We start from the raw sequence: 47,209 nt of genomic DNA, 5'->3' as shown, positions 1-47,209 counted from the left end.
CCTGCTTCAGCCTCACGCAGGAAGCCAATGATCTGTTCTTCGGTAAAGCGCTTCTTCACGTCCAATCTCCTTGTCATTGAGGATTGGACTCCAAACCGTTGTGCTACTCAATCTTGGGGGGACGTCGGTGGCACAAACAAGGCAGCATTGGCCCGGGGAGCGGTAAGGGCCACAGCCGCCTAACGGTTCATTCAAGCCGACGCCGCTACGCGGCGCGGCTTAATTCCAGAGTTAGGCCTCATGTCAGATGACCAGCAAGTCGATCTAGAGAAGCGCCTTCTGGCTGTTGCCTTGTTCAACCTGCGGGTTCTTCTTGCAGGTCATCTCGACTCGGAGGAGCAAAGCCCAGCGAGCAATGCCGCATGGCTTGCTTACTCTCTGCACAATCAAGCACTCTCCGCGCTTGAGGGACAAGCATTCGATGTAGCCCAGGCACTACAAGCAGTGGAGCGACTTGAACCAAGGCTTGGCACAGCTTATGTACATCGATTTCGGCAGGCCGTTCTCAATGAGGCCTAACAGTTCATTCAAGCCGACGCCGCTACGCGGCGCGGCTTAATTCCAGAGTTAGGCGGCGGTGTGTTTGGTTGGCTGGCCCTTCTTCTTTCAGCAGCAACATTGGCAAGTCACCGGTCGGCTCCGGGTAACAGTTCCAACTGTTCCTGGCAGCGGCAAGCCGGCCACTTCGTCTTACACCTCACTGCTCTGCCGCAATCACTTCATCGCACTTCGGCGGCAGCGCTCGGCAAGGTTTCCCGGGCAAGCTCCATCCCGCAAGCTGTGGCATGATCGGCTCGCATTGGGTTGTGCAAGCAAGGCAGCATTGGTTCTGGGCTCAGTCAATGGCCAAAGCCGCCTAACAGTTCATTCAAGCCGAACCCGCTTCGCGGGTCGGCTTAATTCCAGAGTTAGGCGCCATGCCACAGTTCAGTATCGATTCCCCATCCGATCGTGAAGCGACACTACGCGGCATCCTCCCGGAGTCTGCAAAAGCCCGCCATGAGCTCCTGCGAAAGATCTTCCTTGCGGAAATGGATTACCGCAGGGAGGGCGAGGATCATGAGTACTTCGAGAACATCTACTGGTGTGCCTATCTGCTGTTCCTTGTCGGGGACCCAAGCGACACTGAGCCCATGTGGCGGGCCAAGCACCTAGACATGGACATTGGCTCGGGATTCGACATGGAGTACATGGTGGGTGCCGGCGTGAAGCAAACTGTCGATTACCTTAGTCAGCAAGGACTAGAACGGATCGCAGACGACATCTCCGAGCACTTTCCAGCTGACTCCGATCAAGAGATTGAGGAGTGGTCCAATGATCGTCGGCGGTACTTCTATGGCGCCTAACAATTCATTCAAGCCGAACCCGCTTCGCGGGTCGGCTTAATTCAGGCGTTAGGCGCTACAGACATGTCCCAGTTCTTGTTGGTACAAAGCGCGGAGCCGTCCACCGACCTTGCCGGCATCAGCTTCCATGCGCTATCAAACGAGCTACTAGTGCAGGCAGCCTCCTACAATTTCGGAACGCCTTTCGTTTGGAGCCTGACCGACGAATCAGACGGCATCGATTCAATGTCAGATGCGGCAAAGGACGCAATAGCTGCTGGTGCGGATCTTCGAGACACTCTCCTAGGCCAACTTCTACTGGAGCAGATTGCGCTTGGAAGCGATCTCTGCCTGTTCTGGGGCGACGATTTTCAGAACTTGCCAATCTTGCGGAATAGCGACGAACTTATGGCTATCATCAGCGAACAGCTCCACTCGAATAGCGCATGGAACTGGGAGATATATGCTCTTTGGAAAGGCACCAAGGCCAGTAGCGCCTAACAGTTCATTCAAGCCGAACCCGCTGCGCGGGTCGGCTTAATTCCGGAGTTAGGCGGCTATGAACTTCCACTGGTTGTTCTTTTCACTGGCGGCGGGTGCTCCCACACCCCACAACTCGTGCATGTCGTCAGACCCAGAGCTCATCTATTGCCCGGCACCAGAAGCACCTCGAATTACAGAGCTGCGTGGTGGCGCAGTTACGCTGGAGCTGCAGATCGATCCGGACGGTTCAGTTCGTTCCTCCACGGTACTTTCATCATCTGGCCACTCAGCTTGGCCTAGCGCTGCGCAATCCGCGGTGGCAAAGTGGCGTTACTCGGCGGATTCGGCTTCCCGTACACGAAAGGTTCCATTCGACTTCCAGTTTGGCAGTCCGTAACCGCCCAACAGTTCATTCAAGCCGAACTCGCTTCGCGAGTCGGCTTAATTCCGGAGTTAGGCGCCAGACCATCCGTCCATGAAAACACCAGACGCTTACGCCGCATTGGTCAGGGAACTGGAGGCAATGGGGAAGCTTCCCGCTCCCGATTTGCTCGCGCTAGTAGGTGCACCCGCCAAGGTGCGCACCTTGGATATATCTGGAGAGATGATTGAGTTAGAGCTATCCGTATCTTGGCTCAAGGACACTCATGATGCAGTCTGTATCATCGGCCATGCACGCGGCCCAAGTACCTGGCACACGGAACATTTGCAAGAGAGCATCACGGTTTCAATTCCTTCTGGCGTAGCCGATGGCGCCTAACAGTTCATTCAAGCCGAACCCGCTGCGCGGGTCGGCTTAATTCCAGAGTTAGGCCTCTTATGATCAATCCAGACTGGACCAGTAAAGGAAAAACCGTGGCGCAGCTAATCGAAGAGCTGCGGACCTTCGAGAACCAGGAGATGGAGGTCCGGATCTCGCTTGACGGCGGCGATACGTCTTATCCGATCTCACTGGTAGGCAAGTCCAACGGCAAGTACGCTGTCCTGCAGAATTGCCAAGACGTACCAACGGCGGCTCGACACAGGTTGCGCGAGGCCTAACAGTTCATTCAAGCCGAACTCGCTTCGCGAGTCGGCTTAATTCCAGAGTTAGGGCCCACATGAAGCGTCTCGCAAAGTTCGTAGTCGCCCTTCTCGCTACGCTCATACTTCTGCCAGCTTTAGGCTTCTTGGCTTATGACGCTTTGGTGTTCTGGCCCCACCGAGATGACATTCAAGCCATCTTGGCTAAGGCCGACCCTCTAGACTGCACGCCTCCACCCAAGATCCGCACATACATCATTGCGCAGCAACAAGGAGGCGCATCGCCTTCCGCCATGGTGGCCCGGCAGCTGCACTATCGCCTTCTCCCGCGCAAAGGAACGCTCAACTGGCACATACGCAGCATTCTCTGGGAGCGGCTTGTTTCGCTACACCTTTCCCAGGATGAGGTTCTTGGGTTGTACTCCACTCTCGTATTTAACGGGCAGGGACATGGCCTAAACGCCCTATCCACTCGCATGTTCGCTAAACCACTCAGCGCACTTTCGGACCAAGAGGCGGCAACGGTAGTTGCCTATACATGGGGGCCAAGCTTGTACGCACATCACCCTGATCAGCTCGAGGCGCGTAGGGATAAACTGCTCTCCAGGGTCCGGGGTGGGCCCTAACAATTCATTCAAGCCGAAGCCGCTTCGCGGCTCGGCTTAATTCAGGCGTTAGGCCCCATGTCCAACGATCACGCGATTAAAATCAAAGCTACTGGTCCACGGCCGGCGTACTACTTGATCGCTGAACATCTGTGGGGCGCTGGCTGCAACACTGATTCGGATGGCGACTCACGCACCCCGGAATTCCGCGACTGGACAGAGCTGTCGCTTTCACTTCGTGGTGCACCTGGGCAGCAACTGGACATCGATCCCGTCGCTACGGAGCCATTGGTTCTGGTGGTTCGCTCCCCTCACGCAGATATTTGTCGCAAGGCAGCGGAGTTCATAGTTTCTTTCTCGGGCGGCACAGTTGATGGTGCCTAACAATTCATTCAAGCCGAACCGCTTCGCGGGTCGGCTTAATTCCAGAGTTATACCTACAAGGGAGTTTCGATGGGCTTCGCAATATCTTGGCTCGCTGTTTCAGGCAAGGAATCTCAACGAGTGCTTGAGGAGCTGAGCCTTTCTCGCACCGGAGAATCGGAGGAATTCCCCGAGTCATCACTCACATGCGCCTCTCTACAAGGGGGTTGGTTTCTTGTATTTGCCAACAGCTTCGATTCACCCCTTGTCTCGGAGCAGGCTCTGAGCAACCTATCTGCCGGGTGCAGGGTTGTCTCATGCCAAGTCGAAGAACATGTGATGTTTAGCTCTGCTACTGGCTACGACAATGGCGCGAGAGCATGGCACGTGGAGCACGACGCACAAAAAAACATCTACCACTTGGTATCAACTGGGGATGTCCCGCCTGCGCTTAACGACATCTACGCATCACTAAAGGAAGAGCAAGACGCTGCTGGCGGCACTGAGGCGGACGTAGACTACATCCATGATGTCCCGGTCTCGCTAGCCAAAGCCATCACCTCGTTTCGCCATGACGAGGACATTCAGGGCGCGGACGCAGGGGCGTTTGAAGTGCTGCAGCAAGAGCGCCACACTGCCTCAACCAAGCCCTGGTGGAGGGTGTGGTAGGCACGTACAACAACTTTTTCAAGCCGAATCCGCTTCGCGGCTCGGCTTAATTCAGGCGTTAGGGGGCTTGGATGTCGCGAGGTGTACGAAGTCTTCTCAACATCCTCATTGCTGCTCAGGCGGCAGTGCTTCTGGCACCAACCTCCATCATTTGCGCTGTAGGTTTGCTTTTTTCCGCAATTCTACTCGCGCGCAGCCCAACCAATGTCGCCTTGTGGATGCTAGTGGGCTGTGTCGTATTAATGACCTACTCGCTGTTTTCTCTGTGGTGGCTATTATTCAAGTACCGATTCATTCATATTTCAAGAATTCCCCGTTCAATCTGGTCCGGACTAGCTTTTGGTGTGGTCGCAGCACTGACGCTTAGCTCTCCTCATCTGATCGCAGTAGCTTCCGGGAAAAACTCAATTGGATACAGTGTCAAATACATCCTCGGCTTTGGCATTGGCCCAGTCATTTTCTTGGTGACCGTGCTTGTCACCGTCTGGTACCGTGGCAAACATGCCCCCTAACAGTTCATTCAAGCCGAACCCGCTGCGCGGGTCGGCTTAGTTCCAGAGTTAGACGATGGATCAAGATCTCGCCACTCAGAACCAAAGAATCTCGGACAACATTCGGGAGTACGGGTGGCACTGCCTCCATATCTTCCCCACCCAAGAAGCCCACGACAAGTTCAGCTACTCGATCGGCTTTGCGAAGTCTTTCGGGGCGCCAGAGGTTCTAGTTTTTGGCCTGGAGCAAGAGAAGGCTCATGCGCTGCTCAATGAGTGCGCTCAACTGCTCCGCGGCGGCCACACAATCTGCCCCAATGTTGAGGATCCGGACGTTCTTGCGGGTGGCTACAAGGTTGTCTTCAAGCCTGTGCGCCCTGATTGTTTCGGGGAGTACTTGGGTACGGCTCTTCGCTACTACCAAGACAAGCCTTTTAGTGCTGTGGTCATGTTCCTTCCGGATCGACACCATCGCTTTCCGTGGCAACCAGAATACGGTGACATTGCAGCCGATGAGTCCCTGGCCATCGTCTAACAATTCATTCAAGCCGACGCGGTAGCTCCTTCGCTTTAGTGGACACCCTGACCTAACGATCAGGAGTATCCCAATGCCCCGTCCAGGCCCCGACGTCCCCCCAAGATTGAGTAGCACAACGGTTTGGAGTCCAATCCTCAATGACAAGGAGATTGGACGTGAAGAAGCGCTTTACATCCACCATTTCGTATTGTCTCGTTGGCGCAACCTTGCCCGCGAAGGACATATCGTGACCAAGGGTATCGAGTTGGACCAAGCCATCAGTGCAGAGCTCAAGGAGCTGCGCGAAGTGAAGCGCAGGTATGAACGCGTGCAGCTTGAACATGACATTTTAAAAAAGCCATCGCGTTCACTTCCAAACAAAAAGCGATGTCTTCGCCTTCATCGCCCATCATCAAGAAGCCTGCCCGGTGAGAGCAATGTGCCAGCTGTTCAGCGTTAGTGCGGCCGGCTTCTATGCTTGGCTACGTCGGCCGCCAAGCGTGCGCGCGATCAAGGATGAAACCCTTATCAAGCGCATCTACGGCGTCCTTGTGGCAAGCCGATGCACCTACGGCAGCCAACGTGTGCATGCCGCGCTGAAACGAACCGGCGGAACAGTCGGGCGTCGTCGCGTTGAGCGATTGATGCGCCTGGAAGGCATATCCGCGCGTTCGGCCAGCTTGTACAAGCCACGGCCGGGACTCAAGCGATTCCTTGCCAGCATAGGAAGTCACGCCCATCTGGTGGACAACACAAAGCCTGGCCAAGTTTGGGTTGGAGATGTCACCTATCTGAAGGTCGCTGATCAATGGCGCTACCTGGCCACAGTGATGGACCGCTGCTCCAGGCGTTTGCTCGGCTGGTCGCTTGGAAAGGACCGAACTCTGGCATTGACCAAGCGCGCATTGGCTTCTGCCCTGCGCACCCGCAGACCCATCCCGGGAGCTATCTTCCACAGTGACCGCGGCATCGAGTTCCTGGGTAGTCAATTCAGGCAACAGCTACAGCAAGCCGGACTTCAGCAATCAGCCAATCGCCCTCGTCGTATGATCGACAACACACATATGGAGTCATGGAATAAATCGATGAAGTCCGGTTTCTACCACCAACGCACATTTGAAACCGACGGATCCCTACTGGCGGCTATCCGCAGCTACGTAGCTTTTTACAACAACCAGCGCCTACACTCGGCACTGGGTTATCGAACACTAGCAGAATTCGAACGCACCTGCCCTTGACCAACAGGTGTCCACTTTTTCGAAGGAAGTCCCTGCCGCTTCGCGGCTCGGCTTAATTCAGGCGTTTGGCCTTACAGGAGAAATTGGTGAGCCTCCAAAAATCAGCATTGTCCCCTAAGTTCTACGTGACCCTCTTCTTCGTTGGTATTGGGACATTTCTTGTTCATGAGTTTGCTCATTGGCTAACTGGCATTGCCATTGGACACGATATGGTTGCCACCCTCAATCATGTGTGGTCCAGGAACCCAATGAGCGCACTAGATCAAAGCATGGTTTCTTCTGCTGGTCCTGTTATTACCATTGCTCAAGGAATTGTGGGGTTCTGGCTTGTCAAACGTCGCCGATCACAGTTCGGCTTTGCACTTCTCTATATGGCTTTTTTTATGCGCCTCCTGGCAGCAGGAATGAGCTTTTACAACCCAAATGACGAAGCGAGGGTTAGCCAACTGCTTGGACTGGGCATTTGGACACTTCCCGTGATTGTTGTAACAGGCTTATTTGGCCTTCTCGTATCAGCTAGCCGAAATCTAAAACTAAGGTTCCGTGATCAATTATTTTGCTATCTAGTGGCCTCTCTCGTCGTTACCTTGATCGTCGGTGCAGATGCGGCACTTTGGCGCTAGGCCTAACAGTTCATTCAAGCCGACGCCGCTTCGCGGCGCGGCTTAATTCCAGAGTTAGGGAGCTAGGGAGCGTACATGGAAGACCAGAGAGGCTGGGTTCTCGCACGAAAAGAGACAGAAGCCGGACTGTCTTTACTCCGCCTAAAGACGATGGAGCCCGAGTTCGACTTCGGTTCTTTTCCTGAGAGATTTAACGTGATTTGGGTTTTCCAAGACCCCACCAATGTCGGCACTCCTTCAACTCTAGATTCTGAGGCCATGAAGAGGTTCGAAGATCGAGTCTGTGAGCGGGTTGAGTCAGACAATCAGTCTATCTTATGCATGGTCTTCACTGAGCCTGGATACCGAGAGTACGTATTCCTCTCCCGAGACATAGACAGCTTTCTCACCGTGCTGAACACGATCACCCGAGAGCCTGATCCTTATCCCATTGAGATACACCACGAAACGGATAGCGCGTATGAGTTCTACAACTCATACGCACAGGGTATCCGGGGCGCGCCCTAATAGTTCATTCAAGCCGACTCGCTTCGCGAGTCTGCTTACTTCCAGAGTGAGGCCTCCAACCGCGTGCTCGAACTACTCAGGAAGGCATGTTATGACGGCGGCAATCTCCGGCACGTTCGGGAGATCCCGCTTGACCCTGACTATCCGCCTATCATGGCCGTAGAGCTGCAATTCGAAAGACTTACCGTCGCCTTTTCTGCCATGGCTGACGACGACACAATTGCGGTCACTTCTGGCTCACACCCTGGCCCCTCACGCCAAATCATCAGCCAATTGTGGGCCTATTGCATTGGCAAACCGTTGCAGTGGGCCTGGATCATGACCAATCAGCAGGGATATCCGGATGGAGTTCGGCTTGAGTTCCTCGATCCTGACAACCAGAAATCGGTGATCATTGAGCTTGTCGCCGGAGCATCAAGCCTCTGTACCTACCTCGCCAGGCCAACCGAGGCCTAACAACTCATTCAAGCCGATGCCACTTCACGGCTAGGCTTAGTTCAGGCGTTCGCCTCATGATCATTTCCTTTGAAGGACCAGTCTTCTTTTCACCAGCGGACGAGGATCACTTCTTCAGCTGGCTTAGATCCATACCCGAGTTTCAATCCATCAAAGGTTTTGCTACTACCCTGGAGCTGGAACTCCGCGCTCCCGTGCAACCTGATTCGGTACGGCAACTGCTCGTAGTCTTTCGCCGCTGGCACCTGGATACGATGAAGTTGGTTGCATTACGCTCTCCAGAGACAGATGGCTTTGTACTGTGGAGCGCGAACATAGAGACGGTTCTGGTCCAAAGACTCAGAAAATCCCAAGGTGCCGAGGCCTAACCAATCAACCACGCCGAACCCGTTTCGCGAGTCGGCTCAGTTCCGGAGTCAGGGACACATGAAGCGCACTGTCGCCACCACATTGTTTCTCTTGCTGGCGCACTCGGTATCAGCCAAAGAGTGTCCCCGCTCCGATGCAATCGCTGCTGAGCGCCTCACTGACTCAATGACTTCCTGGCGGGCCATGTACACCGCATTTCAGCAGTATGGCCACTGCTACGACGGCCCCATTGCGGAAGGCGTGACGGACAAGGTTGTCCACCTGCTCGCCACCAACTGGGAAACGCTCGGTCAAGCTCAGCAGTTCATTGCTGAAGACCCAAGCTTTCAGACTTTTGTAATCCGCAACATTGACATTACCGCGGCAACTCCCGAGCTCGATCGCGTCGTGTACCTGGCTACACATCGGTGTCCCAAATCAGCCAGTGACTTATGCAAACAGATTGCTGGCGCTGCCGGTGAACGATGACGGCCCTGACAATTCATTCAAGCCGACGCCACAATGCAGTTCGGCCTAGTTCCGGAGTTGGATTGCAATGACAGATTGGTCATATCTGCTATTTGTTTCATCCATCTATGCCTTTGGATCCCTCGGCCTATTTGGCGTTTCGCTGCTTCCTCTCCGGGCCTTCCTCGCATTGCGACGTAACGCATCTCTCTGGCACTCATCCGTCCTCGGCAAGACTTCCCTCATCCTGGTCGGCACTACGGCCATTGCTGCAATAGCTAATGGCATTCCTCAGATTGCTGGAGTATTCCCTTGCCTCACCGATGGGCAGCCCCATGGATTCATAGCAGATTCCGCCGAGCCTTCTCAACTGCTGGAATGGCTCCCCGCGCTCGGCCGCGCCTCCCCACAGAGACGACCTCCAAGCGGGGCATGCAAGGTACTGTGGCTGCGGGCCGTTGAGTGCGCCGCGACCTGACTCCGCGTCCAACTCGACGCCGCTTCGTGGCCAGGCCACATTCAAACGTTCACGGAAACCGTAAACCCATGCGACCGTTGCTATCACTCCCGCTCGTTTGCCTGGCACTTCCCGGCTGCATTCACCTTGGCCCTGCCGACGGAATGCTCTACGTCGTAGGTTCCACTCCTTCCAATTCGACTTGCACCCTGTCGGTTCATGCCAGCGGGCGCAAGGGCGTTCCAGCCCAACAGTTGGTCTCCGGCAACTTCAGGGAAGCCTTCATGGTTGGCCCATCGCGGAAAGGACATGTAACCACCTTGCAATGCGATGACGCGGTACTGGCGGAGCGCCGTTTCAAGTACGGTAAAGATGTACGTTTTGGCGGTGAACTTTCCGTTGACTCACCGTGACAATTCATCCAAGCCGAACCCATTTCGCGGCGCGGCTTGACTCAAGCATCAGGCCATGGGGGCGAGGCTTATGGGGCCACAAGAGATTCTCGCAATTGCTGCAACGCTGGGGCTGCTGATCGTGCTGTCAGGCTGCTGGGTCATGATGCGATCTCTTCGCACCAGGCCCAGTCGGCTGCTCTTCACTTCCGTGGTTGCCCTCATCTTGTGGGCGTTTCTCTCTGACACGGCCTACAGAGCAGTCTTCTACTATTCCGATCTCTCCAAACCAAAGCCTTGGCAGAACTGGTTTTACCTGTCGTTGGAGATAGCGGTGCCGGCGCTCCTGATCCTCTGCGCATCCACCTGCTTCTGGTTGGTGGCTCGGTCGTTGCCCCGGCCCAGCAACTCAACCAAGCCAACGTCGCTTCGCGACAACGCTGAACTCCAGAGTGAGCCCTGATTATGAAGCTTTTCATCGCATTCCTGCTTTCGCTGACTTTCTGCGGCTCTTCGTTCGCCCAGGAGAAGGAAGCGGAACTTCTTGGACCCGACAATTGGCCGACTACCGTGAGCGCGACTGTCGCCGACCTTCTTTCCACTCTCGCTGCAGCGGACAGGGAGGCCATTCGCAGTGCAAAGAAGGACAACCTCATTCGATATCACCATGGATGGGGTACAGGCATCAGGAATCACTACGGGCTCTGGCGCGGGAATCAAGCGCTCATTGAGGATGCATGCCATGAGCCATGCCACCCGGATACTGCATCAAACCGAATTATTGAGGCTGTTTGGCAGGCCCTTCAAGATGAAGGCTGACCGTACATTGAAGCTGACGCCGCTACGCGGCTCGGCCTGACTCCGGAGTCGAGCCAACGTGAAAGCTCTCGCACGACGAGGAGACGGAGCACTGGTCGCGATTGGCGCGGCCGTCTGCCTTGTGGGGCTATGGCTTTGGTGGTTCGCCAGCCCTTCGCCCCACCGCTACATCGAGCTGGTTGTTGCCCTGCCAACGACGTGCATCGGTCTTATGATCATTGGCGCCACCATCGCCAGCAGTCATCGTCCAGCTGGAGGATTCTGGTTCTGGCTGGGGCTTTGTACATTGATTCTTGCCGCGCTTCCGCTTCTTGGGCTTGTTGCCCTCCTTGTAATCGGAACCGTAGCCTGACGATTGATTCAAGCCGACGTCACTACACGATTCGGCATAACGACGGAGCGGGGTGTCATGTTCAAATGGCTTTGGAAACTCTGGCAGGGCCCTGTTGTAGCGACAGCGGTCCACCCGATTTTCGGTACCATGGAACTCACCAGGATTCGCGGGGAAGAGTCATGGGATGCTGATTGCGTTCCTTTTGCGGGTCGCACTATTTCCGTCTACGTGAACACCGTCAACTCCGAAGCCCCTTCGAAGAAGCAGATTGCGTTCTTCCACAGAGCAGGCAACGACGAGGCCGCGTTGTTCCAGCAGTCAGCATCCGTGCTGGTTCCGGCATATGAGCGGATCTACGGACCGCTTCCAGGCGCTTTGGGCGACACATTCGAGTTCGTTGGTATTGGGGTTCCGCTTGATGCCGATCCAAACAACCCATGGCTGCTTCAGTTTGAAACAGTTGGCGGTCGATACGCTCTATTTACCATTCATTTCAAAGATGGCGTAGCTGAGCGCTACGATCATGACACCTGACAACGTGTCCGGGCGGAGCTCGCTTCGCAGATCGGCTCGATTCCGGAGCAAGTCCTTATGTGGCAACGCCGGCAGCTTGGACAAACCATCATCAGCACCGGCTGCGTGGGCGCCTTGTTTGGCATCCTGCCCGTCCTTGCGCTGCTGGCGTCCAGCTTGGAGCACCAGCACCATTCAAGCCATTCCCGGCCACTGATAGCTCAAGCGCTGGAGCTTGGCCTTCTGTTCTTTGGCTGCATCCTGTTCTGCGTCATCATGTTTGGCCTGCTTCCAATGGCCTTGCAGTATTGCTTTGTTTGGATGGTGCGCCGCTGGACAGGGCGCGCTTGACAGTTCATTCGAGCCGAAGCCGATACACGGCGGGGCTTGACTCCAGAGTGAGCCGCCATGAAATACATGACAACGTTCGTAATCGCATTTGCTCTATCCGGTCCAGCTGCATCCGCTGCGGAAGGCCCTTCGGCCCAGGCGCTGCTCGAACGCATCGCCAGGGAAGGGGGGCACAAGGTCCTCTGGGATCTTTGGGAGCATGAGCGGGATTTTGACCGGGTCATGTCGGGGATTGAGTCCGGGGATCCGTCGTGGCTCAAGGTTGCAGTTGGCCTCAAGCCATTCTCCGATGCAGGCGCATCCCTATCAATCAAGTATGCGGTAGCCCTTGCGCTCCCCAGAGCGCCAGATCAGGTCTTGCCCTTGACCAGGCAAGGGTTCAATGTCGCGGACATATGTACATCACCTTTCATTGAGCCGGATCCAGGCGTCGCGGAGGCATATGAGCGACGAACCCTGGCGGCGCTTGCCAGGATCGGCGACCCGGCGCTCAAGTCACTGGCGGCGGAATGTGCCATGCAGGTTCGTCTTCCGGATGGGATCTGACAATTCGTTCAAGCCGGCGTCATCGCGCGGCGCAGCTGAGTCCAAGGTGTCAGATGCCAGCAACAACCACACATCGCAACCCTGCCTGCTCACCTCGCACACGGTTCTGGCTGGCCTGCCTTTCAGCGCCCTTGCCTGCGCTTGCCGCTGCGTTCCTGGCCCCCATCGCGGCCATTCCGCTGCTTGTTGCATGTTGGTTATTGGCGCTGCACTGGGTTCTGGTAGCCCATTCGCCGTCCAACCGGATCACTGACATATCCATCGGCCGCCTGGTTCTGGTTGCCCTCGGCCTGACGACTGGCATCGTTATTTCCGGGGCGATTGCCGCCGCCATTTCAGCTCCGCTGATTCTGCATGGCAGATACCAGTACCGACCTGGCACGCAACAACTCGTCAGCACCGAGATCGATTCGCATGCGGTATCGGTAACCACGAGCAATTCCAACTCTGTGAAAGTCGCCGCCCCCAGGGATGAGTCCGTCTGGGGCATATGACTGCATCTGCAGCCCAGGGAAGTCACCACCTTTCCGGCGCACTGAAAGACTGGGCCGGGGAGATTCGCGGACTCTTTCTTCGCTGGCTCGCCGCGTCAATACCCCCAGTGCTCCCACAAGTGCCCTCCCAGTTCAAGTGCTGGAACCACTACGGCGTTGCGGCAGGTATTCGGCTACTTTATGAGCCCTTCCCTATCCCACTTCAAGCGCCGACGCATGCAAGCGACTTCGATGGCTTTTCGAAACAGGTGGTGCTTCTACTTCCTCGTACTGTCAGCGGCACTCCTTGGCGCGAGCTGCAAGGGCGAGCCGGCTCCCGCGAAGGATCTGGAGGCAGACATCGAAGAAGTCGCTGCAACGCTCATCGAGCAGCCTTTGCTGCACTCGACCTCAATCGCAGTCGTGCACCGGGGCAAGGAGTTCATTCATCACCGCGGTGACATGGTTGCCGGCACCCCTGGGGTTCCGAGCGATGCGACGCTCTACGAAATCGGCTCATTGAGCAAGACGCTGGCGGGAACCTTGGCCGCGAATGCCGTCCTGGAGCACAAGATCAGCCTGGATGACGATATCCGGAAATATCTGCAAGACGACTATCCCAACCTGCAATACCACGGCGAGCCGATCCGCATCCGCCATCTGCTGTCGCATACCAGTGGCCTGCCGAACATGCTGCCGCAGCGCGCCAATACCGTACTGGCCGACTTCACCGACCGGCGTACGCCCGCTGAGCTCAATGCCATCTACGCCAGCTACGGAAAGGGCAAATTCTTCAAGGACCTGCATGCGGTCGAGATTGGCCGAGCGCCCGGAAAGGAGTACGCGTATTCCAGCACAGGGACCGAGCTGGTGGCACACGTACTGGAAGTGGTCTACAAAAGCGACTACGAGTTGCTTCTGCGTGGGTTCCTGCGAGATTCCATGGCGATGACGGATACCAGGATCCGCCTTGGCGATGCTGACGCGACACGGCTTGCGGTTGGTTATCACAGTGACAATCCGCTACCGACCACGGCAATGCCCCAGCTGCCCTGGGGTGCGTCCGGAAACGTGAAAGCAACGATTCCGGAGATGGCGAAATACCTGAGATTCCAACTCGCCAATGGACCGGTCGTGGAGGAATCCCATCGCACACTGGTGAACTTCGATCCCGAATTCGGCATCGGCTATTTCTGGAACATCGTCAGCGGCGACCGCTTGAAAGGCAGGTACTATGCACACCATGGTGGCGTGCCCCGCTCCCAGTGCTATGTCTACATCATCCCGAAGTACGACCTTGGCATCTTCATCATCACCAACCAGAGTGGCGACCATACCGCACGGGCCATGGAGGCGGCGGTCGACACGCTGGTCGAGCGCATCGCGGCTTTGGAGCACACCGCTGACCAAGGCCCTTCCCGGTAGTGTGCACGGCCGCGGGCCATCATCCAGTCACAAATGCAGAGGTATGCCCAGCATCTGGAACACGTCGAGCCTGCTTCTCCAGCCAACGGCATGACAGGTCAAACCGATCCGCTACGAAGCGCCACAGCTCAAGAGGCTGGTACCGCTCAACCACCTGAAATCCCGCAGCCGTAGGACACGCACATGCTTCCTTCAGCAGTTACCTTGTTGAATGCCGCGCTTCTGTTGATCTCAGCTTGCTCAGCCCTCGCCTCGGACAACCAGTATCCGCCACGTAGCCCGGCACCCGCCTCGCAACCGGCTGGCGCGCACAACGCGGACTCTTCCGCTGTCAGCTATCGGCTTGAGGTGCCCCTATGGCCCGAGGGCTCCCAGGTCCTGCTGGACGGCATCAATGCACTCGCCCACGAGAAGTGGGCGTTGACTCATCCGACATATCTCGTCTATTCGCCGACGATCAACTCCTCGCGTTCCGCCATCCTCGTCTTTCCGGGTGGTGGCTACAAAGCCTTGGCGATAGGCCCCAACAGCACGCTTGGGCCGCAAGGCGCTGATGTCTGCAAATGGCTGACCGATTCGGGCATCACCTGCATCCTGGTGAAATATCGCGTCCCCAACACTGGATGCAATTGGAACAGCGAGACCAGAAGGCACGAGCAACCCGAGATTCCAATGGCGTTGCAGGACGCTCAGAGGGCGATCGCTCTTGTTCGTTACAACGCGGGTGCGTACGCCATCGACCCCGACAAGATCGGCGTCATGGGGTTCTCTGCAGGAGGGAACCTGTCGGTCTTGGCATCCACAGCCTTCCGACATCGAACCTACGAGCCAATCGATGCAGTCGACCAGATGAGCATCCGCCCTGATTTCGCGATTCCGGTTTATCCGGGACACCTGACCATGGAGCACAAGAACAAGACTCCCAAGTCAGTCGCAGCAGGAGAGCTGAACACCGACATTCACATCTCCAGCGACGTGCCACCAACCCTGCTCATACACGCCGAGGATGATGCAGTCGATCCGGCCTACTATTCGCGCGTGTATGAGGAAGCGCTGAGGAAGGCGGGCGTAAACGTAGAGCTCAAGCTGTATGCAACCGGCGGACATGCCTTTGGCGTCAAGCGGCAAGGAACAGATACCGATCGATGGACCGATGACGCACTTCGTTGGCTCGACAGGCTCGAAATGCCATAGCGCGTCATCAGAGATGAATCCTTTCACCGGGCAACGCCCGGAAAACCCATGCAAGCCAATACTGCCTTGCTGCCCATTCGTTTCAGGTACTGGCCCCAACAGCGACAGGGACTACCGACCAAAGGATGCTCATGAAATCCCTCGCAGGCCTGCTGTTCGCATTACTCCTCACACTGTCCTCGACTGCTGATGCCATCGTCATCCGCCACGATGTTGATGACGCCAACTATCGGATTCCCAGTGACGAGTTTCCCGCGCTGGTCGACATGCCTGGCGAGGGGCATGGCAGCTTGATTGCTCCGCAGTGGGCGGTCACGGCTGCACATACCCTGCCCCGGCATGCCGAGCTCAAGCAGGTGACGATCAACGGGCTGCCGCGCGAGGTGGAGCGCGTCATCATCCACCCGGGTTACAGAACACTGCCGCAGACGCTGATCGATCAAGCCACAGCCAGCGGTGAGGCGATGTTGATCGTGGTGTTCCTTGCCTCATCGGATGACATCGCGCTGATCAAGCTGCGCCAGCCTGTTACCGATGTCGCACCGGTGGCCGCCTACAAGCGTGACGATGAGGCTGGCCAGACCATCAAGCTGATCGGCAAAGGGGCCACCGGCACCGGTGACATCGGGCACGACCCCAGCGGCCCCAATCGCACGGAGCTGCGGCGTGCATTCAACACGGTCAGCAGTGCGTACGACCGTTGGCTCTGCTATGTATTCGATGCACCACCTTCGGCCCTGCCGCTTGAGGGTGTACTCGGGAACGGGGACAGCGGTGGCCCAGCATTGATCCAGAGCGGCAATCAGTGGTTGCTCGCCGGGCTGGGCTCCTGGAAGGTTGTGCAGGGCAACGTGCTGACCGCACGGCCCGGACGCTATGGCCAGGTTGCCTGCAATGTCCGCATCAGCCATTACGCGGATTGGATCGACGGTGTCATCTCGGAGCAGATCCAGGACGCGAAATGAATTTGCGCACGGCGCCAGACCTTGCATGCAGGCCCGGGCATTGGAAGGTTCCGCAAAACTGCAACCACCTTTGCGGAAACGCGCAGCGGTTCCAGATTCGCTGACCGCGAGCGGACATAATCAGCGCCTTCCCTGTTCATGATTCGTCACGGAGCTTCAATGACAAAGGCTTGTCTCCCCCTGCTCGCCTCAGCCGTTCTTTACTTCAGCATTCCAACGACACAGGCGCAGCCCGTGTACAAGTGCACCGGCCCGAAGGGTGAAACCAGCTACCAGTCCATCCCCTGCCGCGAAGGCGAAACCTCGTCACGCCGGTATGCATCGCCCTCCCCGTCCAACCCGACCCAGGCCATCACTGCGGCCCCGGCCGGGCCGGGCCAACGGCGCGTGCAGGTTCGCTATACGACGACCGCTGGCAACGAAAACTGCGATGGCGCCAAGGCGATGCGCACGGCAGCGCTGGGCGCGGCAGGAGCGCAGGCCACGGCCGATATGCGGGCCAGCCTGGACCAGCAGGTCAACGCCGCCTGCAGGTAAGCGCAGCGATGGCGTGTGCGGCAACGGCAGCAGGGAATTGGCACGGGCAACGTCGATGACTGCGCAACTGATGCGCCGGGCACGCCTGGTTGCCGCCAAATTTGATTGAACCTATACGCGATGCGTTCAATCATCACCCGGCTGGCCTCGGTACCGGGTCAGCCGGGGCGCCTGGCTTATCGGGCGCGAGCAGGTCTTTGTCGTCCAGGGAATCCATGCAATGCGATTCTTCAGCCAGACGCTTACGCTCGCCCTGTTCCTGCCGCTGGGCGCGGCCGCCCAAGGCAGCTTGAAGGTGGACAGCTCACAGGTTGTCGGCCTGACCACACTGCTGGAAGCGCAGCCGCGCCACCCGGAGGCGACCAGCATCCGCGCCCTGCTGCTTGAATGGGAGGACAGCACCAAGGACGCGGTGGATTACGTCTGCCCGGACGTGCTGGCGCCGGTGCCCGCCACGGGTACTCCCAATGGCCCGGAACTGCTGGCGCAGTTCATCTTTGGCAGCGCGGCCTTCCAGGTCGCCAACCCATCACAGAAGGGCGCCCTGCAGCCATCACAGCTCGCCGGCATGCGCAGCATGCTCAAGGCCTACAAGGCATTGTTGGCCGCCGATCCTGCCGCACGCATTCCACGCTTCGACTCACTCGTCGCCATGGACGCCGAAGGCAGCCTCGCCGCCTACCTTGAGCCTATCGTCACCCTCGGCTGCCAATAGTCGTAGACGGGCTGGTGAAACCCGCCAGCTGCCATTGCCGCCCGCGAACGGCCCCGGGTGCGCTGCGCTTACCCGGGCTACGGCGTGCAAGGTACGCTCCCTGCCTACCTTGAGCCTGTTGTCACGCTTGGTTGCAGGTAACCGATATTGCAAAGCCAAACCGATATGCTTCCGAATCCAAGCCTCCCACGCAGACACCCTGATTCCATGGACATCCTGATCCGGCCGGAAACGCCCGCCGACATCGCGGCCATCGAAGCGGTGACGGTCGCCGCCTTCCTGGAGGCACCGCATACCGATCACACCGAGCAATTCATCGTGGCGGCGTTGCGCCGCTCAGGCCAGCTCACCGTCTCTTTGGTAGCGGAGCAATCCGGCGCCATCGTTGGCCACGTTGCGGTGTCGCCGGTGACCATCGCCGGCGAGGACGTGGGTTGGTACGGGCTTGGACCGGTATCGGTCCTGCCCGATCTGCAGGGCAAGGGCATTGGCAGCCAGCTGATCGAAGCAGCCCTCGATCAGCTGCGCGTACTTGCTGCAGGTGGCTGCGTGGTGCTTGGCGATCCAGGCTACTACGCGCGTTTCGGATTCAAGGCCACTGATGCGCTCACCTTGCCGGGCGTGCCCGCCGAGTACTTCCAGGCGCTTTCGTTCGATACACGGGTGCCGCAGGGAACCGTTGCTTATCACGCATCGTTCTCGGCGCAGGAATAGCGGTATTGCACGCACCTGCGCACAACGTTTGCGGGCGTCGGATTGGAACCAAGCCAGCATCACGCGCATTTGTTCTCCGCATGGCTAACGGCAGGCAATCGCAGACTCCGCGCTTGCTAGCAATGATTTTCCTAGGCAGAGTTGCGCACGTCGAACACCCCGATCAGCAACGAACCGGCTGATCCTTCCATCCACCAAAAGGAAGCTCCGGATGCGATACACCACAGCCCATCGTACTGCCCACAATATCTTGCTGCCGGACGTGCTGCGCCGCGGCCGCCTTGCCTTGCTCGCCCTGTTGTTCACCCTTGTGCTTGCAGCCTGTGGCAAGCCGGTTCCGGCAGACAAGCAGGCTTATGTCGGTACCTGGGAATCGACCACCACCTCGCTGCTCATCGATGCCAGCGGGCGCGTCATCTACAAGCACCAACCGAGCCCGTCGGTCAGCAAATCACTGGATGCACCAATCAAGGCCTATGAAGGCAATGACTTCATCGCCGGAGTCGGCCCGTTGACCACGCGTTTCGTGGTCTCCGTACCGCCGCATCAAGTGGACGGCAGCTGGAAGATGACCGTCGATGGGCAGGAACTCACGCGGCGCTGAGCTGATTGCCCCTTGCAGATCCGCGAAGACGATCACCCCGGCAGCTGTGGCTGCCACAGCACAGGCGCTGCACGATGCGACCCAATGTAGTTTCCCTGTTGTTGCTTGCAGGCTTGGCGTGGCCCGCTGCCGCCACCCCGGTGGACCACCAGCAGGCCTATAACGACTGCCTGGCCAAGGCCGGCGGCATCAACAACGGCACGGTGGAGGCCTGCTCATCGGTGACCTCGGAGCATGCAAAAGCGGAGATGACGCGCCTCTACCGTGCCATCAACAGCAAATTGCTTGCGGAGAACGCGAACGATGCAGCAAGGCTGGAGCGCGCGCAGAAGGCCTGGCTGGTGTACCGGGACCTGCACTGCGAACTCGCGGGCTCCTATGTTGGCTCGCCGATGTATTCGTTCTGCCCGATGCAACTGAACATCGACCGGGTCATTGAACTGCGCGAGCTGGCCGGGCAATGAAGCGCATTGCTTCCCCGGCGGCAACCTGGAAGCGTTTGCCAGAAGCACTATCAGCTCCTACCATCTGCGCGTCCTCGCGACTCACGCGACGACCGTAAGCGTTCACGTCAACCAACGCGCCCATCAACTCCGGCATTGCCGGGGCTGTTCGCCCATCCATGGGCGGAAGGCGCCATTGCTTGACCGGATCCAGGAGATCACCGTGAACGCTACAAACAAGAACATCATTGCCTTCGGCATTCCCAAGCTGCCCTTGCGCTACGGCGCCTTGGTCATGCCCTTGCTGCTGTCCATCCTGATGACCTGCGTCGTCTCCCTGATCAGCACACTGAAGAGCATCGGCATGTCGCCACTGCTCGGCTCCAAGTGGCTCGCTGCCTGGGGCATCTCGTGGCTGGTCGCCTTCCCCATCCTGCTGTTGCTGTTACCGGTGGTACGCAAGGCGACGGCGGCCTTGGTGCGGTCGGCCTGACATTCCGAACTCCCGGCCCGCCCTGCGGGCCGGTTCCCATCCGTATTGCACGGCAGGCCATGGTGCCCACCACTGCAATACACGCATACTCGGAGCCCTGATGCACCTTGCCGGCTCCCACCATGACCGACCCTTACAACACCTCCACCACCCGCGCGGTACCTGCCCTGCTCAACGACGCGATGATCACCACCGCACTGGAACTGCCGGGCTATCGCGCCGTGCGCAACCTCGGCCTGGTCCGCGGCATCACCGTGCGCTCGCGTTCCATCGTTGGCAATTTCCTCGGTGGCTTGCAGACCATCTTCGGCGGCAACATCACCATCTACACGGCGCTGTGCGAACAGGCCCGCGATGAAACCTACCGCGACATGGTCGCCCACGCCCGTCAGCTTGGCGCCAATGCAATCATCGGTGTGCGCTATGACGCCACCGAGCTGATGACCGGACTCACCGAAGTGCTCTGCTACGGAACTGCCGTGGTGGTGGAAACGGATACCCGTTGATCGCGCTTTGCAGTACTCCGCACAGGCCTGCGGCGGTTGCGTCGACCACACGCTGCCAACCCCGGCTTGAACCTATCTGCGGCGCAGTCCGCACTCCACGTGAAGGATCACATGCGAACGAAATTGCTGGCCCAGCTCATCGGCTTCGTGGTGATCGTGCCGAGTACGCTGGTGGCGTTGTTCTACAGCGCGTTGGGCCTGATGTTCGCGCTGGAGTCGATCCAGCGCCAGCAACACCTGGGCAGCGCCGCGCTGGTATTGGCCTGTCTGAGTGGCGGCTGGCTTGGCATCGTCGCGTTGTGGCGTGCCTATTTCGTGCTTGGCACTGACCAGCACACCTTCAACAGCACATTTATCTGGATAGGCTTCGGTTGTGGCAGCCTGGTTTCATTGGTTCTGATCGGGCTGGTAAACGGCTCGCTGCTTTTCCGGGGATTGTTCTTCGGTTGGCCGTTGCTGGCGGTTGCCGTGTTCACTGCAATGCTCCTGCGCCGCGGCACTCGGGCCGCACCCCCTACACCTTCCGCCTGAGCAGGCACCAGACTTCGAGGGAGCCGTCATGCCACGCAACGTCCTTTTCATCTGTACCCAGAATCGCTTGCGCAGTCCCACCGGAGAGCAGGTCTTCGCCAACTGGCCGGGTATTGAGACGCAATCAGCCGGACTGGGAAATGATGCCAATACGCCGGTGTCACCAGAGCTGCTGGCGTGGGCGGACCTGATCTTCGTGATGGAAAAAGCCCATCGCAACAAGCTGTCCAAGAAGTTCCGCGCACATCTGGATGGCAAGCGCGTCATCTGCCTGGATATACCGGATGACTACGACTACATGGATCCCATCTTGGTGCAGCTGCTCAAGCACAAGGTGACGCGGTTCCTGCCGGTGGGATGAGTAGCACTGCGGCTTGGCCGACAAGGAGCATCCGTTTCGGAGCTTTCCTCGCCCCCGGCGGCAGTGGTGCTTGCGTCACCCTCTCCCCAACCCCTCTCCCGTGCCGGGAGAGCGGCTTTCAGTAGCTGCAGACTGCCGAGCCAGCTTGCATGCGGGCTGAATGCACGTACTGCGCTACTCTGCCTACCTGGGCAGTTGAACTCCTTCGGAGAGCAGATGCAGACCAAGCCTCACCCGCTCGACAGAAAGATGCTGGCAGCACTGGCAGTCATCGCATGGTCAGCGCTGCTGCTACAGCTCTACCTGTCCATTGAATTGGCGTTTTCCAATGGCCGTGGCGTCCTCCACGGCACGCTTGCCTTCCTCGCCTACTTCACGGTGATTACCAATCTGTTCGTCGCGCTTTCAGCCACCTTGCCGCTGGTTGCCGGAGCCACACCTCCTGGCCGCTTCTTCGCCAAGCCCGAGGTCCTGGGTTGTGCGATCACCTCGATTGTCATGGTGGGTGCGGGCTATCACCTGCTGCTGCGCAATGCCTGGAGCCCGCAGGGATTGCAGCTGCTTGCCGACTACCTGCTGCACTACGTCGTGCCACTCTGCGCGCTTGCCTATTGGGTGGTGTTTGCGCCGCGTACCCGACTTGGTGCGCTCGCGCCACTGGCATGGTGCATCTATCCGGTCGGCTACTTCATCTACGCACTGATCCGCGGCGAGCTCACCGGCATGTATCCCTACTACTTCATCGATGTCGCCAAGCTTGGCTTTGCCAAGGTGCTGGCCAACTCGGTAGCGATGCTGGTGGCCTTTCTGCTGGTTGGCATGGCGGTGCGCTTCATCCCGGTATTGCGTGGCGCTGTCGGCTCACCCGCTGAGCCTTGAATCGCCCGTCAGTCCAACTGGCAGCAGGAAGCATCACCCCGCGGGAGCGGCCATTGACAGCGCTCGTCCCCGCCACCTCGTCCACGCACTCGACAGCACGCCATGCAGTAGCAGCGGCGCTACCCAGCTGCTCCACAACAGCAGCGCGATGGCATCCGGACTGGGCGCACGCCCGCTCGCTATCCACGCCGGCAACAACAGCCGGAACACCACCGGTGCCAGCGTGACCAGATAGGCGCGCGTCATCCAGCGGCGATGCCGTGCAACCTTGCCACGGCGGATGCTGATCATTGCCACCAAGGCCGTCAGCAACCAGGCCAGCGCAGTACCCGCAAACGCGGTGGTGATCGAGGCAGGCGCCGGCGAGGTGGCGATCAAGCCCACCGCTGCTGCACAGGCCAACAACATGCCGCTGATGTAGCAGCGCCCAAACCAACGGTGCAGCCGCGGCCAGGCACGCGGCCAGCGGGTGAGGAACTGCAGCGGCCCAAGCACGATGCCCAGCACACCACCGGTTATATGCAGCCACAACCAGCCGCGCCGCGACCAGTACATGGTGTAGTGCTCGGGGTCCAGGTGACGGTACTGGCCATGGACGGCGAGCAGGAAATGCAGGCTCAGCGCCGCCAAGGCCAGCCACAGCAATGCCCAGGCCAGGCGTTGCAGGGGAGCACGACGTTCAACCTCTGCATGAAGCGCGTCGGACATCTTGACCTCGGCTCGCGGGCGTCGGCCAAAGCATACAAGGCGCCGCCAGCATGCTGCAGGTGACCCACATGGTCTGATTCAGCCATGTGGCGCCGCGCAGACACGGCCTTTTGACGAAACCTGACTGCCCGAACAGTTGCAAACTGCGAATCATTCGCATTTAATTTCCTACTAACATCGCCGCCCGCTTGAGCGCAGTTATCACCCGCAACGGAAGCGGGACCGCCCCGCCCGTGGTCAATCCGTTATCTAAATCCGTTCAGGCTCGCTCATGCACCCCAGTCGCTCCCTCGCCCGCCCGGCTCATGCCGCTGGCTCATCGTTCCCGTTCCACAACATCCGCAACCGCCTGCAGGTCGCCATCTGCCTGGCCTTGGCCAGCAGCTGTGGCGCTGCCATGGCCGCGCCACAGAGCATCTCCGCCTCTGCCTCCGGCACGGAAAATGACACCGCTACCCAGCTGGATACGGTGCGCGTGGTATCGCAGCGTGCCAACCGGGTCAGCAACGGTGCCACCAACCTTGATCTGGATATCAAGGAAACCCCGCAGTCGATCAGCCTGGTCAGTGGCGAGCAGATGCAGCAGTTCGGCATCGACAACATCAACGACGCGCTGCGCCTGGCCACCGGCATCCAGGTGGAGGAATGGGAAACCAACCGCACCAATTACGTGGCGCGCGGCTTCGACATCAAGAACACCCAGATCGACGGCGTCGGCCTGCCCAATGACTGGGGCATCGTCACAGGTGCGATGGATGCCTTCGGCTACGAGAAGCTCGAGGTCATCCGCGGCGCCAATGGCCTGCTCACCGGCGTGGGCAACGCTTCGGGCACCATCAACTACGTGCGCAAGCGCCCCACCAACGAGGCCAAGGGCCAGCTGGGCGTCAGCGTTGGCTCGTGGGGCAAGCGCCGCGTCGAGATCGACTATTCCACGCCCTTCACCGAGGATGGCCGTTGGGCCGGTCGGGTGGCGGCTGCGCATGAAGACGCCGACTCCTACCTGCGCGGCTTCAATACCGACCGCAACTTCTTCTACGGCGTGGTCGATGGCCAGATTGGCGACAACGGCACGCTGACCGTGGGCTATTCCTGGCAGAAAGCCAACAGCGACCAGAACATGTGGGGTGCGCTGACCTTCGTCAATGCCGATGGCACGCAGGCGTCATGGCGCCGCAGCGCCTCCACCACCCAGGATTGGACCTACTGGGATACCAAGACCGAAACCGCCTTCGCCGAATACACCCACCAGTTGGGTGCGGACTGGCAGGTGAAGGCCTCGTACAACTACCGCAAGAGTGGCAGCGATGACCAGCTGTTCTTCGCCTACACCACCACCGGACTGGATCCGCTGACCGCCGAAGGCCTGGTTGGCTGGTCGTACAAGGGCATCGACCAGGGCAGCTCGCACCTGGGCGATATCACCTTGAATGGTCGTTTCCAGTTGTTCGGCCGCGAGCAGGAGGCCGTGTTCGGCTTCAGCATCGCCAAGAGCGAAGAGACCACCTGGGACCACCCGGTAGATAGCAGCGATCCTTCGTTTGGCGCATTGCCCGCCTTCCCCTATGCAGGCAACGTCATTGCCGAACCGCAATGGGGCCCGCGTACCAGATCCAACTGGACCAACCAGCGCCTGAAGCGCGGCTATGGTGCGACCCGGCTGAGCTTCACCGATCGCCTGAAGTCGGTGATCGGCTTCAACTGGGCGGAGTACCACCGCGACGGCAACAACGGCGTTGCCTTCAACCAGACCGAAGACCATATCAGTCCCTATGCCGGCCTGACCTGGGACTTCAATGACAGCGTGCTTGGCTATGTCAGCTATTCCGACATCTACCAGCCGCAGGACCAGTACGACATCAAGCATGTCTACCTGGACCCGACCAAGGGCGTGAACTACGAAGTCGGCATCAAGGCCGAATGGCTGGACCGCCGCCTGCTGACCACGCTGGCGCTGTTCAAGGCCAAGCAGGAAAACCTGTCCACCTATGGCGGCTATGACTTCGCCACCGCCAACTACTGGTATTACGGTGTGGACGTGGAGTCCAAGGGCGTGGAGTTCGAAGCCACCGGCAAGCTCAGCGACAACACCAACCTGGTATTCGGCTACACCCAGCTGAAGATGAGCAACCAGGACGGTGGCAGCACCTATACCTGGGTGCCGCGCCGCACCGCCAACCTGATGTTGACCTCTCGCCTGCCGAACTATGAAGCACTGTCGTTCGGCCTGGGTGGCCGTTGGCAGAGCGATACCTCCACCAAGGAAAGCTACACCAACATGGTGGTGCGCCAGGGCAGCTATGCCGTGCTCAACGCCTTCGTCGCCTGGGACGTGCTGCCCAACGCAACGATACGCGCCAACATCAACAACCTCACCGACCAGAAGTACATCAACAGCCTGTACCAGATTGGCTACTACGGTGCCCCCAGCAATTACCAGTTGAGCTTTGACTGGCGGTTCTGAGGACGGCGTATAGCGGAGCAGTCATGGCTTTTGGCTTTTGGCTTTTGGCTTTTGGCTTTTGGCTTTTGGCTTTTGGCTTTTGGCTTTTGGCTCCATCCCCTCTCCCCTTGCGGGAGAGGGTGCCCCGAAGGGGTGGGAGAGGGGTAGCACTTCGCTACAACCTCACCTGGACCCCGACCCTCTCCCCAACCCCTCTCCCGGAGGGAGAGGGGCTCAAGCAACGCTGCAACGAAACTGATACCCGAGACGTCACCGCCACCATGTCCCAAGCAACCACCATCACTGCTACTTCCCGCTCGCGACGTCAGGTCGTGCTGCGGGTGCTGGCCGCAATGTTCGGCGGCTACGTCTTTGCCTGGGGCACGGTGGCGCTGGCGACCTGCCTGCTGTTCGCGGCCAAGCTCGACTTCCACGATGCAGAGTTCCTCGGTGCCTTCGTCGGCCTGCTCGCCTACGTGACGGTGTTCCTGTGGAGCATCGCGACCCAGCGCCTGCTGCGCGTCTGGGTCGTATTGTTCGGCGGCGGACTGTTGATGGCGGGCGCTGCATCGCTCGTCCAATCCCTGCTCGCATGACCGGAGAAGTCCATGTTCAATAGTTTCCGGCAAGCAATGGCGTGGCTGCACACCTGGTTCGGCCTGGTGCTGGGTTTCGTGCTGATGGCGGCGTTCTTCTTTGGCGCGCTGTCCGTCTTCGACCGCGAAATCGATCGTTGGGCGATTCCCGCCACCCGCATCGAAGCGCAACCGATGCCGTCCTTCGAGAAGATCCTGCGACCTGCCTTCGAGCGCATGCAGCCGACCAAGGAGGCCATCGATGCGATGCGCCCACGTGTCAACGGGCCGATGCCCACGCACTTCGACAAAGTCGCCAGCTGGAGCGCCTACACCACCCACCGCGACCCCGTGCTGGCCCTGTATGCGGGCTACCAGGTGCCCAACGCCAAGGACCCGGAAGAGCTGATCTGGGCCTACGCCACCATCGATCCGCGCGATGGCAGTGTGCTGCCCGACGACCATTTGAAGATCGGCAGCGGCTTTTTCTTTCCGCTGCACTACGGCCTGACCCTGGACTGGAAGAACCTGGGCATCTGGATCGTCGGCTTCTCCGCTTTGGTGATGCTGGCCGCGCTCATCAGCGGCGTGGTGATGCACCGGAAGATCTTCCGCGAATTCTTCACTTTCCGCCCGGGCAAGGCCAGGCTGCGCAGCGTGTTGGACCTGCATAACCTCACCGGCGTGGTGGCGCTGCCGTTCCACTTCTTCTTCGCACTGACCGGCCTGCTGATCTTTGCCGGCACCTATTACTTTCCGGTTGGCCACACCCAGCTGCATGATCTGCACGACCTGCACGAACGGATGGAAGCGCAGGAAACCGGCCTGCCGCATCAGCGCGCGGGCGTTGCCGCTGGGCTGGCTTCGGTGGATGCGATGGTCGCGCAGGCACAGCAGCGTTGGCAGGCCAATGACAAGGCCGGCGATGTCGGTTTCCTGGTGCTGCAACATGTTGGCGATGCCAACGGCTACGTCAGCGTGTACCGCGCTGGCACCGACCGCATCGCATTGGTAGGCGATGGCATCCACTTCAAATCCTCCGACGGCAAGCTGATCCGCGAAGATCCAGCCGCCACGCCGGTTGCCCGCATGGCCGAGTTCCTCACCGGCCTGCACCTGCAGCACTTCCGTCATTGGCTGCTGCGTTGGCTGTACGTGTTTGGCGGCCTTGCCGGTGCCGTGTGCATCGCCACCGGCTTCATCTTCTTCGTCGAGAAACGAAAGCGCCAGCACGCCCAACAGGGCAGCCAAGGCGCACGCATCGTCGATGCGCTGGCCGTGACGACGGTGACCGGCATGGTTCTGGCCACGCTCGGCATCCTGATTGCCAACCGCCTGCTGCCCGAGGCCCTGCCCGGCCGTGGCGACTGGGAGCGCTATGCGTTCTGGGCGGTGTGGGCGCTGGCGCTGGTGCATGCGGGTGTGCGCGGTGCACCGGTGGCACGGGGCCTGGCCAACCCGGCGTGGCGCGAACAGACCTGGGCCATCGCGGTGATGGCTGTCGCAGCCGTGGCCTTGAACTGGATCACCACCGGCGACCATCTGCTGCGCACGCTGGCGCGCGGCTATTGGCCGGTGGCGGGTATCGATCTGTTCCTGCTCGGCAGTGCGTGCCTGGCCATGATCGCTGCCCGCAAGCTCGGCCAGCGCGCGCATGCCAAACAGGCCGCACACCGGGAGAACGCCCATGCATGAGTCGCTATCCGCCAACCTGATGCTGGCCGCCGCACTGCTGAGCAGCCTTGCCGGCATGGCATGGCTGGCACTGTCGATGCAGGTACATGCGCTGCAGGTGTGGCCACGCCAGCCATCGCCGGCCACCCTGCGCTTGCTGCGCATCCTCGGCAGCTTCAGCGTCTGCGTTGCACTGGTGCTGTGCCTGGCGGTGGATCACGCCACGATGGCAGTTCTGGTCTGGGTGATGGCCTTGAGCGCAGCGGCGATGTTGGTGGCGTTTACGCTGTCTTCGCAACCGCAGCGTCTGCGCGTGTTTGCGCCATGGATCAGGTAACAACGCGGTCGGCAGGCAATGATTGCTGGCCGCCAAGCTCAGCGCTGTTCGCCCATGTGTTCACGATACGCAGCAGCTTCCGCGTGCAGCCATTGGCGGAATGCCAGGAAGCCGCGATGGCTGGTCGAACGCTCCGGGTAGACCAGCCAGTGCGACCATGCTGTCTTGAGGCGCTGATCGGACAGCAACTGCAACTGGCCTGACTGCAGCAGCAGCTGCGCACGCGTCACCCGCCCTAGCGCCACGCCCACGCCTTCCAATGCCGCACGATGGTGCGATTCGGAGTCATCGAAGATGGCAACGTAGCGCTTGGGCGCTTCCGCCCCGGTCAAGGCGAACCAGCGGTCCCACTCACCATCCGGGTCACCCAATAGCGGCCACTCCGACAGCGGTTTCGTACCAATGCCGCCCATGCGCTCGACCAGTGCCGGGCTGGCCATCGGCACCAGCCATTCGTCGATCAGGGGCTCGGCAATCACGCCCGGCCAACGACCATCACCGATACGCATCGCCCCATCGAACTGCAGTTGCCGTTCGAAATCGATCAGCAATTGGTTGGACTGCAGGTTGATCTCGATCTGCGGATGCGCCGCCACGAAACGGCCCAGCCGCGGTACCAGCCAAGCCGATGCCATCGTCGGCACCGCACTGATCGACAACACACAATCGCGCCGTGCCTGGAACGGACGGAACACCTCGCTGATCGCATCCAGGTGCGGGCCAATCTGGTCGAGCAGGCGTCGCCCTTCCTGCGTGGGTGCCACGCCGCGTGCCTGCCGTAGCAGCAGCGGATAGCCGAGCCGCTGCTCCAACTGGCGCATCTGGTGGCTCAAGGCACTGACGGTGACGTTCATCGCCTCGGCAGCACGCGACATGTTGCCCATGCGTGCAGCAAGCACGAAACCCTGCAGGAACTGGAGTGGCGGCCTGGACATTTGACTTGAGTTTTCCTCAATACCTGCTTGAAGGATGCTCGCTTTTACGGACTATAGCCCGGAACTAACCTCAACCCACTCTCAACACGGAGCAGGGAAATGAGTGTTTATACCGATCTGCTGTTCATGCATGGGCATATCGCCAATGTCGAGCTGGCCAGGCAACTGGCGGGCCAAGACGGCACCGATGCCGCCGAGGAGGCGCGCGACATTGGCAAGACGCGCAGGGATGAGCGCGGCCATGAACCCACAGACGCCCCGGCGCGCGCGATGTCCCTGCCAACGGATGCCTGCTCGAATCGTTGAAGCCTGCCCGTTCCGATCCGCGTCCAGCAGCGCAGGCCCGCCTCTCCGCCATCAACCACGCCGCAACTTGGTATGGTTCGACAGATGAAAACCCACCACTGGCGCGGCCGAGCGGCCGCCTTGCTCACCACCGTCGTGATTCTGTGCATCATCTCCAACCCGGAACTGGCTACGTTGGTGCCTGTGCTGGATGCATTGGGGCTGGACGTGCTGCTCGCGCTTCTCTCCGCACAACTGATGGTGATTGTTTCGGATGTGCTGCTGCCGTATGCGCGGCATTTCCATCAGCGCTGGGGCAGGCGCGCATTGAAGCCGGTTGGTGATGCGCTGCTGTGTGCAGCCGGCGGCTATCTGCGGCAATTGGTTGGGCATGTGCGGCTTGCCGGGATGCCAGCGCGGCTTGGTTGAGCGCGGATTGGGGTTCATCTGTAGGAGCGGCGTAAGCCGCGAAGCTGACGGAATTGAAACCATCCGCATCTTTGCCAACTGATGATGTATCGGCTTCGCGGCTTACGCCGCTCCTACAAAGGCCAGGAAGCCATGTAGCAGCTTGCTTGACGCGCTTTCGCCTACCCTCACCCCAACCCCTCTCCCGGAGGGAGAGGGGCTTCGGGGCTTAACCACAAAGGCCCGCCAATGGCGGGCCTTTGCGTTTGCTGCGAACTGCGAAGACACCGCTGGCGCGATTACTTGGCGGCAGCTTCCTCGGCCTTCGGGATCGAGGCTTCGGTGGTGATGCGGATCTTGACGTCGTCGCTGACGGCCGGGGCGTAGGCGCCCACGCCGAAATCGCTGCGCTTGATGGTGGTGGTGGCATCGAAGCCGACCGACGGCACCTTGGCCATCGGGTGCTCACCGGCACCGTTGACGGTCACGTCCAGCACCACCGGCTTGGTGATGCCCTTGACGGTCAGGTCGCCGGTCACGGTCAGCTTGTTGGTACCAGCGGCTTCCACCTTGGTGCTCTTGAAGGTAGCGGTCGGGAACTTGGCGGCATCGAAGAAATCGGCGCTGCGCAGGTGCTCGTCGAACTTGGCGGTGAAGCTGTTCAGGCCGCTCAGCGGCAGGGTCACTTCCACGCTGGACTTGCCCACGTCAGCGGCGTCATACACCAGGGTGCCGTCAGCGTTGCCGAAGTGTGCGCTCGGGTTGGAGAAGCCCATGTGGCTCCACTGCACCAGCACGTCGGTGTGGGTCGGGTCGAGCTTGTAGGTACCGGCGGCGATCTGGATCGCCCCGGCTTCCGGGGCAGCCGGGGCGGCAGCAGCGGCATCAGCCGGGGCAGCGGCGGTTTCGGCCGGGGCGGCAGCCGGGGCAGCGGTGTCAGCCGGCTTGGAGCAGGCGGTGATGGCAGCGGCCAGGGCCAGCGGGAGCAGCAACTTGGTCATAGCGGACATGGATCTCTCCTTGGAGGTGATAGACGGATTATTTTCAACAAGCACGGTGTCAGCCAGTGTGACGGACGCCGCGTGGAACACTTCAGCAATCAGGCAATACGCGCGGCTTCGTCGAACGAAAGCCGCGGCAGGCGCGGGAAGATGCCGGACGGGTCGCCATAGCCCAGATTGACGAGGAAATTGGACTTGATGGCGGTGCCGGCAAAAAACGCTTCATCCACCTTGGCCGGGTCGAAGCCCGACATCGGGCCTGCATCCAATCCCAGCGCGCGTGCAGCCAGGATCAGATAGGCACCCTGCAGGCTGCCGTTGCGGAACGCAGCCTCGTGGCGGCCTTCGCGCGGGCCGTCAAACCAGGCCTTGGCGTCGGTGTGGGGGAACAGGTAGGGCAGCTTCTCGTGGAAATCCAGATCAAAACCAATGATCGCCGTGACCGGGGCAGCCAGGGTCTTGGCCAGGTTGCCCTCGGACAGGGCCGGTGCCAGCTTCTGCTTGGCTTCGGCCGATTTGACGAATACGAAACGCGCCGGGCTGGCGTTGGCGGAGGTGGGTGCCCACTTCAGCAGGTCGTACAGGGCGCGCAGTTGGCTGTCCTCGACCGGACGGTCCTGGAACGTGTTCTGGGTGCGGGCGGTGCGGAACAGCTGGTCAAGCGCGGCATCGTTGAAGATGTCGGACATGGAAACTCCGTGATGAATTGGCTACGGTCGTGACATTGCACCGGTCAGCCCGGGACAATGACACGCCGATCAGAGTTCGCAGTGTAGAGCCCTGTGGCAGTTGCAACACCCAGCCTTTTTGAAACGAATTAATGCCATACGCGAAACGATCGACGCTCCCATGGACGATCACCGACGGCCGCGCCGGCAATGTGCGCCAGGCGGTGGCGCTGGCGTCTGCGCTGGGCCTGGGCGGCCAGCAACGCCTGCAGCTGCAGCCACAGGCGCCTTGGCGCTGGCTGTCGCCGCGGTTGCTACCGGGCGCAGCGCGGGGCTTTGGCGCGCAGTTCGCGCAGCTGGCCGGCAATGCACCGGGATTGGCGATTGGCTGTGGCCGCCAGGCTGCGGGCGCATTGCGGGTGCTGCGCCAGCGCGGCACCCGCACCGTGCAGATCCTCGACCCGCGTATTCCGCCACGCCACTGGGACCTGCTGGTGGTACCCGAGCATGACCGCCTGCGCGCGGACAACGTGCTCACCCTGCTGGGCAGCCTCAACCCGGTCAGCGATGACTGGCTGGCCTGGGGCCGGGCGGCGTTCTCCAGCTTCGAGCAGCTGCCGGGGCCGCGCACCGCCTTGCTGGTGGGCGGCCCCACCGATCACGCGCCGTGGCAGGACAGCGACATCCAGCCGCTGTTCCAGCAGCTGGCGGCGCGTATCCGCGCCGAGGGCGGCAGCGTGCTGGCCACCACTTCGCGGCGTACTCCGCGCGCGGTGACGGCCGCCCTGCTGCATGCCTTCGACGATGTGCCCGGCGTGATCTGGGCCGATGGCGGCGATGGCTCCAACCCCTATGCCGGACTGCTGGGCTGGGCGGACCGCATTGTCTGCACGCCGGACTCGGTCAACCTGCTGTCGGAAGCCTGCGCCACCCGGGTACCGGTGGGCGTGCTGCTGGGTACGCGCGCGCAGGAGCGGATGGCCTGCTTCCAGCAGACCTTGCGCGAGCGCGGCCGCCTGTTGGATGGGCTGGCTGCGTTTGATGCCGATCTTGGTGTGACGGTTGAGCCCTTGCGCGAGACCACCCGGATTGCGGCTGAGGTGAAACTGCGCTTGGGGTTGTAAGAGGCCTGCCTGGCTGTTGCTGTGGCTTTGGCCTCTGCCCTTGGCTCGTCATTCCCGCGGAGGCGGGGTTTTCAACCGACGAATGTCGGGTCATCGCTCTTGGCTCTGGCTCTGGCTTCGATTCCTCCGTACTAAAGAGGAACCAAAGCACAGCAAATGCAGGAGCAAGAGCAGGAGCGATTCCCGCCTTCGCGGGAATGACGAGCTGAAAGCAAGCCCAAGCCAAGCGCAACGGCAAAGGCAAAGGCAAAGGCATCGGCAAAGGCAAAGGCATCGGCACCATCCCCTACCCGCCAATCGCCTAGAATGGCCGCTGTTTTCTGATTGGAGCAGGCCCATGCCTTCCTTTGACGTCGTATCCGAAGTTGACAAGCACGAGCTGACCAACGCCATCGACCAGGCCAACCGCGAGCTGTCCACCCGCTTCGATTTCAAGGGTGTGACGGCAAGTTTCGAGCAGGATGGCGAGAAGCTGATCAAGCTCACCGCGCCTACCGATTTCCAGCTCAAGCAGATGTCCGACATCCTCAAGCAGCGCCTGGCCGCGCGCAACATCGACTTCCGTTGCATGGAATTCGGCGATATCGAGACCAATCTGGGTGGCGCGCGCCAGCAGGTGACGGTCAAGCAGGGCATCGAGCAGAAGCTGGCCAAGCAGATCGCCGCCAAGATCAAGGAATCCAAGATCAAGGTCGACACCCAGATCAACGGTGACAAGCTGCGCGTCAACGGCAAGAAGCGCGACGACCTGCAGGAAGTGATGGCGCTGCTGAAGAAGAGCGACTTCGAACAGCCGCTGCAGTTCGACAACTTCCGCGACTGATGTAAACCCCTTGCAGCAGGCTCAACCAGCCTGCTGCAACTTGCGGTACAGCGTGGTGCGCGAAATACCCAGCTGACGTGCCGCCGCACTGAGATTGCCGGCATGCGCCGCCACCGCGTCACGCACTGCGTGCGCACTCTGCACACGCAGCGGGCTCGCCGCCGCCAACGCACGCGTGCTGACGCGCGCGCGCACCGGCCCGCGCAGATACTGCACCTGCACGGCACTGTCCGCACCCAACGACACCCGGTGTACCGGCCCGGCCTGCAACAGGCGGCGGCGCTGGTGCACGTTGGCCTCGGCGAATACGCCATCCAACGTCTGCAGCGACAACGGCCCGTTACGCGGCAGGCCAAGGATGCGCCGCGCCACGCTGTTGGCTGCCCGCAAGCGACCGTCCTCGCCCACCGCCAACAAGCCTTGCAGCGGCGTGCCCAACCAGCGCGCGTCGTGCTGCAGTGCCAGCAGGTGGCAGTCACGCTGTTGCTGGATCAACTGGCTCTCGATCGACAGTGCGGCCTGGCGGAAGTGGCAGCGCAGCAGTTCACTGTCGCGCTCGCCGATGCCGGTGATGTCCAGCGCTCCGAGCACTTCACCATCGACGCCGTGCAACGGCACGCTCAGGCAATAGACGCCGGAGAACTCGTCAAGATAGTGCTCGTTGCCGCGCACCAGCGCCGGTGCGTCCTCCGCCAGCGCGCAGGACGGCGCGGTGGTACCAATCTCGATCTCGCGCACGCGGCGCCCGACCTGGATAGGCCGCAGTATCGCCTCGTCGCCCAGGCCATGTTCGCGCTGGGCGATGATCAGGCCATCACGATTGACGCAGAACAGGGTCCAACGACGGCCACCGAACGCGGCCCACAGATCATCCATGTCCTGGCGCACGCAGCGCGCCAGCAGGCGATCAGCCGGATCATCCAGACGCGTCTGCCGCTTTGCCAACGCTGAGTATTGCGGTGCCTGCTGCGGACGCACGCCTGCTTGCCGTGAGCGCTCCCAGGAGCGCAGCAGTGCGGGTGACAGCAGTTGCGCGGGAAGGCTGCCGCCTTCGGCAAAGCGCTGTCGCGCCGCTGCAAGACGTTGCTGCTGTTGCACGAGTGTGTCGGCCATGGGCGCCCTCCAGACAACTGCGCCCAGCCTACACCCCGCTCGCTGACTGAATCGCCATCGCGGACCGGTTTGGCCCGCGATGGTTTGTTCCATCAACCGATCTTGAGGATAGGCTTCAAGGTGATGCCCTTGGTGCTGTCCTCGGCCGCCTGGTTGATCTGCTCCAACGGATAGAACCTGACCAGCTTGTCGAACGGGAAGCGGCCCTGCTGGTACAGCTGTACCAGCTGCGGGATGAACACCTTGGGCACACTGTCACCTTCAACGATGCCGCGGATGCTGCGGCCACCCAGCAGCAGGTTGTTGACGTCGAACGCCGCCTTGACCCCCAGCTTGGGCGCCCCCACCACGCCGATCACGCCCAACCCACCCAGCGCTTCGATGCCCTGCTCCAATACCTCTGTACGACCGGTGGATTCAAGCGCGAAATCAACGCCACCAGCGGTGATGGCGCGCACCGCCTCGATCACGTCCACCTCGCGGCTGTTGATCGTATGGGTGGCGCCCAGCTCCTTGGCCAATTCCAACCGCGACGGCACCACGTCGATGGCAATGATGGTGGTGGCACCGGCCACGCGTGCGGCCATCACCGCACTCAGGCCGACCGCACCCGCGCCATAGGCGGCAAAGCTGCTGCCGGCGCGTACCTTGAGCGAATTGATCACCGCGCCGGCACCGGTCTGGATGCCGCAGCCCAGCGGGCCCAGCAGTTCCAGCGGCGCATCGGCCGGCACCTTGATCGCATTGTTCTCGCGGCTCAGTGCATAGGTCGCAAACGAGGACTGGGCAAAGAAATGATCGTGCAATGGCTCGCCGTGCGGGTCCTGGATGGCGGTGCTGCCATCGAGTTCGCCACCGCCGAAGTTCAGGCCGAAGAAGTCCTTGCAGTAAGCGCCATGGCCGCCGCTGCACGGATCGCAGTGCCCGCAGGCACCGTAGGTGAGCACCACATGGTCGCCCACCTTCAGATCCTTGACGCCCGGCCCCAGCGCTTCGATCACGCCCGCACCTTCATGGCCGAGCACCGCCGGCAACGGCACCGGGTAGTACTGATCGCGCACGATCAGATCGGTGTGGCACAGGCCCGTCGCAACGACGCGTACCAGCACTTCGTCATCCTTGGGACCACGGATGCGCGCCTTCTCGATGGTGAACGGCTTTTCCTTCTCGCGCGCCACCGCCACGGTGATGTCACGCAGTTCTGCAGATGCACTCATGGGTTTCTCCTGTTCAAAGTGGATAGGCAGGGGCTTCGCCCTTGATGGTCAACCATTGCCATTGGGTGAACTCTTCGATGTTGGCCGGGCCGCCGATGCTGCTGCCATTGCCCGAGGCACCGACACCGCCAAACGGGTTGATGACCTCGTCATTCACGGTCTGGTCGTTGATATGCAGGATGCCGGTGTGCAGCTGCTCACCCAGCTTCAGGGCGCGGCCGACATTGCTGGAGACGATCGCCATCGACAGGCCGTACTCGGTGTCGTTGGCCAACTCTGCGGCGTCTTCATCGCTGTCGAACGGCACCACCACCGCCACCGGTGCAAAGATCTCGGCACGGAAGGCCGGATTGGTCTTGTCCACGCCACTGAGCACGGTCGGCTCGAAGAACAGGTCCTGATAGGTGCCGCCGGTTTCCAGGGTTGCGCCGGCGGCGGCCGCCTCGGCAACCACGCGCGCGGCATGGTCGCGCTGCTGCGCGTTGATCAAGGGGCCGAGCGCGACATCGGCAACGGCCGGATCACCGACGGTCAGTGATTGCGCCTTGGCGACGAGCTTCTCCAGGAACTGCGCGTAGATGCCACGCTGTACCAACACGCGGCCAGTGGCCATGCAGATCTGCCCCTGGTGCAGGTAGACGCCCCAGGCGGTATTGGCGATGGCCAGGTCGATATCGGCATCGTCGAGCACGATCAACGCGTTCTTGCCGCCGAGCTCCAGCGACACTTTCTTCAGGTGCCGGCCTGCCGCTTCGCCAACCTTGCGACCGGCAGCGGTGGAGCCGGTGAACTGGATCATGGCGATATTGGGATCACTGGTCAGCGCCGCACCCGCCGCACCGTCACCCGGCAGCACGTGCAGCACACCGGCCGGCAGCCCGGCCAGTTCAAACAGCCGCGCGATCACGAAGCCGCCGCAGACTGCCGTGCGCGGGTCGGGCTTGAGCACCACCGCATTGCCCAGCGCCAGCGCCGGTGCCACCGCGCGCATCGCCAGGTACAGGGGAAAGTTGAACGGGGAGATCACCCCGACCACACCCAGCGGCCGACGTCGCGCCAGATTCAAGCGCCCCGATGCCGATGGCAGGATCTCACCCACGCTGCGCGAGGGCAGCGCCGCGGCCTCCTGCAACGCCTTGGTGCTTACCTTGTTCTCGAAGCCGGCCTTGAGCTTGGTCGAACCAGACTCTCGCACCAGCCAGTCGATGATCTCGGCGGCGTGTTCATCGGCCAACTGCGCGGCACGGCGCAGCACCTGCGCACGGGTTTCATGGGGTGCATTGGCCCAGTCACGCTGCGCCTTGGCGGCGGCTGCGGCCGAACGCGCGATCTGCGCAGGGTCGGCCATCGCGATGCTGCCAAGCACCTTGCCGGTAGCCGGCTCGATCACCTCATGCAGGCTGCCACCGGGCTGCCATTGACCATCAAACTGCTTTCCCGCCCATAGCGCGGGGGGAAGAAACGCCTGTTCTGCCATTGCCTGTACTCCTAGCGTGGTCCATGCCGACATTGAATACCCGCGTCCCGCGCCTGCCTATTAGCCTTCGGCAAGGTCGTTGCAAGCTGCTGAAAGCATGGGGATTTCAACAATGCACGCTGTCCAGTTTGTGGACAGTGAATGCCAGCCCGATGACAACCCGACGGCAGCCAACGCCGATGCCCACTACAATCGCCTGCCCTGCCAGCCCGAGCGCCAGCCATGAACGAAGAAGCCGCCATCGATCCCATCGCCGTCACCCGCAACTGGGTGGAGAAGGCCGTGATCGGATTGAACCTGTGCCCGTTCGCCAAGGCGGTCTACGTCAAGCAGCAGGTACGCTTCGTGCTCAGCGATGCGACCACGCCGGAGGCGCTGCTGGAACAGCTGGCCGAAGAGCTGGTGTTGTTGCGCGACACCCCGGCCGAGCAGATCGACACCACGCTGATCATCCACCCGGAGGTGCTGGAAGATTTCCTGGACTACAACGATTTCCTGGAAAACGCCGATGCGGCGGTAGAAGCGTTGGATCTGCAGGGCATCCTGCAGGTCGCCAGTTTCCATCCGCAGTACCAGTTCGCCGGTGCGGCGCCAGATGATGTCAGCAACTACACCAACCGCTCGCCCTACCCGACCCTGCATCTGCTGCGCGAAGACAGCGTGGAACGCGCGGTAGCCGCGTTCCCGGACCCGGACGTGATCGTCGAGCGCAACATCGCCACGCTGGACAAGCTGGGCGTGGAAGGCTGGCATCGTGTGTTGGGCGGCGGTGAAGGCAACGCTTGAATGACGCACCTGTAGTGCCGAGCCATGCTCGGCAAGGGGCGCGGCCTTGTAGTGCCGAGCCATGCTCGGCAGAGGCCTTACCGATAATGCCAATGCCGAGCATGGCTCGGCACTACATTGGGCATTGCCGGTAAAGCCCCTGCCGAGCATGGCTCGGCACTACAGTGAGACCTAGGCTGCGCTTACCGGCAGCCATTGCTGCAGCAGCTCGCGCACGTCATGCAGCGAGGCGGTGATGTGGTGACCGTAGCCGCGCACTTCTTCGTCCGGCTCCAGCAGGTCCGGAATCTGGATGGTGGTCATGCCAGCGGCCAAGGCCGCGCGCACGCCGGTTGGTGAATCTTCCAGCGCCAGGCAATGTACGGGGGCGATGCCCAAACCGTGCGCGGCGTGCAGGTAGATATCCGGGGCCGGCTTGGAATGGGCAACATCGCTGCTGGTGGCAACGAACTGGAAATACTGCAGCAGTCCGGCCGCCTCCAGCTTGCGCTGGGCCAGCGGTGAACGGGTGGCGGTGGCCACCGCGCGCGGGATGTCATGCTCGCGCAGCAACTCCAGCAACTCGATGATGCCCGGCCGCAACGGCACACCGGCATCGACGATGCCGGCATAGCGCGCATAGGCTTCTGCCAGCAGTGCGTCGGTACGTTCCATGCCCAGCGCGTCGGCCAGTTTCTGCCGGGTGGTGGCATCGGATGAGCCGATCAGGGACAGCAGCAGCGGGCGCGGCAATGCATAGCCGTGCTCTTGCGCGGTCTGCTCCAGGCAGCCCATCAGCGCACGCTCGCTGTCCAGCATCAGCCCATCCATGTCGAACACCAGCGCCTGCGGGCGGGCCAGCAATTCCATCAGGCCTGCTCTCCAAACAGCACCGCCAGATCGGCGGCATCGAGCTGACGCCATTGGCCTTCAGGCAGATCGCCGAGGCCCAGGCCACCAATGCGCGAACGGTGCAACGCCTGCACGTGGTTGCCCACCGCAGCGAACATGCGCCGCACTTGGTGGTAGCGGCCTTCGTGCAGGGTCAGTCGCGCGGCGCGTGCGCCCAGCACCTCAAGTTCGGCGGGCAGCAAGGGCTTGTCGTCCGACTCCAGCAGCAGCGTGCCGCTGGCGAACCGGGCGGTCTCGCCGCCGCTCAGGTCTTCCGCCAGCTGCGCTTCGTAAACCTTGTCCAGCTTCGACTTCGGCGAGACGATGCGGTGCAGCAGCTGGCCGTCATCGGTCATCAGCAACATGCCCGAGGTGTCGCGATCGAGGCGACCAACGCTGGACAGCACCGGGTCGCGGTCGCGGAAGCGTTCCGGCAGCAGCTCATAGATCAAGCGGCCATGGTCTTTGGTCGAACAGGTGTAACCAGCCGGCTTGTGCAGCATCAGGATCAGGCCCGGCGGCGGGTCCAGCAGCTCGTCATCGATGCGGATGTTGTCGTGCTCGACCTTGTCGTCGGCATACAGCACTTCACCTTGCGCATCGGTGATGCGGCCTTCGCGGAACATCTGCTGCACCTGCTTGCGGCTGCCGTACCCGAGGTTGGCGATGTGCTTGACCAGCTTCATGCGCGGCCCCGGGTACCGACGATGACCTTGAAACCATCGCGCTCGGCGGCCACCCGCACTTCACCGAAGCTCTCGGTGAGGATCTGCTCGTAGGGCAGATGGCGGTTGGCGACCATGAACAACTGCCCGCCCGGACGCAGCGACTGCGCAGCCACGGCGATGAAACGGCGGCCGATGTCAGGCCGGTCTTCGCGCGCCGGGGTGTGGAACGGCGGGTTGGAGACGATGAAGTCATAGCGGCCATCAATACCGGCGGTGACGTCCTGCCAGCGGAAATCCAGCTTCACCTGCTCGCTGACGTTGGCCAGGTTGTGACGGGCCAGCGCCAGCGCGCGCGCCTCGGCTTCGTACAGGTCCAGCGCGGTGACCTTGGGGCAGCGTGCCAGCACTTCGGAGGACAGATAGCCCCAGCCCGCGCCCAGGTCGGCGCCGCGACCGGCCAGATCCGCCGGCAGCTGCTCCACCAGCAGCGCCGAGGCCGGATCGATGCGGTCCCAGGCAAACACGCCGGGGCGGCTCAGGAAGCGGCCATCAACGATCTTGCGCGGTGCATCCAATGCGGACCAGCGCTTGTGCAGCGCCGCGTCGTGCTGGCCTTCGGCCGGCAGCGACCAGTAGGCGCGACAGTGGTTCTTGGTCAGCGTGCCGCCCAGCCCGGCCAGCTGCTGCAGGTCGCTCTCACCGGAGCGCGCGCCTTCGTTGTTGGACTGGCAGGCGAGGATGATGCCGCCCGGGGCCAGCTTGTTCAGGGCCTGCGCGAACAGCGCGCGGGCTTCGTCACGCTGCCGCGGCGGCAGCACCAGCACCAGCGCATAACGCTCGTCGGACTGCTCCAGCGCCTGCTCATCACGCACTTCCCAGCCACTGCGCTGCAGCGCCTCGGCAAACGGGCGGAAGCTCTGCGAGCAGACCAGTTGGGTGCCGTCGGCATGCTCGCGCAGCGGCCAGCCGTCACGCGCGCGCAGGAACAGGACCGGCCCCTGCGGCCAACGCAGGCCAGCCTTGGAGAACGGGAGGAACAGGGTTTCCAACGGTGCGTCGTGCGGAGCAGGCATGCCGGTAATTCGTCTAGCAGGGCCGGCCATTCTACCGGGCCAGCCCCGGTCACCGGCCGCAGCCAGCTGAATGAGGCCTCACGCCCGCGCTGGATCAGGGTTCGGCGGCCGGCAAATGCTGCACCTGGAGCACGCTGTCCAGCCACACCACGTGCTGCTGGCAGGCCCGCAGCAGGTCTTCCAGCCGCACCGTCGCGTTCACCCCGGGCTGCTCGTTGTGGTCGGCAAAATGCTGCAACGTCGGCTGCTCGGTAACGGTGCCAGCCACGCGACTGCCATCCTTGAGGACCAGCATGACCCGGGCCTGCTCCGGCAACTGGCCGAGCAAGGCCTCCAGCGATGCGATCAGCATCGGGTCGGAATAAACATGCGGCGCGTACAGGGGCATGACAGCGTCCATGGGTGAACGCCGTCACAGTAGCGTTTTTCCGCGTGAAATCCGTGCAAAAATTTCAGCGTGGCAGGCGCGCGTCGCGGATCGCCGAAATCAACTGGGTCACGCTGTACGGTTTGGCTACATGCCCCTGGAAACCGGAAGAGAACGCACGCCGGCGGTCATCGGCACGGGCCAATGCAGTCACCGCCACTGCCGGCAGCTCATCGCCGCCGACGCCCAAGGTCTCGCGCAGGGTGTGGATCAGGCCGTAGCCATCCATGCCCGGCATGCCAATGTCGCTGATCAGCACGTCGAACGCGGTATGTCCGCGCAGGTCCAGAAGTTCCAAGGCTTCGGCAGCGGTGCTGGCTGTAACCACCGACGCGCCCTGCTCTTCCAGCAGGCGGCGGATGTAGCCCAGCATGTCGACCTGGTCTTCCACCGCCAGCACGCGCAGGCCCTGCAGGGCATTGGGCACCAGTACCTGCTCACCGATGCGGCCGCGCTGCACGCGCCGGCGCGGATGGTTCGCCGCCTTCTGCGCTTGAAACTCCGGCAGGCGCAGATGGAAGGTGGCGCCACGCCCTGGCCCTTCGCTGGCCGCCGAAACCGTACCGCCATGCAGCTCGGTCAGCTGCTGGACGATGGCCAGGCCCAGCCCGAGGCCACCGTGGCGACGGGTAGTGGTGCTGTCGGCCTGACTGAAGCGGCTGAACAGGTGTTCCAGGAACTCCGGCGCGATGCCGTCACCGTCGTCCTTGATCTGCACCACCAGATGACCGGCTTCGTGCTGCAGGCTGATCTCGATCCGCCCTTCAACCGGGGTGAACTTGATCGCGTTGGACAATAGATTGCCGAGTATCTGCTGCAGGCGGGTGGCATCGCCAAGCACCGGCTGCGGCAGCTCCGGCAGCTCCAGCACCACCGTCTGCGCCTTGCCTTCGGCCACCAGCTCCTGCGCACGCACCGCTTCACGCAGCTGCTCGGACAGGTCCAGCACTTCCACTTCCAGCTGCACCTTGCCCAGCAACATGCTGCTCAGGTCGAGCATGTCCGACATCAGGTTCTTCTGTGTCATCGCGCTGCTGGCGATCACTTCCATGCCACGGCGCATCGGGTGATCGGCCTCCATGCGTTGCAGCAGCAGCTCGCTCCAGCCCAGCACCGTGGTCAGTGGCGTGCGCAGCTCGTGCGACAGGGTAGCGAGGAATTCGTCCTTCATCCGCGCCATGCCTTCGGCGGCGTTGCGCGCCACACGCTCGGCGGTGAGCAGGTCTTCGCGCGCCATTTCGATCTCACGGCGCTCGGTGATATCCGGGCTGTTGCCCGCCAGGCCGATGAAGCGGCCATCGGCCGAAAAACGCGGTACCGCGTTCATTTCCAACCAACGCCATTGCCCATCGTGGCGGCGCACGCGGGTATTGGCGTGCAGCTCGGTGCGGCCGTTCAACGCAGCCTGCAATTCGTACTCGAACGAGGCACGTTCGTCCGGATGCAGAAGGCGCTGCCAGGGGTCCGGCCCCAGGTCCTGATCGGCTGGCAGCCCGAAGAAGGTGAAGAACGCCGCGTTGACGAAGCGCAGCTGGCCGCGGTCATCCACCACCCAGACCGGCATCGGCAGGCCGTCGGCCAATGCGCTGAAACGCGCCTCGCTTTCGGCCAGCTCGGTTTCAATCCGCTTGCGTGCCGAGATATCGAACAGAAACACCGCGACCTGGTGCTTGTCGGGCTTGCCGATGCGTACCGCCTCCACCGAATACCAGCGCGACGGCTCCGACACCTGGCGTTCGAACTGGCTGATCCCGCCCTCGCTGACCACCCGCCCAAAGGCCTGGAACCAATCCGCCTCCATCGCCGGCACCACCTCGCTCGCGCGCCGACCGGTGACATTGCTCAGGCCGGTGACCTTCTGGAAACCGGCATTGACCTTGCGGTAGATGAAATCAACCGCGGTGCCCTGTTCAAACACCAGCTCAATCACGCAGAAGCCGCTGGCCACCGCATTGAATACCTCCCGATAGAGGCTGGAGCTTTCCAGATCCTCTTCGTCCAGAGACAGCAATGACAGGTGTGAGTCCGGGCTGGGGGCAGGCATTGTCGGAGAGGAGAAATGGCGCGGCGAAGAGGGATACGTGCCGCCCAGTCTGGGCGACAAACCATCCACAGCCTGTGATGATGAACCATCGCGCAATCCGCTGCTGCGAACTGGCACCGGGTTCATTGCAGCGTGGGGGTGTGGGCCTCACACTTCCATCATCAAAGTCCATCAGGAGCATGTCATGAAAACACTGACCGTTACCGGACTTGTCCTGGCCTGCCTGCTGGCTGCCGGCGGTGCCGATGCCAAGCCGCGCACCGTATCCGATCCCGAAGCGCCGCATGCCCTGACCGTCGAAGGTCCAGTACAGGTGCAATGGACCGATCCGACACAGTTCACCGAGCTGCGCTACAGCCGCAACCGCTGGGACGCGCAGCGGGGCAACTGGGTGGAAGATCTGGCCGAACACCTGCGCAAGCAGGCCAGCAAGCAGCTGCCGGAAGGGCAGAAACTGGACGTGACCATCACCGACATCAAGCGTGCCGGTGACTACGAGCCGTGGCATGGCCCCCGTCTGGATGACGTACGCATCATGCGCGACATCTACCCACCGCGCATCACCCTGCAGTTCACCTTGACCGATGCCAATGGCCAGGTCATCGACCAGGGCGAGCGCAAGCTGGCCGACACCGGTTATCTGCTCAACAGCAGCCTGCCCAACAACACCGACCCGCTGCGTTACGAAAAGCGCCTGCTCAATGACTGGGTACGCCGCGAGCTGCAGAGCGATCGCAGCACTGCCGGGCTGTAATTCGCAATCGCGTAGATAGGAATCAGAAAGGGCCGCAATGCGGCCCTTTCTGTTTCACCTGTAGTGCCGAGCCATGCTCGGCAGAGGCGTCACCCTTGACCTTGCAGGAGCGGCGTAAGCCGCGAAGCCGACAGCAACGAAATTGCCGATTTTCCTGCCATCGGATTGATCACCAGCTTCGCGGCTGACGCCGCTCCCACAAAGAAGGAAGGACCGCGACACGACGGCGCTCAGCCTCACCGGTAGTGCCGAGCCATGCTCGGCAAAAGTTTCACCGGCACCACATCAGCACAGAGCCAACCCCTCCCCAACCCTCCCCTCCGCCTTCGGCGCAAGGGAGGGAGCAGAAGCATCACGCCGACAAATACACCCGCGGCGTACGCTTGAGGCTGCACGGCAAACGATACGCGCTGGTATTGCAGCGCGGCGCCAACTCGGAAATGGTCGGCGCATTGCCCCACAACTGCACGATGCTGCCACGTGCTGCCTGCGGGTGATCGCTCAGGTCCACGGTCAGCATGTCCATCGATACACGGCCAATCAACCTCCCCGGTACGCCGTCGATCAACACCGGCGTGCCATTGGGTGCGAACTGCGGGTAGCCATCGGCGTAGCCCATCGCAACCACGCCTACGCGCGTTGGCTTTTCAGCGACAAAACGCGCGCCATACCCCAGCGGTTCGCCGACGGCGAGTTCGCGCACCGCGATCACCCGCGACTGCAGGGTCATCACCGGGCGCAGCTGCGCGGCATGCGGGCTGGGCTGCGGATACAAGGGATCGGCGCCGTACAGCATCAGGCCCGGGCGTACCCAATCGCTGCGCACATCCGGCCAGCCCAACAAGGCCGGCGAATTGCACAGGCTGGTTTCACCTGCCAAACCTTCTGTCGCACGAACGAAGACATCGAGCTGCTCGCGGGTGCGGTTGCTGTCCAGTTCGTCGGCACGCGCTAGGTGGGTCATCAACACCAGTGAGCCGACCTGCGGCAGTGCGCTCAGGCGTGCATGCGCGTCGCGGAACTCTTCCGGCGACAGACCCAGCCGGTGCATGCCGCTGTCCAGCTTGAGCCAGATACGCAGCGTGGCGTCGGTCTTGAATGCCTCCACCGCCTCCAGCTGCCACGACGTGGCCACGACCACCCAGAAATCATGCTCGACGATCAACGGCAGCTCGGCCGCGTCGAAGAAGCCTTCCATCAGCAGGATCGGGCCACGGATACCGGCCTGACGCAGCTCCAGCGCTTCTTCGATGCAGGCCACACCAAAACCATCGGCCTCGTCCTGCAGCGCGCGGGCGCAGTTCACCGCGCCATGGCCATAGGCATCCGCCTTGATGATCGCCAGGGCCTTGCCACCGCCGAGCTGGCGGGCCAGCCGGTAGTTGTGGCGCAGTGCGTCCAGGTCGATCAGTGCCTGTGCCGGGCGCATCAGTGCTGACCCTTGCCGTAGCGGAAGATATCCAGGCCTTCGGTGCTGATCTGCGGCTGCTTGCCGCTCATCAGATCGGCCAGGTAACGACCGGAGCCGGCCGCCATGGTCCAGCCCAGGGTGCCGTGGCCGGTATTGAGGAACAGGTTGCGATACGGCGTTGCGCCGATCACTGGCGTGCCGTCCGGCGTGGCCGGGCGCAGGCCGGTCCAGAAGCTGGCCTGCGACAGGTCGCCGCCGTCCGGGTACAGGTCCTTGACCACCTTCTCCAGCGTGGCGCGACGGCGCGGCTCCAGCGACAGATCGAAACCGGCCACTTCGGCCATGCCACCGACGCGGATGCGGTCTTCGAAGCGGGTGATGGCGATCTTGTAACTTTCGTCGAGGATGGTCGAATTCGGTGCCATCGCTGCGTTGGTGATCGGCAGGGTCAGCGAGTAACCCTTCAGCGGGTACACCGGCAGCTGCATGCCCAACGGTGCCAGCAGCTGCGGCGAATAGCTGCCCAGCGCCAGCACGTAGTGGTCGGCGGTCTCCAGCTTGCCGTTGATGCGTACGCCGGTGATGCGGTCGCCATCGGTCTGGATCGAAGCGATGTCCTGGTCGAAGCGGAACTCGACACCGGCCGCTTCGGCCAACGCCGCCAGCTTGGTGGTGAACAGCTGGCAGTCGCCGGTCTGGTCTTCGGGCAGGCGCAACGCGCCGACCAGCATCTCTGTCTTGCCGGCCAGCGCCGGCTCAACCCGGGCAATGCCCTGGCGGTCCAGCACTTCGTAGGGCACGCCGTATTCGCGCAGCACCTCGATGTCCTGCGCGGCGGCGTCCAGCTGCTGCTGGGTACGGAACAACTGGGTGGTGCCCAGCTGGCGGCCTTCGTAGTCGATGCCGGTGGCAGCGCGCAGCTCGTTGATGCAATCGCGGCTGTAGTCGGACACCCGCACCATGCGCGCCTTGTTGGCCGCATAACGGGCCGAGGTGCAGTTGCGCAGCATCTGCCACAGCCAACGGTACTGGGCGATGTCGGCGGTGGGGCGGATCGCCAGCGGCGCGTGTTCCTCGAACAGCCACTTGATCGCCTTGAACGGCACGCCCGGGGCGGCCCACGGCGAGGTGTAGCCGAAGGACAGCTGGCCGGCATTGGCAAAGCTGGTTTCCAGCGCCGGGGCCGGCTGCCGGTCCATCACGGTGACCTCAAAGCCGGCCTGCCGTAGATACCAGGCACTGGTCGTGCCGATCACACCGCTGCCAAGCACCAGAACGCGCATTTTCATTCTCCGGACCACATCATTCCCTGCACACGGGACGGCAGGGGCTAGGAACGGCGCAGTATATTCAGGGTCAGCCAGTTGTTTTCCCTGTATTAGCTTGCCAAATCAGGTTAATTTCCCGCTTCGTTCATCAAAAACAGAGCCGCCATGGCCACCCGCAGCCGCGAACTGGACAAGATCGACCGCAAGATCCTGCGCATCCTGCAGCAGGAGGGGCGTATCTCCTTCACCGAGCTGGGCGAACGCGTCGGCCTGTCGACCACGCCCTGCACCGAGCGCGTGCGCCGGCTGGAGCGCGAAGGCGTGATCACCGGCTACTACGCACGACTGGACCCTTCCTCAGTCAAGGCCAGCCTGCTGGTGTTCGTGGAGATCAGCCTGGCCTACAAATCCGGCGACATCTTCGAGGAATTCCGCCGCGCGGCGCTGAAGCTGCCCAACGTACTGGAATGCCATTTGATGTCCGGCGATTTCGATTACCTGCTCAAGGCCCGCATCAACGAAATGGCCTCCTACCGCAAGCTGCTCGGCAGCACCCTGCTGACCTTGCCGCACGTACGCGAATCCAAAAGCTACATCGTGATGGAGGAAGTAAAAGAAACCCTCTGCCTGCCAATAGCAGAGTAGTGGGGGGGGGGGGGGGGGGGGGGGGGGGGGGGGGGGGGGGGGGGGGGGGGGGGGGGGGGGGGGGGGGCGGGGGGCGGGGGGGGGGCGGGGGGGGGGGGCGCGGGGGG

General features: G+C 61.5%; 61 protein-coding genes. 47 read left to right on the top strand and 14 right to left on the bottom strand.

All coding sequences use genetic code 11. The annotated features are described in order from the left end of the window. Positions 1-240 precede the first annotated feature (240 nt). The 36 genes from AC13FW_RS19435 to AC13FW_RS19260 all read left to right on the top strand — a co-directional run bounded on the left by AC13FW_RS19435 (position 241) and on the right by AC13FW_RS19260 (position 22,368). Complete coding sequence (locus AC13FW_RS19435) at positions 241-519, top strand: hypothetical protein (RefSeq protein ID WP_482990166.1); 279 nt, start codon at positions 241-243, stop codon at positions 517-519. A gap of 398 nt (positions 520-917) precedes the next feature. After that, a complete protein-coding gene (locus AC13FW_RS19430; RefSeq protein WP_482990165.1) occupies positions 918-1,346 on the top strand; it encodes a hypothetical protein in 429 nt (142 codons plus the stop codon). Between the two features lie 63 nt (positions 1,347-1,409). Further along, positions 1,410-1,826, top strand: coding sequence for a hypothetical protein (locus tag AC13FW_RS19425; protein WP_482990164.1), 417 nt, complete (start codon positions 1,410-1,412; stop codon positions 1,824-1,826). A 58-nt stretch (positions 1,827-1,884) separates the two neighbouring features. Next, positions 1,885-2,205, top strand: coding sequence for an energy transducer TonB family protein (locus AC13FW_RS19420; RefSeq protein WP_482990163.1), 321 nt, complete (start codon positions 1,885-1,887; stop codon positions 2,203-2,205). Between the two features lie 78 nt (positions 2,206-2,283). Further along, positions 2,284-2,568: a hypothetical protein gene (locus AC13FW_RS19415; RefSeq protein ID WP_482990162.1), complete on the top strand. Its 285-nt coding sequence runs from the start codon at positions 2,284-2,286 to the stop codon at positions 2,566-2,568. 59 nt (positions 2,569-2,627) lie between these two features. Then, entirely contained in the window at positions 2,628-2,849 is a 222-nt protein-coding gene (locus AC13FW_RS19410) for a hypothetical protein (RefSeq protein WP_482990161.1), read from the top strand. A gap of 59 nt (positions 2,850-2,908) precedes the next feature. After that, positions 2,909-3,457 (top strand): transglycosylase domain-containing protein, encoded by a 549-nt coding sequence (locus AC13FW_RS19405; RefSeq protein ID WP_482990160.1) that lies wholly within the window; start codon positions 2,909-2,911, stop codon positions 3,455-3,457. 57 nt (positions 3,458-3,514) lie between these two features. Beyond that, positions 3,515-3,820, top strand: coding sequence for a hypothetical protein (locus AC13FW_RS19400; RefSeq protein WP_482990159.1), 306 nt, complete (start codon positions 3,515-3,517; stop codon positions 3,818-3,820). 69 nt (positions 3,821-3,889) lie between these two features. Then, positions 3,890-4,468 carry a hypothetical protein gene (locus AC13FW_RS19395; protein ID WP_482990158.1) on the top strand — a complete coding sequence of 193 codons (579 nt, stop codon included), beginning with the start codon at positions 3,890-3,892 and terminating at the stop codon, positions 4,466-4,468. 71 nt (positions 4,469-4,539) lie between these two features. Continuing rightward, on the top strand, positions 4,540-4,980 hold the full coding sequence (locus AC13FW_RS19390) for a hypothetical protein (protein WP_482990157.1): 441 nt from the start codon (positions 4,540-4,542) through the stop codon (positions 4,978-4,980). Positions 4,981-5,035: 55 nt separating this feature from the next. Then, positions 5,036-5,494, top strand: a complete 459-nt coding sequence (locus AC13FW_RS19385) for a DUF4262 domain-containing protein (protein ID WP_481517318.1) — start codon at positions 5,036-5,038, stop codon at positions 5,492-5,494. Between the two features lie 73 nt (positions 5,495-5,567). Beyond that, entirely contained in the window at positions 5,568-5,936 is a 369-nt protein-coding gene (locus tag AC13FW_RS19380; protein ID WP_482990156.1) for a hypothetical protein, read from the top strand. After that, positions 5,905-6,714 carry an IS3 family transposase gene (locus AC13FW_RS19375; RefSeq protein WP_482990155.1) on the top strand — a complete coding sequence of 270 codons (810 nt, stop codon included), beginning with the start codon at positions 5,905-5,907 and terminating at the stop codon, positions 6,712-6,714. The genes AC13FW_RS19380 and AC13FW_RS19375 overlap by 32 nt, the downstream gene beginning before the upstream one ends. Before the next feature lie 86 nt (positions 6,715-6,800). Then, entirely contained in the window at positions 6,801-7,337 is a 537-nt protein-coding gene (locus AC13FW_RS19370) for a hypothetical protein (protein ID WP_482990154.1), read from the top strand. Positions 7,338-7,412: 75 nt separating this feature from the next. Beyond that, a complete protein-coding gene (locus AC13FW_RS19365; protein WP_282269906.1) occupies positions 7,413-7,844 on the top strand; it encodes a DUF695 domain-containing protein in 432 nt (143 codons plus the stop codon). Positions 7,845-7,907: 63 nt separating this feature from the next. Then, positions 7,908-8,300: a DUF6334 family protein gene (locus AC13FW_RS19360; protein ID WP_282269904.1), complete on the top strand. Its 393-nt coding sequence runs from the start codon at positions 7,908-7,910 to the stop codon at positions 8,298-8,300. Positions 8,301-8,356: 56 nt separating this feature from the next. Further along, entirely contained in the window at positions 8,357-8,668 is a 312-nt protein-coding gene (locus AC13FW_RS19355) for a hypothetical protein (protein WP_282269902.1), read from the top strand. 58 nt (positions 8,669-8,726) lie between these two features. Next, positions 8,727-9,137, top strand: a complete 411-nt coding sequence (locus tag AC13FW_RS19350) for a hypothetical protein (protein ID WP_282269901.1) — start codon at positions 8,727-8,729, stop codon at positions 9,135-9,137. Positions 9,138-10,430: 1,293 nt separating this feature from the next. Beyond that, positions 10,431-10,784 carry a DUF6794 domain-containing protein gene (locus AC13FW_RS19345; protein WP_482990153.1) on the top strand — a complete coding sequence of 118 codons (354 nt, stop codon included), beginning with the start codon at positions 10,431-10,433 and terminating at the stop codon, positions 10,782-10,784. 409 nt (positions 10,785-11,193) lie between these two features. Then, positions 11,194-11,652, top strand: a complete 459-nt coding sequence (locus tag AC13FW_RS19340; RefSeq protein ID WP_482990152.1) for a hypothetical protein — start codon at positions 11,194-11,196, stop codon at positions 11,650-11,652. A gap of 57 nt (positions 11,653-11,709) precedes the next feature. Further along, positions 11,710-11,982: a hypothetical protein gene (locus AC13FW_RS19335; protein ID WP_482990151.1), complete on the top strand. Its 273-nt coding sequence runs from the start codon at positions 11,710-11,712 to the stop codon at positions 11,980-11,982. Between the two features lie 57 nt (positions 11,983-12,039). Further along, a complete protein-coding gene (locus AC13FW_RS19330) occupies positions 12,040-12,528 on the top strand; it encodes a hypothetical protein (protein WP_482990150.1) in 489 nt (162 codons plus the stop codon). Positions 12,529-12,581: 53 nt separating this feature from the next. Then, on the top strand, positions 12,582-13,022 hold the full coding sequence (locus tag AC13FW_RS19325) for a hypothetical protein (protein ID WP_482990149.1): 441 nt from the start codon (positions 12,582-12,584) through the stop codon (positions 13,020-13,022). 231 nt (positions 13,023-13,253) lie between these two features. Further along, complete coding sequence (locus tag AC13FW_RS19320) at positions 13,254-14,426, top strand: serine hydrolase domain-containing protein (protein ID WP_482990148.1); 1,173 nt, start codon at positions 13,254-13,256, stop codon at positions 14,424-14,426. Between the two features lie 183 nt (positions 14,427-14,609). Beyond that, the gene (locus AC13FW_RS19315; RefSeq protein WP_482990147.1) at positions 14,610-15,620 is read left to right on the top strand and encodes an alpha/beta hydrolase; all 1,011 of its coding nucleotides are present in this window, start codon (positions 14,610-14,612) and stop codon (positions 15,618-15,620) included. A gap of 131 nt (positions 15,621-15,751) precedes the next feature. Further along, complete coding sequence (locus AC13FW_RS19310) at positions 15,752-16,585, top strand: S1 family peptidase (RefSeq protein WP_482990146.1); 834 nt, start codon at positions 15,752-15,754, stop codon at positions 16,583-16,585. Positions 16,586-16,819: 234 nt separating this feature from the next. After that, positions 16,820-17,122 (top strand): hypothetical protein, encoded by a 303-nt coding sequence (locus tag AC13FW_RS19305; protein ID WP_296249694.1) that lies wholly within the window; start codon positions 16,820-16,822, stop codon positions 17,120-17,122. 220 nt (positions 17,123-17,342) lie between these two features. Further along, on the top strand, positions 17,343-17,837 hold the full coding sequence (locus tag AC13FW_RS19300; protein WP_482990145.1) for a hypothetical protein: 495 nt from the start codon (positions 17,343-17,345) through the stop codon (positions 17,835-17,837). Between the two features lie 207 nt (positions 17,838-18,044). Beyond that, entirely contained in the window at positions 18,045-18,551 is a 507-nt protein-coding gene (locus AC13FW_RS19295) for a GNAT family N-acetyltransferase (RefSeq protein WP_482990144.1), read from the top strand. Positions 18,552-18,762: 211 nt separating this feature from the next. Beyond that, positions 18,763-19,155, top strand: a complete 393-nt coding sequence (locus tag AC13FW_RS19290) for a hypothetical protein (protein WP_482990143.1) — start codon at positions 18,763-18,765, stop codon at positions 19,153-19,155. A 74-nt stretch (positions 19,156-19,229) separates the two neighbouring features. Then, positions 19,230-19,619, top strand: coding sequence for a lysozyme inhibitor LprI family protein (locus AC13FW_RS19285; protein ID WP_296249702.1), 390 nt, complete (start codon positions 19,230-19,232; stop codon positions 19,617-19,619). A 202-nt stretch (positions 19,620-19,821) separates the two neighbouring features. Then, complete coding sequence (locus AC13FW_RS19280) at positions 19,822-20,091, top strand: DUF2798 domain-containing protein (protein WP_296249704.1); 270 nt, start codon at positions 19,822-19,824, stop codon at positions 20,089-20,091. Positions 20,092-20,213: 122 nt separating this feature from the next. Beyond that, positions 20,214-20,597: a YbjQ family protein gene (locus tag AC13FW_RS19275; protein ID WP_296249706.1), complete on the top strand. Its 384-nt coding sequence runs from the start codon at positions 20,214-20,216 to the stop codon at positions 20,595-20,597. A gap of 111 nt (positions 20,598-20,708) precedes the next feature. Next, positions 20,709-21,128, top strand: coding sequence for a hypothetical protein (locus tag AC13FW_RS19270; protein ID WP_482990142.1), 420 nt, complete (start codon positions 20,709-20,711; stop codon positions 21,126-21,128). A gap of 28 nt (positions 21,129-21,156) precedes the next feature. Continuing rightward, complete coding sequence (locus tag AC13FW_RS19265) at positions 21,157-21,489, top strand: low molecular weight protein tyrosine phosphatase family protein (protein WP_481533435.1); 333 nt, start codon at positions 21,157-21,159, stop codon at positions 21,487-21,489. A gap of 216 nt (positions 21,490-21,705) precedes the next feature. Next, positions 21,706-22,368: a Pr6Pr family membrane protein gene (locus AC13FW_RS19260; protein ID WP_482990141.1), complete on the top strand. Its 663-nt coding sequence runs from the start codon at positions 21,706-21,708 to the stop codon at positions 22,366-22,368. Between the two features lie 33 nt (positions 22,369-22,401). Here the strand turns inward: AC13FW_RS19260 and AC13FW_RS19255 are convergent, their stop codons facing one another. Then, a complete protein-coding gene (locus tag AC13FW_RS19255) occupies positions 22,402-23,076 on the bottom strand; it encodes a DUF2306 domain-containing protein (RefSeq protein ID WP_482990140.1) in 675 nt (224 codons plus the stop codon). Between the two features lie 271 nt (positions 23,077-23,347). Between AC13FW_RS19255 and AC13FW_RS19250 the strand changes: the two genes are divergently transcribed. The 4 genes from AC13FW_RS19250 to AC13FW_RS19235 all read left to right on the top strand — a co-directional run bounded on the left by AC13FW_RS19250 (position 23,348) and on the right by AC13FW_RS19235 (position 28,105). Then, a complete protein-coding gene (locus AC13FW_RS19250) occupies positions 23,348-25,540 on the top strand; it encodes a TonB-dependent siderophore receptor (RefSeq protein ID WP_482990139.1) in 2,193 nt (730 codons plus the stop codon). A gap of 260 nt (positions 25,541-25,800) precedes the next feature. Further along, positions 25,801-26,115 (top strand): iron uptake protein, encoded by a 315-nt coding sequence (locus tag AC13FW_RS19245; RefSeq protein ID WP_482990138.1) that lies wholly within the window; start codon positions 25,801-25,803, stop codon positions 26,113-26,115. A 12-nt stretch (positions 26,116-26,127) separates the two neighbouring features. Further along, entirely contained in the window at positions 26,128-27,789 is a 1,662-nt protein-coding gene (locus AC13FW_RS19240; protein ID WP_482990137.1) for a PepSY-associated TM helix domain-containing protein, read from the top strand. Further along, on the top strand, positions 27,782-28,105 hold the full coding sequence (locus tag AC13FW_RS19235) for a DUF3325 domain-containing protein (protein WP_282273005.1): 324 nt from the start codon (positions 27,782-27,784) through the stop codon (positions 28,103-28,105). The genes AC13FW_RS19240 and AC13FW_RS19235 overlap by 8 nt, the downstream gene beginning before the upstream one ends. A 38-nt stretch (positions 28,106-28,143) precedes the next feature. Here the strand turns inward: AC13FW_RS19235 and AC13FW_RS19230 are convergent, their stop codons facing one another. Then, on the bottom strand, positions 28,144-29,040 hold the full coding sequence (locus AC13FW_RS19230) for a LysR substrate-binding domain-containing protein (RefSeq protein WP_482990136.1): 897 nt from the start codon (positions 29,038-29,040) through the stop codon (positions 28,144-28,146). Between the two features lie 99 nt (positions 29,041-29,139). Here AC13FW_RS19230 and AC13FW_RS19225 point away from each other — a divergent pair, with 99 nt between their 5' ends. Continuing rightward, positions 29,140-29,346 carry a hypothetical protein gene (locus tag AC13FW_RS19225; protein WP_482990135.1) on the top strand — a complete coding sequence of 69 codons (207 nt, stop codon included), beginning with the start codon at positions 29,140-29,142 and terminating at the stop codon, positions 29,344-29,346. 84 nt (positions 29,347-29,430) lie between these two features. Next, the gene (locus AC13FW_RS19220) at positions 29,431-29,754 is read left to right on the top strand and encodes a hypothetical protein (RefSeq protein ID WP_482990134.1); all 324 of its coding nucleotides are present in this window, start codon (positions 29,431-29,433) and stop codon (positions 29,752-29,754) included. Positions 29,755-30,032: 278 nt separating this feature from the next. Here AC13FW_RS19220 and AC13FW_RS19215 read toward each other — a convergent pair whose 3' ends face one another. Then, positions 30,033-30,743 carry a YceI family protein gene (locus AC13FW_RS19215; RefSeq protein ID WP_482990133.1) on the bottom strand — a complete coding sequence of 237 codons (711 nt, stop codon included), beginning with the start codon at positions 30,741-30,743 and terminating at the stop codon, positions 30,033-30,035. Positions 30,744-30,832: 89 nt separating this feature from the next. After that, positions 30,833-31,423 (bottom strand): malonic semialdehyde reductase, encoded by a 591-nt coding sequence (locus AC13FW_RS19210; protein WP_282272292.1) that lies wholly within the window; start codon positions 31,421-31,423, stop codon positions 30,833-30,835. A 131-nt stretch (positions 31,424-31,554) separates the two neighbouring features. On the opposite strand from AC13FW_RS19210, the gene AC13FW_RS19205 reads away from it, so the two are divergent. Together AC13FW_RS19205 and AC13FW_RS19200 are read left to right on the top strand one after the other, a co-directional pair. After that, positions 31,555-32,526 carry a mitochondrial fission ELM1 family protein gene (locus tag AC13FW_RS19205; protein ID WP_482990132.1) on the top strand — a complete coding sequence of 324 codons (972 nt, stop codon included), beginning with the start codon at positions 31,555-31,557 and terminating at the stop codon, positions 32,524-32,526. 337 nt (positions 32,527-32,863) lie between these two features. Further along, on the top strand, positions 32,864-33,349 hold the full coding sequence (locus tag AC13FW_RS19200) for a YajQ family cyclic di-GMP-binding protein (RefSeq protein ID WP_482990131.1): 486 nt from the start codon (positions 32,864-32,866) through the stop codon (positions 33,347-33,349). Positions 33,350-33,370: 21 nt separating this feature from the next. On the opposite strand, the gene AC13FW_RS19195 is transcribed toward AC13FW_RS19200, so the two are convergent. The 3 genes from AC13FW_RS19195 to AC13FW_RS19185 form a co-directional block, all read right to left on the bottom strand. After that, positions 33,371-34,462, bottom strand: a complete 1,092-nt coding sequence (locus AC13FW_RS19195) for a helix-turn-helix domain-containing protein (protein ID WP_482990130.1) — start codon at positions 34,460-34,462, stop codon at positions 33,371-33,373. 92 nt (positions 34,463-34,554) lie between these two features. Continuing rightward, on the bottom strand, positions 34,555-35,679 hold the full coding sequence (locus AC13FW_RS19190) for an NAD(P)-dependent alcohol dehydrogenase (protein WP_482990129.1): 1,125 nt from the start codon (positions 35,677-35,679) through the stop codon (positions 34,555-34,557). 13 nt (positions 35,680-35,692) lie between these two features. After that, entirely contained in the window at positions 35,693-37,156 is a 1,464-nt protein-coding gene (locus AC13FW_RS19185; protein ID WP_482990128.1) for a benzaldehyde dehydrogenase, read from the bottom strand. Between the two features lie 222 nt (positions 37,157-37,378). On the opposite strand from AC13FW_RS19185, the gene AC13FW_RS19180 reads away from it, so the two are divergent. Then, positions 37,379-37,942 (top strand): DUF1415 domain-containing protein, encoded by a 564-nt coding sequence (locus AC13FW_RS19180; protein WP_296249741.1) that lies wholly within the window; start codon positions 37,379-37,381, stop codon positions 37,940-37,942. Positions 37,943-38,113: 171 nt separating this feature from the next. Here AC13FW_RS19180 and AC13FW_RS19175 read toward each other — a convergent pair whose 3' ends face one another. The 5 genes from AC13FW_RS19175 to AC13FW_RS19155 all read right to left on the bottom strand — a co-directional run bounded on the left by AC13FW_RS19175 (position 38,114) and on the right by AC13FW_RS19155 (position 43,024). Continuing rightward, on the bottom strand, positions 38,114-38,791 hold the full coding sequence (locus AC13FW_RS19175) for an HAD family hydrolase (protein ID WP_482990127.1): 678 nt from the start codon (positions 38,789-38,791) through the stop codon (positions 38,114-38,116). Further along, complete coding sequence (locus AC13FW_RS19170) at positions 38,791-39,498, bottom strand: pseudouridine synthase (protein ID WP_482990126.1); 708 nt, start codon at positions 39,496-39,498, stop codon at positions 38,791-38,793. The genes AC13FW_RS19175 and AC13FW_RS19170 overlap by 1 nt, the downstream gene beginning before the upstream one ends. After that, positions 39,495-40,553: a class I SAM-dependent methyltransferase gene (locus AC13FW_RS19165; RefSeq protein WP_482990125.1), complete on the bottom strand. Its 1,059-nt coding sequence runs from the start codon at positions 40,551-40,553 to the stop codon at positions 39,495-39,497. Before AC13FW_RS19165 ends, AC13FW_RS19170 begins: the two co-directional genes overlap by 4 nt. 94 nt (positions 40,554-40,647) lie before the next feature. Further along, positions 40,648-40,953, bottom strand: coding sequence for a DUF3247 family protein (locus AC13FW_RS19160; protein ID WP_481615610.1), 306 nt, complete (start codon positions 40,951-40,953; stop codon positions 40,648-40,650). A gap of 52 nt (positions 40,954-41,005) precedes the next feature. Continuing rightward, positions 41,006-43,024 carry an ATP-binding response regulator gene (locus AC13FW_RS19155; protein ID WP_482990124.1) on the bottom strand — a complete coding sequence of 673 codons (2,019 nt, stop codon included), beginning with the start codon at positions 43,022-43,024 and terminating at the stop codon, positions 41,006-41,008. 184 nt (positions 43,025-43,208) lie between these two features. Here AC13FW_RS19155 and AC13FW_RS19150 point away from each other — a divergent pair, with 184 nt between their 5' ends. After that, positions 43,209-43,778: a DUF3016 domain-containing protein gene (locus AC13FW_RS19150; RefSeq protein WP_296249754.1), complete on the top strand. Its 570-nt coding sequence runs from the start codon at positions 43,209-43,211 to the stop codon at positions 43,776-43,778. Positions 43,779-44,130: 352 nt separating this feature from the next. On the opposite strand, the gene alr is transcribed toward AC13FW_RS19150, so the two are convergent. Together alr and AC13FW_RS19140 are read right to left on the bottom strand one after the other, a co-directional pair. After that, positions 44,131-45,207: an alanine racemase gene (alr, locus tag AC13FW_RS19145; protein WP_482990123.1), complete on the bottom strand. Its 1,077-nt coding sequence runs from the start codon at positions 45,205-45,207 to the stop codon at positions 44,131-44,133. Then, complete coding sequence (locus tag AC13FW_RS19140) at positions 45,207-46,472, bottom strand: D-amino acid dehydrogenase (protein ID WP_482990167.1); 1,266 nt, start codon at positions 46,470-46,472, stop codon at positions 45,207-45,209. Before AC13FW_RS19140 ends, alr begins: the two co-directional genes overlap by 1 nt. Before the next feature lie 150 nt (positions 46,473-46,622). Here AC13FW_RS19140 and AC13FW_RS19135 point away from each other — a divergent pair, with 150 nt between their 5' ends. Next, the gene (locus AC13FW_RS19135; RefSeq protein ID WP_057626761.1) at positions 46,623-47,102 is read left to right on the top strand and encodes a winged helix-turn-helix transcriptional regulator; all 480 of its coding nucleotides are present in this window, start codon (positions 46,623-46,625) and stop codon (positions 47,100-47,102) included. Positions 47,103-47,209: the final 107 nt, after the last annotated feature.

It is taken from the genome of Stenotrophomonas sp. 21LCFQ19 (genome assembly GCF_056861425.1).
Note: the sequence above shows the minus strand (reverse complement) of the source record. Positions and strands in the feature narration are given on the sequence as shown.

Bases quoted from the DNA above. Each gene is read 5' to 3' on its own strand.
- AC13FW_RS19135 (WP_057626761.1), top strand. From the start codon at position 46,623: ATGGCCACCCGCAGCCGCGAACTGGACAAGATCGACCGCAAGATCCTG.
- AC13FW_RS19320 (WP_482990148.1), top strand. From the start codon at position 13,254: ATGGCTTTTCGAAACAGGTGGTGCTTCTACTTCCTCGTACTGTCAGCG.
- AC13FW_RS19175 (WP_482990127.1), bottom strand. From the start codon at position 38,791: ATGGAATTGCTGGCCCGCCCGCAGGCGCTGGTGTTCGACATGGATGGG.
- AC13FW_RS19180 (WP_296249741.1), top strand. From the start codon at position 37,379: ATGAACGAAGAAGCCGCCATCGATCCCATCGCCGTCACCCGCAACTGG.
- AC13FW_RS19290 (WP_482990143.1), top strand. From the start codon at position 18,763: ATGCGATACACCACAGCCCATCGTACTGCCCACAATATCTTGCTGCCG.
- AC13FW_RS19165 (WP_482990125.1), bottom strand. From the start codon at position 40,553: ATGCCTGCTCCGCACGACGCACCGTTGGAAACCCTGTTCCTCCCGTTC.
- AC13FW_RS19170 (WP_482990126.1), bottom strand. From the start codon at position 39,498: ATGAAGCTGGTCAAGCACATCGCCAACCTCGGGTACGGCAGCCGCAAG.
- AC13FW_RS19210 (WP_282272292.1), bottom strand. From the start codon at position 31,423: ATGTCCGACATCTTCAACGATGCCGCGCTTGACCAGCTGTTCCGCACC.
- AC13FW_RS19350 (WP_282269901.1), top strand. From the start codon at position 8,727: ATGAAGCGCACTGTCGCCACCACATTGTTTCTCTTGCTGGCGCACTCG.
- AC13FW_RS19285 (WP_296249702.1), top strand. From the start codon at position 19,230: ATGCGACCCAATGTAGTTTCCCTGTTGTTGCTTGCAGGCTTGGCGTGG.
- AC13FW_RS19140 (WP_482990167.1), bottom strand. From the start codon at position 46,472: ATGCGCGTTCTGGTGCTTGGCAGCGGTGTGATCGGCACGACCAGTGCC.
- AC13FW_RS19205 (WP_482990132.1), top strand. From the start codon at position 31,555: ATGCCATACGCGAAACGATCGACGCTCCCATGGACGATCACCGACGGC.
- AC13FW_RS19185 (WP_482990128.1), bottom strand. From the start codon at position 37,156: ATGGCAGAACAGGCGTTTCTTCCCCCCGCGCTATGGGCGGGAAAGCAG.
- AC13FW_RS19295 (WP_482990144.1), top strand. From the start codon at position 18,045: ATGGACATCCTGATCCGGCCGGAAACGCCCGCCGACATCGCGGCCATC.
- AC13FW_RS19365 (WP_282269906.1), top strand. From the start codon at position 7,413: ATGGAAGACCAGAGAGGCTGGGTTCTCGCACGAAAAGAGACAGAAGCC.
- AC13FW_RS19190 (WP_482990129.1), bottom strand. From the start codon at position 35,679: ATGAGTGCATCTGCAGAACTGCGTGACATCACCGTGGCGGTGGCGCGC.
- AC13FW_RS19260 (WP_482990141.1), top strand. From the start codon at position 21,706: ATGCAGACCAAGCCTCACCCGCTCGACAGAAAGATGCTGGCAGCACTG.
- AC13FW_RS19420 (WP_482990163.1), top strand. From the start codon at position 1,885: ATGAACTTCCACTGGTTGTTCTTTTCACTGGCGGCGGGTGCTCCCACA.
- AC13FW_RS19335 (WP_482990151.1), top strand. From the start codon at position 11,710: ATGTGGCAACGCCGGCAGCTTGGACAAACCATCATCAGCACCGGCTGC.
- AC13FW_RS19430 (WP_482990165.1), top strand. From the start codon at position 918: ATGCCACAGTTCAGTATCGATTCCCCATCCGATCGTGAAGCGACACTA.
- AC13FW_RS19390 (WP_482990157.1), top strand. From the start codon at position 4,540: ATGTCGCGAGGTGTACGAAGTCTTCTCAACATCCTCATTGCTGCTCAG.
- AC13FW_RS19435 (WP_482990166.1), top strand. From the start codon at position 241: ATGTCAGATGACCAGCAAGTCGATCTAGAGAAGCGCCTTCTGGCTGTT.
- AC13FW_RS19310 (WP_482990146.1), top strand. From the start codon at position 15,752: ATGAAATCCCTCGCAGGCCTGCTGTTCGCATTACTCCTCACACTGTCC.
- AC13FW_RS19265 (WP_481533435.1), top strand. From the start codon at position 21,157: ATGCCACGCAACGTCCTTTTCATCTGTACCCAGAATCGCTTGCGCAGT.
- AC13FW_RS19275 (WP_296249706.1), top strand. From the start codon at position 20,214: ATGACCGACCCTTACAACACCTCCACCACCCGCGCGGTACCTGCCCTG.
- AC13FW_RS19380 (WP_482990156.1), top strand. From the start codon at position 5,568: ATGCCCCGTCCAGGCCCCGACGTCCCCCCAAGATTGAGTAGCACAACG.
- AC13FW_RS19270 (WP_482990142.1), top strand. From the start codon at position 20,709: ATGCGAACGAAATTGCTGGCCCAGCTCATCGGCTTCGTGGTGATCGTG.
- AC13FW_RS19245 (WP_482990138.1), top strand. From the start codon at position 25,801: ATGTCCCAAGCAACCACCATCACTGCTACTTCCCGCTCGCGACGTCAG.
- AC13FW_RS19325 (WP_482990149.1), top strand. From the start codon at position 12,582: ATGCCAGCAACAACCACACATCGCAACCCTGCCTGCTCACCTCGCACA.
- AC13FW_RS19155 (WP_482990124.1), bottom strand. From the start codon at position 43,024: ATGCCTGCCCCCAGCCCGGACTCACACCTGTCATTGCTGTCTCTGGAC.
- AC13FW_RS19355 (WP_282269902.1), top strand. From the start codon at position 8,357: ATGATCATTTCCTTTGAAGGACCAGTCTTCTTTTCACCAGCGGACGAG.
- AC13FW_RS19385 (WP_481517318.1), top strand. From the start codon at position 5,036: ATGGATCAAGATCTCGCCACTCAGAACCAAAGAATCTCGGACAACATT.
- AC13FW_RS19315 (WP_482990147.1), top strand. From the start codon at position 14,610: ATGCTTCCTTCAGCAGTTACCTTGTTGAATGCCGCGCTTCTGTTGATC.
- AC13FW_RS19395 (WP_482990158.1), top strand. From the start codon at position 3,890: ATGGGCTTCGCAATATCTTGGCTCGCTGTTTCAGGCAAGGAATCTCAA.
- AC13FW_RS19415 (WP_482990162.1), top strand. From the start codon at position 2,284: ATGAAAACACCAGACGCTTACGCCGCATTGGTCAGGGAACTGGAGGCA.
- AC13FW_RS19215 (WP_482990133.1), bottom strand. From the start codon at position 30,743: ATGTCCGCTATGACCAAGTTGCTGCTCCCGCTGGCCCTGGCCGCTGCC.
- AC13FW_RS19425 (WP_482990164.1), top strand. From the start codon at position 1,410: ATGTCCCAGTTCTTGTTGGTACAAAGCGCGGAGCCGTCCACCGACCTT.
- AC13FW_RS19250 (WP_482990139.1), top strand. From the start codon at position 23,348: ATGCACCCCAGTCGCTCCCTCGCCCGCCCGGCTCATGCCGCTGGCTCA.
- AC13FW_RS19300 (WP_482990145.1), top strand. From the start codon at position 17,343: ATGCGATTCTTCAGCCAGACGCTTACGCTCGCCCTGTTCCTGCCGCTG.
- AC13FW_RS19330 (WP_482990150.1), top strand. From the start codon at position 12,040: ATGAAATACATGACAACGTTCGTAATCGCATTTGCTCTATCCGGTCCA.
- AC13FW_RS19200 (WP_482990131.1), top strand. From the start codon at position 32,864: ATGCCTTCCTTTGACGTCGTATCCGAAGTTGACAAGCACGAGCTGACC.
- AC13FW_RS19255 (WP_482990140.1), bottom strand. From the start codon at position 23,076: ATGTCCGACGCGCTTCATGCAGAGGTTGAACGTCGTGCTCCCCTGCAA.
- AC13FW_RS19340 (WP_482990152.1), top strand. From the start codon at position 11,194: ATGTTCAAATGGCTTTGGAAACTCTGGCAGGGCCCTGTTGTAGCGACA.
- AC13FW_RS19220 (WP_482990134.1), top strand. From the start codon at position 29,431: ATGAAAACCCACCACTGGCGCGGCCGAGCGGCCGCCTTGCTCACCACC.
- AC13FW_RS19405 (WP_482990160.1), top strand. From the start codon at position 2,909: ATGAAGCGTCTCGCAAAGTTCGTAGTCGCCCTTCTCGCTACGCTCATA.
- AC13FW_RS19160 (WP_481615610.1), bottom strand. From the start codon at position 40,953: ATGGACGCTGTCATGCCCCTGTACGCGCCGCATGTTTATTCCGACCCG.
- AC13FW_RS19150 (WP_296249754.1), top strand. From the start codon at position 43,209: ATGAAAACACTGACCGTTACCGGACTTGTCCTGGCCTGCCTGCTGGCT.
- alr (WP_482990123.1), bottom strand. From the start codon at position 45,207: ATGCGCCCGGCACAGGCACTGATCGACCTGGACGCACTGCGCCACAAC.
- AC13FW_RS19195 (WP_482990130.1), bottom strand. From the start codon at position 34,462: ATGGCCGACACACTCGTGCAACAGCAGCAACGTCTTGCAGCGGCGCGA.
- AC13FW_RS19400 (WP_482990159.1), top strand. From the start codon at position 3,515: ATGTCCAACGATCACGCGATTAAAATCAAAGCTACTGGTCCACGGCCG.
- AC13FW_RS19230 (WP_482990136.1), bottom strand. From the start codon at position 29,040: ATGTCCAGGCCGCCACTCCAGTTCCTGCAGGGTTTCGTGCTTGCTGCA.
- AC13FW_RS19345 (WP_482990153.1), top strand. From the start codon at position 10,431: ATGAAGCTTTTCATCGCATTCCTGCTTTCGCTGACTTTCTGCGGCTCT.
- AC13FW_RS19410 (WP_482990161.1), top strand. From the start codon at position 2,628: ATGATCAATCCAGACTGGACCAGTAAAGGAAAAACCGTGGCGCAGCTA.
- AC13FW_RS19235 (WP_282273005.1), top strand. From the start codon at position 27,782: ATGCATGAGTCGCTATCCGCCAACCTGATGCTGGCCGCCGCACTGCTG.
- AC13FW_RS19225 (WP_482990135.1), top strand. From the start codon at position 29,140: ATGAGTGTTTATACCGATCTGCTGTTCATGCATGGGCATATCGCCAAT.
- AC13FW_RS19240 (WP_482990137.1), top strand. From the start codon at position 26,128: ATGTTCAATAGTTTCCGGCAAGCAATGGCGTGGCTGCACACCTGGTTC.